At 73.6% G+C, this 56244-nt stretch carries 52 protein-coding genes (2 of these 52 only partly in view); 29 read left to right on the top strand and 23 right to left on the bottom strand.

What is annotated here, in order from left to right; translation table 11 throughout:
* The 4 genes from ABD954_RS10850 to ABD954_RS10835 form a co-directional block, all read left to right on the top strand.
* Positions 1–74: the 3' portion of a family 2 encapsulin nanocompartment cargo protein polyprenyl transferase gene (locus tag ABD954_RS10850; protein WP_345485709.1), read on the top strand. Its footprint begins 979 nt before the window's first position; 74 of the gene's 1053 nt are visible here — the last part of the coding sequence; the start codon falls outside the window, past its left edge; its stop codon occupies positions 72–74.
* A 120-nt stretch (positions 75–194) separates the two neighbouring features.
* Positions 195–782 carry a dihydrofolate reductase family protein gene (locus ABD954_RS10845; protein WP_345485708.1) on the top strand — a complete coding sequence of 196 codons (588 nt, stop codon included), beginning with the start codon at positions 195–197 and terminating at the stop codon, positions 780–782.
* A gap of 26 nt (positions 783–808) precedes the next feature.
* The gene (locus ABD954_RS10840) at positions 809–1123 is read left to right on the top strand and encodes a hypothetical protein (protein WP_345485707.1); all 315 of its coding nucleotides are present in this window, start codon (positions 809–811) and stop codon (positions 1121–1123) included.
* Positions 1124–1165: 42 nt separating this feature from the next.
* Positions 1166–1585: a DUF6304 family protein gene (locus ABD954_RS10835; RefSeq protein ID WP_345485706.1), complete on the top strand. Its 420-nt coding sequence runs from the start codon at positions 1166–1168 to the stop codon at positions 1583–1585.
* A gap of 103 nt (positions 1586–1688) precedes the next feature.
* Here ABD954_RS10835 and snpA read toward each other — a convergent pair whose 3' ends face one another.
* Positions 1689–2339, bottom strand: a complete 651-nt coding sequence (gene snpA / locus ABD954_RS10830; protein WP_345485705.1) for a snapalysin — start codon at positions 2337–2339, stop codon at positions 1689–1691.
* Positions 2340–2503: 164 nt separating this feature from the next.
* On the opposite strand from snpA, the gene ABD954_RS10825 reads away from it, so the two are divergent.
* From ABD954_RS10825 to ABD954_RS10810, 4 genes are read left to right on the top strand one after another with little or no spacing between them, the layout of a single operon-like run.
* Positions 2504–3457 carry a LysR family transcriptional regulator gene (locus ABD954_RS10825; protein ID WP_345485704.1) on the top strand — a complete coding sequence of 318 codons (954 nt, stop codon included), beginning with the start codon at positions 2504–2506 and terminating at the stop codon, positions 3455–3457.
* Positions 3454–3954, top strand: a complete 501-nt coding sequence (locus tag ABD954_RS10820) for a hypothetical protein (RefSeq protein WP_345485703.1) — start codon at positions 3454–3456, stop codon at positions 3952–3954. Before ABD954_RS10825 ends, ABD954_RS10820 begins: the two co-directional genes overlap by 4 nt.
* A 37-nt stretch (positions 3955–3991) precedes the next feature.
* Positions 3992–4453, top strand: a complete 462-nt coding sequence (locus ABD954_RS10815) for a GNAT family N-acetyltransferase (protein WP_345485702.1) — start codon at positions 3992–3994, stop codon at positions 4451–4453.
* A 55-nt stretch (positions 4454–4508) separates the two neighbouring features.
* Complete coding sequence (locus tag ABD954_RS10810) at positions 4509–5150, top strand: hypothetical protein (RefSeq protein WP_345485701.1); 642 nt, start codon at positions 4509–4511, stop codon at positions 5148–5150.
* Between the two features lie 137 nt (positions 5151–5287).
* On the opposite strand, the gene sodN is transcribed toward ABD954_RS10810, so the two are convergent.
* Positions 5288–5683, bottom strand: coding sequence for a superoxide dismutase, Ni (gene sodN, locus ABD954_RS10805; protein WP_019889364.1), 396 nt, complete (start codon positions 5681–5683; stop codon positions 5288–5290).
* 142 nt (positions 5684–5825) lie between these two features.
* On the opposite strand from sodN, the gene sodX reads away from it, so the two are divergent.
* A complete protein-coding gene (gene sodX, locus ABD954_RS10800; RefSeq protein ID WP_345485700.1) occupies positions 5826–6251 on the top strand; it encodes a nickel-type superoxide dismutase maturation protease in 426 nt (141 codons plus the stop codon).
* Here sodX and ABD954_RS10795 read toward each other — a convergent pair.
* Positions 6164–6784: a CGNR zinc finger domain-containing protein gene (locus ABD954_RS10795; protein ID WP_345485699.1), complete on the bottom strand. Its 621-nt coding sequence runs from the start codon at positions 6782–6784 to the stop codon at positions 6164–6166. The two genes, sodX and ABD954_RS10795, sit on opposite strands and share 88 nt — an antisense overlap.
* Before the next feature lie 95 nt (positions 6785–6879).
* Here ABD954_RS10795 and ABD954_RS10790 point away from each other — a divergent pair, with 95 nt between their 5' ends.
* On the top strand, positions 6880–7644 hold the full coding sequence (locus tag ABD954_RS10790; RefSeq protein ID WP_345485698.1) for a class I SAM-dependent methyltransferase: 765 nt from the start codon (positions 6880–6882) through the stop codon (positions 7642–7644).
* Between the two features lie 61 nt (positions 7645–7705).
* Here ABD954_RS10790 and ABD954_RS10785 read toward each other — a convergent pair whose 3' ends face one another.
* Genes ABD954_RS10785 through ABD954_RS10775 form a run of 3 tightly spaced genes read right to left on the bottom strand, consistent with a single transcriptional unit; the run spans position 7706 to position 10422 of the window.
* Positions 7706–8470 carry an amino acid ABC transporter ATP-binding protein gene (locus tag ABD954_RS10785; protein ID WP_345485697.1) on the bottom strand — a complete coding sequence of 255 codons (765 nt, stop codon included), beginning with the start codon at positions 8468–8470 and terminating at the stop codon, positions 7706–7708.
* The gene (locus tag ABD954_RS10780; protein ID WP_345485696.1) at positions 8467–9417 is read right to left on the bottom strand and encodes an amino acid ABC transporter permease; all 951 of its coding nucleotides are present in this window, start codon (positions 9415–9417) and stop codon (positions 8467–8469) included. The genes ABD954_RS10785 and ABD954_RS10780 overlap by 4 nt, the downstream gene beginning before the upstream one ends.
* A gap of 36 nt (positions 9418–9453) precedes the next feature.
* Positions 9454–10422, bottom strand: coding sequence for an ABC transporter substrate-binding protein (locus ABD954_RS10775; protein WP_345485695.1), 969 nt, complete (start codon positions 10420–10422; stop codon positions 9454–9456).
* A 536-nt stretch (positions 10423–10958) separates the two neighbouring features.
* On the opposite strand from ABD954_RS10775, the gene ABD954_RS10770 reads away from it, so the two are divergent.
* The 3 genes from ABD954_RS10770 (at position 10959) to ABD954_RS10760 (ending at position 14791) form a co-directional block, all read left to right on the top strand.
* Positions 10959–12170: an NAD(P)-dependent malic enzyme gene (locus ABD954_RS10770; protein ID WP_345485694.1), complete on the top strand. Its 1212-nt coding sequence runs from the start codon at positions 10959–10961 to the stop codon at positions 12168–12170.
* Positions 12171–12366: 196 nt separating this feature from the next.
* Positions 12367–13332 carry a zinc-binding dehydrogenase gene (locus ABD954_RS10765; RefSeq protein WP_345485693.1) on the top strand — a complete coding sequence of 322 codons (966 nt, stop codon included), beginning with the start codon at positions 12367–12369 and terminating at the stop codon, positions 13330–13332.
* Between the two features lie 79 nt (positions 13333–13411).
* Positions 13412–14791: a cellulase family glycosylhydrolase gene (locus tag ABD954_RS10760; RefSeq protein ID WP_345485692.1), complete on the top strand. Its 1380-nt coding sequence runs from the start codon at positions 13412–13414 to the stop codon at positions 14789–14791.
* A 106-nt stretch (positions 14792–14897) separates the two neighbouring features.
* Here ABD954_RS10760 and ABD954_RS10755 read toward each other — a convergent pair whose 3' ends face one another.
* Positions 14898–15797, bottom strand: coding sequence for a PadR family transcriptional regulator (locus tag ABD954_RS10755; protein WP_345485691.1), 900 nt, complete (start codon positions 15795–15797; stop codon positions 14898–14900).
* Between the two features lies 1 nt (position 15798).
* Positions 15799–16674 (bottom strand): DUF4097 family beta strand repeat-containing protein, encoded by an 876-nt coding sequence (locus tag ABD954_RS10750; protein ID WP_345485690.1) that lies wholly within the window; start codon positions 16672–16674, stop codon positions 15799–15801.
* 191 nt (positions 16675–16865) lie between these two features.
* Between ABD954_RS10750 and ABD954_RS10745 the strand changes: the two genes are divergently transcribed.
* The gene (locus ABD954_RS10745) at positions 16866–17702 is read left to right on the top strand and encodes a hypothetical protein (RefSeq protein WP_345485689.1); all 837 of its coding nucleotides are present in this window, start codon (positions 16866–16868) and stop codon (positions 17700–17702) included.
* 93 nt (positions 17703–17795) lie between these two features.
* On the opposite strand, the gene ABD954_RS10740 is transcribed toward ABD954_RS10745, so the two are convergent.
* Complete coding sequence (locus ABD954_RS10740; RefSeq protein ID WP_003961784.1) at positions 17796–17978, bottom strand: DUF6104 family protein; 183 nt, start codon at positions 17976–17978, stop codon at positions 17796–17798.
* A gap of 102 nt (positions 17979–18080) precedes the next feature.
* On the opposite strand from ABD954_RS10740, the gene ABD954_RS10735 reads away from it, so the two are divergent.
* The 7 genes from ABD954_RS10735 (at position 18081) to fxsT (ending at position 30152) form a co-directional block, all read left to right on the top strand.
* Positions 18081–18599, top strand: a complete 519-nt coding sequence (locus ABD954_RS10735) for a CU044_2847 family protein (RefSeq protein WP_345485687.1) — start codon at positions 18081–18083, stop codon at positions 18597–18599.
* Positions 18596–20707, top strand: a complete 2112-nt coding sequence (locus tag ABD954_RS10730; protein ID WP_345485686.1) for a VMAP-C domain-containing protein — start codon at positions 18596–18598, stop codon at positions 20705–20707. Before ABD954_RS10735 ends, ABD954_RS10730 begins: the two co-directional genes overlap by 4 nt.
* A 358-nt stretch (positions 20708–21065) precedes the next feature.
* Positions 21066–22073 carry an AAA family ATPase gene (locus ABD954_RS10725; RefSeq protein ID WP_345485684.1) on the top strand — a complete coding sequence of 336 codons (1008 nt, stop codon included), beginning with the start codon at positions 21066–21068 and terminating at the stop codon, positions 22071–22073.
* A 7-nt stretch (positions 22074–22080) separates the two neighbouring features.
* The gene (locus ABD954_RS10720; protein WP_345485683.1) at positions 22081–25326 is read left to right on the top strand and encodes an SAV_2336 N-terminal domain-related protein; all 3246 of its coding nucleotides are present in this window, start codon (positions 22081–22083) and stop codon (positions 25324–25326) included.
* 147 nt (positions 25327–25473) lie between these two features.
* Positions 25474–25671, top strand: coding sequence for a hypothetical protein (locus tag ABD954_RS10715; protein ID WP_345485681.1), 198 nt, complete (start codon positions 25474–25476; stop codon positions 25669–25671).
* 90 nt (positions 25672–25761) lie between these two features.
* Positions 25762–27057, top strand: a complete 1296-nt coding sequence (locus ABD954_RS10710; RefSeq protein WP_345485679.1) for an aKG-HExxH-type peptide beta-hydroxylase — start codon at positions 25762–25764, stop codon at positions 27055–27057.
* 68 nt (positions 27058–27125) lie between these two features.
* Positions 27126–30152, top strand: a complete 3027-nt coding sequence (gene fxsT, locus ABD954_RS10705; RefSeq protein ID WP_345492082.1) for an FxSxx-COOH system tetratricopeptide repeat protein — start codon at positions 27126–27128, stop codon at positions 30150–30152.
* Between the two features lie 91 nt (positions 30153–30243).
* Here the strand turns inward: fxsT and ABD954_RS10700 are convergent, their stop codons facing one another.
* The 6 genes from ABD954_RS10700 to ABD954_RS10675 form a co-directional block, all read right to left on the bottom strand.
* Positions 30244–34047 carry a multifunctional oxoglutarate decarboxylase/oxoglutarate dehydrogenase thiamine pyrophosphate-binding subunit/dihydrolipoyllysine-residue succinyltransferase subunit gene (locus tag ABD954_RS10700; RefSeq protein WP_345485678.1) on the bottom strand — a complete coding sequence of 1268 codons (3804 nt, stop codon included), beginning with the start codon at positions 34045–34047 and terminating at the stop codon, positions 30244–30246.
* Positions 34048–34337: 290 nt separating this feature from the next.
* Positions 34338–35441: a HAMP domain-containing sensor histidine kinase gene (locus ABD954_RS10695; RefSeq protein ID WP_345485677.1), complete on the bottom strand. Its 1104-nt coding sequence runs from the start codon at positions 35439–35441 to the stop codon at positions 34338–34340.
* A gap of 17 nt (positions 35442–35458) precedes the next feature.
* Positions 35459–36196, bottom strand: coding sequence for a response regulator transcription factor (locus tag ABD954_RS10690; RefSeq protein WP_345485676.1), 738 nt, complete (start codon positions 36194–36196; stop codon positions 35459–35461).
* Positions 36197–36268: 72 nt separating this feature from the next.
* Entirely contained in the window at positions 36269–36940 is a 672-nt protein-coding gene (locus tag ABD954_RS10685) for a spermidine synthase family protein (protein WP_345485675.1), read from the bottom strand.
* A 146-nt stretch (positions 36941–37086) separates the two neighbouring features.
* On the bottom strand, positions 37087–37626 hold the full coding sequence (locus ABD954_RS10680) for a hypothetical protein (RefSeq protein ID WP_345485674.1): 540 nt from the start codon (positions 37624–37626) through the stop codon (positions 37087–37089).
* A 45-nt stretch (positions 37627–37671) separates the two neighbouring features.
* The gene (locus ABD954_RS10675) at positions 37672–38307 is read right to left on the bottom strand and encodes a GNAT family N-acetyltransferase (RefSeq protein WP_345485673.1); all 636 of its coding nucleotides are present in this window, start codon (positions 38305–38307) and stop codon (positions 37672–37674) included.
* 130 nt (positions 38308–38437) lie between these two features.
* Here ABD954_RS10675 and lon point away from each other — a divergent pair, with 130 nt between their 5' ends.
* Complete coding sequence (lon, locus tag ABD954_RS10670; protein ID WP_345485671.1) at positions 38438–40849, top strand: endopeptidase La; 2412 nt, start codon at positions 38438–38440, stop codon at positions 40847–40849.
* 64 nt (positions 40850–40913) lie between these two features.
* Here lon and ABD954_RS10665 read toward each other — a convergent pair whose 3' ends face one another.
* Positions 40914–42065 carry a carboxylate-amine ligase gene (locus ABD954_RS10665; protein WP_345485670.1) on the bottom strand — a complete coding sequence of 384 codons (1152 nt, stop codon included), beginning with the start codon at positions 42063–42065 and terminating at the stop codon, positions 40914–40916.
* A gap of 185 nt (positions 42066–42250) precedes the next feature.
* Between ABD954_RS10665 and ABD954_RS10660 the strand changes: the two genes are divergently transcribed.
* A complete protein-coding gene (locus tag ABD954_RS10660; protein WP_345485669.1) occupies positions 42251–42823 on the top strand; it encodes a DUF4240 domain-containing protein in 573 nt (190 codons plus the stop codon).
* 87 nt (positions 42824–42910) lie between these two features.
* On the opposite strand, the gene ABD954_RS10655 is transcribed toward ABD954_RS10660, so the two are convergent.
* Together ABD954_RS10655 and ABD954_RS10650 are read right to left on the bottom strand one after the other, a co-directional pair.
* A complete protein-coding gene (locus tag ABD954_RS10655; protein WP_345485668.1) occupies positions 42911–43777 on the bottom strand; it encodes a lytic polysaccharide monooxygenase auxiliary activity family 9 protein in 867 nt (288 codons plus the stop codon).
* Positions 43778–44003: 226 nt separating this feature from the next.
* Positions 44004–44843 (bottom strand): lysozyme, encoded by an 840-nt coding sequence (locus tag ABD954_RS10650; RefSeq protein ID WP_345485666.1) that lies wholly within the window; start codon positions 44841–44843, stop codon positions 44004–44006.
* A 224-nt stretch (positions 44844–45067) separates the two neighbouring features.
* Here ABD954_RS10650 and ABD954_RS10645 point away from each other — a divergent pair, with 224 nt between their 5' ends.
* The gene (locus tag ABD954_RS10645; protein ID WP_345485663.1) at positions 45068–45553 is read left to right on the top strand and encodes a MarR family winged helix-turn-helix transcriptional regulator; all 486 of its coding nucleotides are present in this window, start codon (positions 45068–45070) and stop codon (positions 45551–45553) included.
* Positions 45554–45633: 80 nt separating this feature from the next.
* On the opposite strand, the gene ABD954_RS10640 is transcribed toward ABD954_RS10645, so the two are convergent.
* Positions 45634–46425, bottom strand: coding sequence for a protein phosphatase 2C domain-containing protein (locus tag ABD954_RS10640; RefSeq protein ID WP_345485662.1), 792 nt, complete (start codon positions 46423–46425; stop codon positions 45634–45636).
* Between the two features lie 385 nt (positions 46426–46810).
* Here ABD954_RS10640 and ABD954_RS10635 point away from each other — a divergent pair, with 385 nt between their 5' ends.
* From ABD954_RS10635 to ABD954_RS10615, 5 genes are read left to right on the top strand one after another with little or no spacing between them, the layout of a single operon-like run.
* A complete protein-coding gene (locus ABD954_RS10635) occupies positions 46811–50206 on the top strand; it encodes a sensor histidine kinase (protein WP_382745875.1) in 3396 nt (1131 codons plus the stop codon).
* Positions 50203–50694 carry a roadblock/LC7 domain-containing protein gene (locus ABD954_RS10630; protein ID WP_345485658.1) on the top strand — a complete coding sequence of 164 codons (492 nt, stop codon included), beginning with the start codon at positions 50203–50205 and terminating at the stop codon, positions 50692–50694. The genes ABD954_RS10635 and ABD954_RS10630 overlap by 4 nt, the downstream gene beginning before the upstream one ends.
* Positions 50691–51104, top strand: coding sequence for a DUF742 domain-containing protein (locus tag ABD954_RS10625; RefSeq protein ID WP_345485657.1), 414 nt, complete (start codon positions 50691–50693; stop codon positions 51102–51104). Before ABD954_RS10630 ends, ABD954_RS10625 begins: the two co-directional genes overlap by 4 nt.
* Positions 51085–51750, top strand: coding sequence for a GTP-binding protein (locus ABD954_RS10620; RefSeq protein ID WP_345485656.1), 666 nt, complete (start codon positions 51085–51087; stop codon positions 51748–51750). The genes ABD954_RS10625 and ABD954_RS10620 overlap by 20 nt, the downstream gene beginning before the upstream one ends.
* Before the next feature lie 32 nt (positions 51751–51782).
* Positions 51783–53027, top strand: a complete 1245-nt coding sequence (locus ABD954_RS10615) for a styrene monooxygenase/indole monooxygenase family protein (protein WP_345485655.1) — start codon at positions 51783–51785, stop codon at positions 53025–53027.
* Here ABD954_RS10615 and ABD954_RS10610 read toward each other — a convergent pair.
* From ABD954_RS10610 to ABD954_RS10595, 4 genes are all read right to left on the bottom strand, one after another.
* Positions 52991–54154: a C40 family peptidase gene (locus ABD954_RS10610; RefSeq protein WP_345492080.1), complete on the bottom strand. Its 1164-nt coding sequence runs from the start codon at positions 54152–54154 to the stop codon at positions 52991–52993. The genes ABD954_RS10615 and ABD954_RS10610 overlap by 37 nt on opposite strands.
* A gap of 213 nt (positions 54155–54367) precedes the next feature.
* Entirely contained in the window at positions 54368–54661 is a 294-nt protein-coding gene (locus ABD954_RS10605; protein WP_345485654.1) for a hypothetical protein, read from the bottom strand.
* 25 nt (positions 54662–54686) lie between these two features.
* Positions 54687–55409 (bottom strand): TetR/AcrR family transcriptional regulator, encoded by a 723-nt coding sequence (locus tag ABD954_RS10600; protein ID WP_345485653.1) that lies wholly within the window; start codon positions 55407–55409, stop codon positions 54687–54689.
* A gap of 262 nt (positions 55410–55671) precedes the next feature.
* A protein-coding gene (locus ABD954_RS10595; RefSeq protein ID WP_345485651.1) for an AurF N-oxygenase family protein crosses the window boundary here: on the bottom strand, positions 55672–56244 show its 3' portion. The gene runs 363 nt beyond the window's last position; the window shows 573 of its 936 coding nt (coding positions 364–936); its start codon lies beyond the right edge, outside the window; its stop codon occupies positions 55672–55674.

Raw genomic sequence — 56244 nt, 5'->3', positions numbered from 1 at the left:
GGGCGGTGCCCGATCTGTCGGCGGCCGAGGACTTGCTGGCGCTCGCGGAGTTCGTGACGCGTCGGAGCCGCTGAGGCACCGGTCCCGCATCCGCGCGAACCGGTGTGCGAGAAGGCTTGCGCAAACCACTATGGGTGGAGCACTATGCATGTCGTGGTCAAGGCGACCGCGCCACCTACCGAAAGAGATCCGGTTTGCGCAAGCTCACCTACTTCATCGCCTGCTCGATCGACGGCTTCATCGGCGACCCGAAGGGCGATGGCTCCTCCACGTACGCGTACGTGACCGGGGAGTTCCTGGAGTACCTGAAGGCGGAATACCCCGAGACGATCGCCGCCCACGCGTGGCCGGTCCTCGGCATCGAGGCCGGCACCCCCAACCGTCACTACGACACGGTGCTCCAGGGCCTGAACTCGTACCGCGTCGGCCTGGACGTCGGCATCACCAGCCCGTACGCCCACCTGCGGGAACTCGTCGCGACCCGGTCGCTGGCCGAGTCACCCGACCCCCACGTCGAGCTGATCGCCGACGACCTCGTCGGCCGCATCCGCGAGCTCAAGGCCGAGGACGGTCCGCTCGACATCTGGCTCTGCGGCGGCTCCACCATCGCGGGCGAGCTCATCGACGAGATCGATGAACTGGTCATCAAGACCTACCCGCAGGTCTTCGGCGCCGGCATGCCGATGTTCGGCACCGACTTCGCCCCGCGCGACTTCGCCCTGGGCGACGTCCGGAGCTTCGACAACGGCGTGCTGGTCCGCACGTACACCAGGAAGCGGTGACGGCGCCCGCGCCCTACCCTGGAGGCATGAGCGGCGACCTTCCGCACACGACGAGGGACCCGCAGGCGCGGCACGATTGCCCGGCCTGCGGACAGCCCCTCCAGGTGCTCGCCAAGCGGCACAAGGTCCTCGGTGCCTGGGTCCCGGAGTGGGAGGTGCAGCCCTGCACCAATCCGGAGTGCCCGCGGTACGAGGCCCCCGAAGGGGTCCTGGAAGCCGGTGCCGGACCGCGCACCGGCCCGGGCGGCGGAGCCGAGGATCCGGCCGGCGGTGCGGATGCCACTAGCACGTACGTGACCGGCAAGAACGGCGAGACCGGGAGAAGTCCGGCCCCCGGGTGACCGGCCGCGCGCCGGAGCCGGTCATACCGCTACAGTCCGCGCATGTCATCGGAGTCGACAGAAGTCTGGACCGGTTGGTACCGGGACCGCCGTGGTGCGGAAGCGATCGTCATCACGGCCGCCGGGAGCCACGTGGCCACCCGGATCAGGGGAATCGAGTACACGGGCGCGACCTTCGACGCCCTGCGTGCCGCGGACGAGGGCGGGCAGGCCCTCACCGGGTGCGTGCTGGAGTGGGACCTGCCGCTCCCCGTCGTCGCGGACGGCGTCACCCAGCAGGCCACGCTCAGCTGCCTGCTCACCCTCGGCGAGCGGGCCGACCTCAGCCTCACCCTCCACTACGGGGGAGCCGTCTTCGCCTCCGGAATCGCCGGCGGCGACTTCGAGGAGGCGCTCGGCCGGGTCCGCCGCCAGCTGCCGCCGGGCACCGAGTTCGGCCGGAGGCTGCCGCAGGCCGCCTGACCGCGCGGCCGGCCGCCGCACAGTCGCCGGCAGTCCCCCGGACGGCCCGGCCGGCGCCCGCGGGGGCGAGGAACGGCGGCGCCGTCCCTCGCCCCCGGGCCGCTCAGCCCGCCTTGAACGCGGAGGCGAGCCCGTAGCGCCAGAGCTGGTCGACCCGGGCCCGCTCCTGCGCGTTCGGGTAGGCGTTCGTGCAGGACGTGCCGGGCCCGCCACCGGACATCAGCTCGCTGCACGGGCCGCTGTAGTGGTCGGGGAGCCCGAGCACGTGCCCGGTCTCGTGGGCGGTGACGCGCGTGGAGTTGTACTGCTGGTTCTGCCGGTAGTCGAGGAAGATGTAGCCGTTGCCGTGCCCGTCGGTGCTCGCGTACGAGCCGCGGGAGTCGTTGCCCTCGTAGTACCGGAAGTCGGCGTTGGATCCCTCCACCAGGCGGACGTTGACGACGGAGCTGTTCCATATCTGCGCCGAACGCGCGATCTGGGTGCGGAAGGTGGGTGCGTTGGCGGCGCTGTAGACGACGGTGACGGCGGTGGCACCAGGCGTGGCGGCCCGCTTCTTCGCGACCGACGTGACGACGGCTTCGAAGAACGCCTGGTTGGCCTTGGCCTCCTCGGCGGAACCGGCGTAAGCCACCGCGGGCGCGGCGGCGGAAGCCGCGCCGGGGAGCGCGGCGGCGGGGGCGGCTCCGAGGGAGAGGGTGAGGCCGGCGCCGAGGGCGGCGGTCAACAGGGACGTGAGGAACTTCGGGTGTCTCATGGGGGGCTCCTCCTGTGGGGTTGAGGAGAGTGTCGAGGGAGCCGGGGCGGGTGGGGAATGATGCCATCCGCCGATAACCCCGCGCTATCACGCGGCAGTTGGCGGCGGCAGGAGGCGCGTGACGGTCTGGTGCGGTGGGCGGCCCTCGCCCTAACCTCGGGGCCATGGAGCTGGAGGTGAGGCACCTGCGGGCGCTCTGCGCCATCGCGGAGACCGGCAGTCTGCACAAGGCCGCCCGCCAACTCGGTGTCAGCCAGCCCTCCTTGACCACCCAGCTGCGCCGCATCGAGAACGCCCTCGGCGCCGAGCTCTTCTCCCGCGGCCGCAACGGCTGTCACCCCACCCCGATCGGCCGCGCCGTCCTCAGCCGCGCCCGCCCCCTCGTCGACGGCATGACCGCCCTGATCACCGAGACCCGGGCCGCCGCCGCCCGCACGGGCGGCCCCGCGCTGCGCGTCGGCTCCACCGCCAGCCGCGCCCTGCCGGGCTGGCTGCGCCGGCTCCGCCAGGGCCTGCCCGGCACCGACATCGCGCTGCGCGTGGACGTCTCCGCCAGCGCCCTGCTGCGCACGGTCGCCGCCGGACAACTCGACCTGGCCTTCGTCCACGAGGTCGAGGGCTGCCCGCTGCGGGTCCCGGACGGACTGCGGGGCCGCGTCCTGGTCGAGCGGGAACCGCAGTTCGTCTCCATGACGCGGGACCATCCGGCGGCCGCGCGCGAGGTCGTCGAGCTCGCCGACCTGGCCCACGACCGGTGGGCCGTCGACCCGGCCGTGGACGGCGAATGGGACGGGCTGCGCCGGGTCCTGGGCGCGGCCGGCCTCGACCCGCCGGTGCTGCACGCCGACTACCACACCGCCGCCTCGCTCATCGCCCTCGGCGAGGCCGTCGCCCCCTGCCAGCCGACCTCGGGCCCGCGCGAGGACATGGCCGTCCGACCCCTGTGCGGCGACCCGCTGGCCGTCCGGCTGCTGCTGTACGGCGCGCCGGGCGTGCCGCTCGACCGGCCGTACGCGGAACTGGCCGCCGCCTACCGGGAGGCGGCCCTGGGCGCCGCCCCGTACCGCCGGTGGCTGCGTGCGGGCGGAACGGCGGGACCGTGCATGATGACGGTATGAACAGTGGAGGGAAGTGGGACGCCGTCCTCGCGCTCGCCCAGGGCCATCACGCCCGTCGGGTGAGGCCGTTGGGGGAGCGCGAGATCGCGGGCCACCGCGTCAAGCCGTACGGCATCGAGGCCCCCGGCCGGACGGTCGGCGAGGCGGAGGCGGCCCCCGCGCTCGCGCTCGCCGCCGACCACCTGGCCGCCGGCCGCCACCGCGGCTCGCTCGGCCTCGCGGTGCTGCTCGTGCACGCGGGCGGCGACGGCGACTACGTCCTCGTCCACACCTGGACCGAGGGCCACATGTCCGACCTCGCCGTCTGGACCGGCCCGGCCGGCCGGCCCGACGCCCTGCGCCCCGGCCGGGCCGGACTCGCCCCCTGCGTCTGGGAGGCCGCGGTCCTCGCCCACGAGCGGGAGTCCTTCGTCCGCCACGTCCTCGACGGCAACGGCCCGGCCGCCGACCGCCTGGCGGCGTGGGCCGCCGACACCCTGGAGGGGGAGGTCCGATGACGACCACCGCGGTCCGCCTGACCGGCGGAGCCGTCCGATGACGGGCGCCGTCGTCCGGCCCGCCCGCCCCGGGGATCTGGACCGGGTGGCCGAACTCGCCGCGGAGCACGCCGCCTACGAGAAGGCCGCGCCTCCGCCGCCGGACCTCGCCGCCCGCCTGCACCGTCTCCTCTTCGAGCCCGCGGCCCCCCGCCTGCGCTGTCTGGTCGCCGAACTCCCCGACGGCACCCTCGCCGGCTACGCCACCTGCGCCCCGGAGCTCTCCACCTGGGACGCCGCCGAGTACCTCCACATGGACTGCCTCTACCTCACGGAGCCGGCCCGCGGCCACGGCCTCGGTCCCCTCCTGATGGCCGCCGTCCGCGAGGAGGCCCGCGCCCTGGGCCTCCCCTTCGTCCAGTGGCAGACCCCGACCTGGAACGAGGGCGCGATCCGCTTCTACGACCGCCTGGGGGCCACCGCGAAGGAGAAACGGCGCTACACGTGGCCGGTGGACTGACGGGCGGCCCGGTGATCCCATGCACCGGCACGCAGGGATGCCGGACACGACTCGAATGATCATTCTGCAGCCCGTCCTGGAGATCCTCGCCACCGACGGTTTCGACCTCTGGCCGGTGGCCGACCCCGGCGGATACGACCTGCTGCCACTGAGCGGTGCGCTGAGCCCCGACCAGGTCGGCACCGCCGTCATGCGCCTGGCCGACTGCAACGACGCCGAGCCGGGACGACGGGAGCGAGCGCAGGGCCCCGTGGATCCCCTGGGGCACTTCCTCCACGGGCTGCTCACGTCCGGCACCCTCTGGGCCCCTGGCGGCCTGCGGGCGACCGACACGGCGACGGGCGTCGTCCTGTCGCCCGGCTGCTGCAACGGTCTGGACGAACGGCACGACTGGCGGGAAGTCATCGACGGCGAGGGGTGGGCGGACTTCGGTCACAGCCCTTCCCCGCTCGCCGAACGCATCGGTGACGTGGTCCGGCTGACCGTGGACACCGAGCAGCCGAACAGCCCGACCATCGAGGTGCCCCTGGCCGACCTGCCGAGCCTCCTCGCCGACGCGGAGCGCGACCTGGCGGCCTTCCTCCGGCTGGCCACCACCTGGTCAGCCGTCCACATCCCCGACTTCGCCGCCCCCGTCTGCGCAGCCCTCGGCCGCGCGCTCGCCATGCCGGCACCGGTTGTAGCGCCGAACCAGTAGCCGATGGGAACACGGGCAGCCCGGTCGGCCGGGGGAGGGCACGCCCTGATGCGCGGTCGAGGGCGCGCCGGTGCCCCGTGCGGAAGGGGCCCCACCGCCACGCGGTCGGGCCCCTTCACGGCGGAGCAGAAGGAAGGTCAGGCCTTCTTCGTCTCCCAGAAGATGCGGTCGATCTCGGCGATGAGCTCCAGCGCCTTCTCGCCCGTCTTCGGGTCCGTCGAGGCCTTCGCCGTCGACAGGGCCTTCAGGGTGTCGTTGATGAGCGTGTGCAGCTCGGGGTACTTCTCGAAGTGCGGGGGCTTGAAGTAGTCGCTCCACAGCACCGAGACGTGGTGCTTGGCGAGCTCCGCGCGCTGCTCCTTGATGACCGTGGCGCGGGCCCGGAAGTGCGGGTCCTCGTTCGCCTGGTACTTCTCCTGGACGGCCTTGACCGACTCGGCCTCGATGCGGGCCTGGGCCGGGTCGTAAACGCCGCAGGGGAGGTCGCAGTGGGCGCTGACCTTCACCTTGGGGGCAAACAGGCGGGAGAGCATGCTGCTGTCCTTCCTCGTGATCGTCTTCTCAGGTGGGACATTACTCCGTGAGAAGCGCGATTTCGCGAGCGCCCCCTGGGGCTTAGGACAAAAGTCCAGGGTCGGCATGGGACTCGTGGACGATCGGACCGGGAGGTGCCGAATGGTGGAGTCGGGGCGAGAGCCGGGGCAGGAGACCGGGGCCCCGTTCGGGATCGCCGAGGTCACGGGGGTGTCGATGGTGCCCACGCTGCTGCACGGCGATCGGCTTTTCGTGCACTACGGGGCGCGGTTGCGGCCGGGGGACGTGGCCGTGCTGCGGCATCCGTTGCAGCAGGATCTGCTCATCGTGAAGCGGCTGGCCGAACGGAGGGACGGCGGCTGGTGGGTGCTGGGGGACAACCCGGACACGGAGGGCGACAGCCGGGTGTTCGGGGTCGTACCGCCGTCGCTCGTGCTCGGCCGGGTGCGGGCGCGCTACCGGCCCGTCACCCCCGGGCGTCAGCGGTCGGCCGGGGTGGTGCTCTCCTGGCTCTTCTCCTGCGTCCGGCCGGTCCGCTCGGCCTCCTGGCGCTTGCGGGCCCGGTAGGCGGCCACGTTGGCGCGGGTGGCGCAGCGGTCGGAGCAGTAGCGGCGCGAGCGGTTGGTCGAGGTGTCGAGGTAGGCGTTGCGGCAGGGCGCGGCCTGGCACAGGCCGAGACGGTCGGCGCCGAACTCCGTGAGGTGGAAGGCGAGGCCCATCGCGGCGATGGCGGCGTAGCCCGCGGTCGCGTTCGACGGATGATCGGCGAGGTGCATGTGCCAGCGGGGCCGGCCCTCCTCGTCGAGGTGGTCGTGGCCGGAGATCTGCGGGCTGACCGGGAACTCCAGGAGGAGGGAGTTCAGCAGGTCGACGGCTTGGGTGTGGTCGCCCTCGTCGGCCGCGGTGAAGACCGCGCGCAGCCGGCCGCGGACCGAGCGGAAGCGGGTCACGTCGGCGTCCGTCACTCGCCGGGCCATCTGGGAGGCCGCGCCGAAGAGCTCGCGGACCGCCTCGACGGAGGTGAGGGAGTCCTTCGCGCGGACCGGTTCCTCGGTGTTGACCAGACGCACGGCGTAATCCGAGTAATAGGCCAGTTCCACTTGTAGTCCTTACTCTGGCGGGCTAGGGTCGGGGCGGCGAAGGGTAAGCGACGCTTTCCCTTCGAGGGTATTACGACGAGGGTGAGGTGAGGGCCATGACGGACGCGGCGACGACCGGAACCGACTGGACGGCCTGGCAGCAGAGCTGGGACCGTCAGCAGGAGTGGTACATGCCGGACCGCGAGGAGCGGTTCCGCGTGATGCTCGACATGGTCGAGGCGCTCGTGGGGCCCGAGCCCCGCGTCCTCGACCTCGCCTGCGGTACGGGAAGTATCACGGACCGGCTCCTCAAGCGGTTCCCGAACGCCACCAGCACCGGCGTCGACCTCGACCCGGCCCTCCTGGCCATCGCCGAGGGGTACTTCGACGGCGACCCGCGCGTCACCCTGGTGACCGCGGACCTCAAGGACCCCGCCTGGACCGCCGCCCTGCCCCACGACGCGTACGACGCCGTCCTGACCGCCACCGCCCTGCACTGGCTGCACAGCGAGCCCCTGGCGGCCCTCTACGGGCAGCTGGCCGGGCTGGTGCGCGAGGGCGGCGTCTTCATGAACGCCGACCGCATGATCGACGAGACCACCCCCCGCATCAACGCCGCCGAGCGCGCGCAGCGCCACGCCCGGATGGACCGCGAGAAGGCCGCCGGCGTCCTGGACTGGGCCGACTGGTGGGCGGTCGCCGCCGCCGATCCGGTCCTCGCCGAGCCCACCGCCCGCCGCTTCGAGATCTACGGCGAGCACGCCGACGGCGACATGCCCGCCCCGCGCTGGCACGCCGACGCGCTGCGCGCGGCCGGCTTCGGCGAGGCCCGGCCGGTCTGGGCCTCGCCCTCCGACACCCTGCTGCTCGCCGTGAGGTAGCGGCCGTACGACGAAGGGGCGGTACGGGCGTGGTGCCCGTACCGCCCCTTTCGTGTCGGGCTCAGAGGACCTTGGAGAGGAATGCCTTGGTCCGGTCGTGCTGGGGGTTGGTGAGGACGTCGCGGGGGTTGCCGGATTCGACGACGACGCCGCCGTCCATGAACACCAGGGAGTCGCCGACCTCGCGGGCGAAGCCCATCTCGTGGGTGACGACGATCATCGTCATGCCCGACTCGGCGAGGTCGCGCATGACGTCGAGGACGTCACCGACCAGCTCGGGGTCGAGGGCCGAGGTCGGCTCGTCGAAGAGCATCAGCTTGGGCTCCATCGCCAGCGCGCGGGCGATGGCCACGCGCTGCTGCTGGCCGCCGGAGAGCTGCGAGGGGTAGTTGCCCATGCGGTCGCGCAGGCCGACCCGGTCGAGCAGGCGCTCGGCGCGCTCGCGTGCCACCGCCTTGGACTCGCCCTTCACCTGGACGGGCGCCTCCATCACGTTGCCGAGGGCCGTCATGTGGGGGAAGAGGTTGAAGCGCTGGAAGACCATGCCGATGTCCCGGCGCTGGGCGGCGACCTCGCTGTCCTTCAGCTCGTAGAGCTTGTCGCCCTTCTGGCGGTAGCCGACGAGCTGCCCGTCGACCGAGAGCCGGCCGCCGTCGATGCGCTCCAGGTGGTTGATGCAGCGCAGGAAGGTGGACTTGCCGGACCCGGACGGGCCGACCAGGCAGAACACCTCCCCGTTCTGCACCTCGAGGTCGATGCCGCGGAGGATGTGCGCGGCGCCGTAGGACTTGTGGACGCCTTCGGCCTTGACCATGGGCTCGGTCATGCTGACATCTCCGGGGAACGCTTGAACGTGGTCAGGTTCTTCTTGACCCGCTGCCAGGGGGTGGGCGGCAGGGTGCGGAGGGAACCGCGGGAGAAGCGACGCTCCAGGTAGTACTGGCCGACGCTGAACACGCTGGTCAGCGCCAGGTACCAGATCGAGGCCACGAAGAGCATCTCCATCACGGCGCCGGCCGTGGAGCCGATGTTCGAGGACGCGCGCAGCAGTTCGGTGTACTGCACGGCCGAGACCAGCGACGAGGTCTTCAGCATGTTGATGAACTCGTTGCCCGTCGGCGGCACGATCACCCGCATGGCCTGCGGGAGGACGATCCGTCCCATGGTCTTCGTCTGGGACATGCCGAGCGCGTGCGCCGCCTCGGTCTGGCCCTCGTCGACCGACTGGATGCCCGCGCGGACGATCTCCGCCATGTAGGCGCCCTCGTTGAGGCCGAGACCGAGCAGCGCGACCATGAACGGCGTCATGACGTCGACGGTCTCGTTCTTGTAGATCGGCCCGAGGTTGATGTACTCGAAGATCAGCGACAGGTTGAACCAGACCAGCAGCTGCACGTACACCGGGGTGCCGCGGAAGAACCAGATGTAGAGCCAGGCGACCGCGCCGGTGACCGGGTTCTTCGACAGGCGCATCACCGCGAAGACGATGCCGAGGACCAGGCCGAGCGCCATGGAGGCGACGCTGATGATCACGGTGTTGACGAGGCCGTCGAGGATCGACGTGTCGAAGAGCTTGTCCCACACCGTGTCCCAGATGATGTTGCCCTGGGAGAAGGCGTAGAGCAGCCATCCGAGGAGGACGACGACCACGACACCGCTGATCCAGCGGCCGTAGTGGCGTACGGGGATGGCCTTGATCGCCTCGTAGGGCGAGGCCGAGGGGCCGGACCCGGCCGGTGCGGCGGCCGGGTCCTTGGAGATCTTGTCAGTCACGACGACTGCCCTTCAGTGGAGCGAGGAGCGAGGGGATCACTTGCCGGCGTTGATCGTCGCCGACTTCACGGCGCTGCCCTCGACGTTCCACTTCTTCAGGACCTCGGCGTAGGAGCCGTCCTTGATGATCGCGTCGAGCGCCTCCTTGACGGCGTCGCGCAGCTGCGGCTCGTCCTTGGACACGCCGATGCCGAAGAGGCCGACGTCGCTCTGGCTGCCGACGACCTCGAAGTCGTTGCCGCCGCCGGAGGTCTTCGCGATGTACGCGGCCACCGGGTAGTCGTTCAGGTCGGCGACGGCGCCGCCGGCCTTGACGCGGGTCTGGGCCTCGGCGTCGGTGTCGAAGGCCTGGATGGTGAGCTTCTTGGCGCCGCACTTCGCGGCCTGCGCCTTGAAGGTGTCCTCGTAGATCGTGCCGCGCTGGACGGCGACGGTCTTGCCGCACAGGTCGTCGAGGGAGTTGACGCCCTGCGGGTTGCCCTTCTTGACCAGCAGGGACACGCCGGAGCTGAAGTAGTCGACGAAGTCGATGCCCTTGCCGATCTTCTTCCCGCTGTCGTCCAGGCCCTCCTGGCGCTTCTTGTTGTCCGTCATCGAGGACATGATCAGGTCCTGGCGGCCGGTGTAGATCGAGGTGATCAGACCGTCGAAGGTGCCCGAGGTGAACTTGAACTCGACGCCGAGCTGCTTGCTCAGCGCCTGGGCGATGTCGGGATCGACGCCGACGATCTTGCCGCCCTCGGTGAACTCCATGGGGGCGTACGAGGCGTCCGTGCCGACCTTGATGACGCCGGCCTTCTGGATGTCGGCCGGGAGCTTCGAGAACAGGGGGGCCTTGCTCGCTGCGGCGGTGGAGTCGCCGCCCTCCTTGGTGGAGCCGCCCTCGGTCTGGTCTCCGCAGGCGGTCAGCAGCATCGAGCCGGCGACCGCGATGGCGGCGACCGCGGCAAGACGGGACGTGCGGGTCTTGGCGGCGGTCGTACAGCGCGTGGAGCGTGCGGTCATGGTCGGGTTCCTCCGGCGTGTGAGGGAGTTGCCTTAGGCCGCGTACGCACCTTCGAGTGCCGCGACCTCGTGTGATTACGGCATCTTGCCATTCGGACTGCCGCAAACCGACGGCCAAGGATGTCAAAATCGGGTAACGGGATGTGGCCGAAACCCGGTGGCCAGTCCCCCCAAGGCAAAACCTTCTCCGGAGAGGTGCCATCCACGCCGAAAATTCTCCTGTGGATCTCGCCATTCGGACGACATGAAGGCCGCTATTCGGGTCGGGAAACCATCTATCCGGACATCGAGTGACGTGTCGTCCTCCGTGCGTGTCCGGTAGCGCTCGGTATGAGTCGTGTCACCGAAGCTTCATCGACTCGTCTCCGGAGCCGTCCGTCCGGTAAGAAGGATCCTTACACCCCTCATCCGGGGCTCAGGGCGCGTTGTGCGGCGCGCCCGCGCGGCTGCCAGACACGGCGGCCGCGGGACCCACCCACCCCTCCTCAACCGGGAGCGGCCACCCTCAAATGAAGAAGACTTAAGGGGTCAACCCAATGGCAGCGGAGATCGTCAATCCTCGCAGCGAGAGCGGTACGGAAGGGGCTCCCGGTGAGCCCTTCGATCCGGCCTTCGCGCTGCACCGCGGCGGCAAGATGGCCATCTCGGCCACGGTGCCGCTGCGCGACAAGGACGACCTGTCCCTCGCGTACACGCCCGGCGTCGCCAAGGTGTGCACGGCAATCGCGGAGCAGCCCGAGCTGGTCAACGACTACACCTGGAAGTCTCAGGTCGTCGCGGTCGTGACCGACGGCACGGCGGTGCTCGGCCTCGGCGACATCGGCCCGGAGGCATCGCTTCCGGTCATGGAGGGGAAGGCCATCCTCTTCAAGCAGTTCGGAGGCGTGGACGCGGTGCCGATCGCGCTCGCCACCACCGACACCGACGAGATCGTCGAGACCGTCGTCCGGCTCGCCCCGTCCTTCGGTGGCGTGAACCTGGAGGACATCTCGGCGCCCCGGTGCTTCGAGATCGAGCGCAAGCTCCAGGAGCGCCTGGACATCCCGGTCTTCCACGACGACCAGCACGGCACCGCCATTGTCACCCTCGCCGCCCTCCGCAACGCGGCGAAGCTGACCGGCCGGACCCTGGGCGAGCTGCGCGGCGTCATCTCCGGCGCCGGTGCGGCCGGTGTGGCCATCGCGAAGTTCCTGCTGGAGGCCGGACTCGGCGACGTCGCCGTGGCCGACCGCAAGGGCATCGTCAGCCGCGACCGCGAGGACCTCACGGACGTCAAGCGCGAGATCGCCGAGCTCACCAACAAGGCGGGCCTCACCGGCTCCCTGGAGAGCGCCCTGGCCGGCGCCGACGTCTTCATCGGTGTCTCCGGTGGCACGGTCCCGGAGCAGGCCGTCGCGGCCATGGCGCCGAACGCCTTCGTGTTCGCCATGGCCAACCCGAACCCCGAGGTGCACCCGGACGTCGCGCACAAGTACGCGGCGGTCGTGGCCACCGGCCGTTCGGACTACCCGAACCAGATCAACAACGTCCTCGCGTTCCCCGGCATCTTCGCCGGCGCGCTCCAGGTCCGGGCCTCCCGGATCACCGAGGGCATGAAGATCGCCGCGGCCAACGCCATCGCGGACGTGGTGGGCGACCGGCTCGCCGCCGACTGCGTCATCCCGTCGCCGTTCGACGAGCGGGTCGCCCCGGCCGTCGCGGCCGCGGTCGCCGCCGCCGCCCGCGCGGAGGGCGTCGCCCGCCGCTGACGCGGCCGCCTACGCGAGGGGCCCCGCACCGGCTCCGGCCGGTGCGGGGCCCCTCGCGTGTCGCGCGGGCGAGCCGAAGGGTGACGCCCGCACGGGGCGCCCGGAGGTGAGCCGAGCGCCGACAAGGGGCGGCGGGACATGCGTCACACCGGCGCCCGGTTCCGCCGCACACCCCCGTCGCCCTACGCTCACGGTCATGTTCGCTGCCTACGCTGCCCGAATCGACCGCGACCAGCCCCTGAACGGCCTCGAACTGGGCGAACGCCCCGAGCCCGAGACCCGCCCCGGCTGGACCACCGTCACCGTCAAGGCCGCCTCGCTCAACCACCACGACCTGTGGTCGCTGCGCGGAGTCGGACTGCCCGAGGAGAAGCTGCCGATGATCCTCGGCTGTGACGCCGCGGGTCTGGACGAGCACGGCAACGAGGTCGTGCTGCACTCCGTCATCGGCCAGTCCGGCCACGGCGTCGGCCCGGACGAGCCCCGCTCCATCCTGACCGAGCGTTACCAGGGCACCTTCGCCGAGCGGGTCACCGTGCCCACCTGGAACGTGCTGCCCAAGCCGAAGGAGCTCTCCTTCGAGGAGGCCGCCTGTCTGCCGACCGCCTGGCTCACCGCGTACCGGATGCTCTTCACCAACGCCGGTGTACGGCCCGGCGACTCGGTCCTCGTGCAGGGCGCGGGCGGCGGTGTCGCCACCGCCGCCATCGCGCTGGGCAAGGCGGCCGGCCTGCGGGTCTTCGCCACCAGCCGTGACGAGGCCAAGCGGAAGCGGGCCGTCGAGCTCGGTGCCGTCGAGGCGTACGAGCCCGGGGCGCGGCTGCCCCAGCGGGTCGACGCCGTCATCGAGACCGTCGGCGCCGCCACCTGGTCCCACTCGGTGAAGTCGCTGCGCCCCGGCGGCACCCTCGTCATCTCCGGCGCCACCAGCGGCGACCGGCCCTCGCACGCCGAGCTGACCCGGATCTTCTTCCTGGAGCTGAAGGTGGTCGGCTCGACCATGGGCTCCAAGGACGAGCTGGAGGACCTGCTCTCGTTCTGCGCCGCCACCGGACTGCGGCCGGTCGTCGACGAGGTGCTGCCGCTGGACCGGGCCCGCGAGGGCTTCGAGAAGATGGCCTCCGGCGAACTCTTCGGAAAGATCGTCCTCACGACCTCTTGATGACTCGTCAGGAAAGCTGATGGGATCTCCGGCACCGCGAAAGGTGAACAACGCTCACATCGTCGTGCCGGAGGTCCCCTTGTTGCGAACCACCCTCGTGGCGGGCGCCGTCGCCGCCTCGCTGCTCGCCCCGACCGCCACCGCCCGGGCCCAGTCCGGCTGGGACGCGATACCCGTCCTCACCGACTCCCGCGGCCGCGCCCTCACGTTGCGCGGCTGGAACGTCGAGGACAAGACGAACCGGGGCGAGGCCGCGCTCTCCGCCATCACCGAGAAGCACTTCCGCGACATGCGGGCCAAGGGCTTCAACTTCGCCCGCCTCCTGGTCTTCTGGGACGACCTGGAGCCGCGCCCCGGCCACTACAGCCAGGACTACCTGCGCAAGATCGAGCGCATCCTCGACTGGGCACGGAAGCACGACGTCCACGTCCTCATCGACGCCCACCAGGACGTCTTCGGGCCCGCCTTCGGTCACCGGGGCGTCCCGGAATGGGCGACCAGGACCGACGGGCTGCCCTTCACCCCGCGCCCCGACGACTGGTTCTCCGAGTACTTCGAGCCGGCCGTGCAGCGGGCCTTCACCCACCTCTACGAGGACCCGGACCTGCGGGCCGCCCAGGCCCGGATGTGGCGGGTGCTCGCCGAGCGCTTCCGCGACCACCCGGCCGTCCTCGGCTACGACCTGATCAACGAGCCCATGGGCGAGCTGCGCGAGGGCGAGGACCTGCCGACCGCCGCGCGCCGGATCGAACGCGAGCAGCTGACCCCGATGTACAACCGGCTGGCGGACGCCGTCCGTTCGGCCGACCGCGACGGCTGGGTCTTCGTCGAGCCCACCCCCATCGTGGGCGAGGGCGTGCCGACCGGCCTCGGCCGGATCGACGACCCGAAGGTGGTCTACGCCCCGCACTTCTACAACACCGCCATGGAGGCGGGCGCCGACTACGACCCCGCGGCCGGCTGGATCGAGAGCTACGAGCAGGCCGTGACCCTGTACCCCAAGCAGTACAAGGTCCCCGTGCTGGTGGGGGAGTGGGGGCCGCTCAACAACTCCCTGCCGAACATGAACCGCTTCTACCGGGACGCGATGGCCTCGCTGGGCCGCTACGGCTCCGGCTGGGCCGGCTACGTGTGGTGCTACGGGGGCGGCTACTGCGCCGTGGACGGCACCGGAACCTTCCGTACGAACAAGGAGCTGACCGCCGAGCCGTACGCGGAGGCCGTCGCCGGCACCGTCCGCTCCGCCTCCTACGACTCCGCGGCCGGCGTCTACCGCCTGGAGTACGACTCCGCCGGCCGGCGCGGCGCCCGGGTCACCGAGCTCTCCCTGCCCCCGGGCGCCTGGCAGGTGGCGGCCCGGGGGAGGGCGGTCGTGGTGCGCCCGTCCCCGGGCAGGGCCCTGGTCCTCGCCGCCCCGGACGCCCGCGTCACCGTGACGGTCACCGCCGCCCGGACCTGAGGCGGGGCCGCCGCCGCGCGGGGCGGGACGCCGGGGCCGGGTCAGGGTCCGGAAAGCCCGTCAGGGTCCGGAACCGGGTCCCGTCCCCGGACAGGGCCCGGTGGCGCTAGGCGTTTCTCCGGTCCGGGTTCAGCAGGGACAGGATGCTGTCCGCCGCCGCACCCAGGTGGCGGCGGGCCTCGGCCAGTTGCTCACGGCTGACGCCGTGGTCCCTCGCCGCGTCGCGGACGTCGTCACGGAACCGGTCCAGGAGCCGGTCCAGCTCGCGGGCCGGATCTGCGGAGCCTTCGATGTCCCCGGCCCAGTCGGAGACCGCCTGCTCGGCGGAGGCGGGCCGGCCCGCGGCCGTGCCGTGCGCCGGGCCGTGGACCGTGCCCGTCACCAGGTCGCCGAGCTGGGAGGTGATGTCCGAGATGCCCTCCCAGACGCCCTTCGGCCACTCGCCGCGCGCCATCCGGTCCTGGACCTGCTCCTGGACCTGACGGGCGATCCGCTGGAACTCCTTCGCCTGGCGCCGGGCCGACTGGGCCTCGGCGCGCGCCTGGCGGGCCTGCTCCCGCCACTCCTGCTTCGCCTTGCGCAGCTCCTCCCTGGCGTCGGCGAAGGACGACCCCGTGCTGCGGGACGCGCTCGCCGCCGCCCGCATCTCGCTGCGCAGCTTGCCCGCGGCGCCGCGCACGTCGTCGCGGATCTCGGCGGCCAGCTCCGAGACGGACTCACGGATCTCCACTTCGAGATCGGCGAGCTCGCCACCGCGTCCGGCCAGCTCGGCGCGGCCGGCGTCGGTGATCGAATAGACCTTGCGGCCGCCCTCGGTGGCGTGGGTGACCAGGCCCTCGGCCTCCAGCTTGGCGAGCCGCGGGTAGACCGTGCCCGCCGAGGGGGCGTAGAGCCCCTGGAAGCGCTCCTCCAGAAGGCGGATGACCTCGTACCCGTGGCGGGGGGCCTCGTCGAGCAGCTTGAGCAGATAGAGGCGCAGACGGCCGTGGGCGAAGACGGGCGGCATGTCAGAGGACCTTTCCGGACGCGGGGGAGGCGGCGGACCAGCCGTCACCGTCGGGCTCCGGCTCGGGGCGGCGCAGCAGGGCGATCGAACCGGAGATCGTGGTCGCCCTGAGCGTGCCGCGCCCGGCGCCGAGGGTGCCCGTGATGGACTTGGCGCCCCACTGCCCGCCGACCCGCAGGTCCTCGAAGGCGTTGGAGACGGAGCCGCTGGTCGTGGACGCCTGGACGGTGGCGTCGGCGGGATGCGGCAGCCGGATGGCGACCTCGCCGGAGACGCTGGTGAGCCGGATGTCGGCGGGCGGGCCGTCGAGGCCGGCCGACGGGTCGAGGTCGATGACCATGTCGCCGCTGACCGTCTCCGCCTGCACGGCGGAGCCGGCGCCCTCGATGACGGTGACGTCGCCGGTCACCGAGTTGACGTGGAGGGCTCCCGTGACGGACTGCGCCTCCAGGTTCCCCGACACGGTCTCGGCGCGGACCGGCCCGGACAGGCCGACGAGGGTGGTGTCGCCGGTGACTCCGCGCACCGCCGTGCGCCCCCGGACGCCGGAGACCACGGTCTCGGCGCCGACCGCCCCGACCTCGACGTCGGTGCCGGCGGGGACGGCGACCGAGACGACGACCCGGCGCCGGTGACCGGCGGGGTCCAGCCACTTGAGGAGGCCCTTCCAGTGCAGGTCCTCGTACGTCACGGTCAGGGTGGAGCCCTCGTGGGAGACGACGAGCGGCGGACCCTCGATCTCGGATATCTCCAGGCGGGCGGAACTCTCGTCGGTGCCGACGACGTTCACCGTGCCGTTGACCACGCGGATCCGCAGCCGGGTCACGGGGTCGGTCAGCGGGATCTTGCGGGGCTCGGTGACGGACCACTCGGTCATGGTGCTGGCCTCCCGTGTCAGGCGGACGCCGGGGCCGTGAGCGGACCGCCGACGACGCAACATATCGCGTCTCTCGATACACACGATATATCGCGGTCCGGACGAGTCAACCCCGACTCACCCCTGACAGGGACGACTCCGGGTGGGGCATTCACCCACGTAACGGGACGAATTGCCCTAGCGTGGGGCGCATGAACGTGAGACCGGGACCCCGTACCGTCGGAGCTCTGCTGCTCAGCCGCGCCGAGCCCCCGACGGTCCGTCCGGCGGCCCGGCTGCTCGGCGAACGGCTGCTGCTCGCCGCCGCGGGACCCGACTGGACCGTCCTCGTGCCCGAGGGGAAGCCCTGGCTCGACGACGGCGAACCGGTCGAGCGGGTCGTCACCGGCTGGGCCACCGCCCTCGCCGTCGCGACCGCCGGCCGGCCCGCCCTCGCGCTGTGGTGGGACGCGGACCGGGCCGGGTTCACCCTCGCCTCCGGCTTCCGCCGCACCGTCGGCTACACCTGGCTCGCCGACGGCACCCCGGCCGGCGAGGACGAGGCCGTCCACACCTTCGCCGACCGGCTCGACCTCGACCCCGTCCTCGACGTCCAGGCCCTCGAACCCCTCACCGAACCCGATCCGGACGCCGACGCCCACGCCCGGCTCGTCGGCCTCACCGCCGTGCTCACCCGCACCGGACTCGCCCTGCCCGAGGGGCTCGCGCCCGGCGAGAGCGCCGACCGGCTGCGCGCCGCGGCCCACGGCCGGGGCGCCGAACTCCTCGAAGAGGGCGGCCTGCGCGACGCCGTACGCGCCGGACTCGACGCGGGGGAGGGCGGCCTGCTCGCCCCGTACCCGCATTCCCGTCCGTACGGGCTCGGCCCCTGGGGCCGGCTGCTCGGCGCGGCCCAGCTCGCGGCCGGTGTCCCCCTGCTCGTCCGTGGGATCCGCCGCCGCAGCGGCGGCTGGACGACGGCCGGCGCGCTCCTCGTCGTCCACGGGGCGATCGGGCTGGTCCCCGACCGCCGGCGCCGGGCACCGTAAGGTCCCCCGGGCCCCTACCGCAGCCCCCGGCAGGCCCCCGGGCCCTCGGGGCGCGCGCTCCGTCCGTGTCCCTTCCGCCCCCGGGCGGCCTCGCTACTCGTCCTCGTCCTCGTCGTCGAGACGGGCCAGCCAGGTCGCGAGGCGCTCGACCGGCACCTCGAAGTCGGGATTGAGATCGACGAAGGTCCGCAGCTGCTCGGCGAGCCACTCGAAGGTGACCTCCTCCTCGCCTCGCCGCTTCTCCAGTTCCTCGATGCCACGGTCGGTGAAGTACATGCGTTCAGAATAGGCCGTACGGGAGAACCGACCGCGTCCCCTGTTCCTCACCCGTCCCTCGGACTAGCCTTCTTCATCATCGTTCGGGGAGCGGGGGCCGCTGTGACGCATGGGATCGCTCGGATACGACTGGACGACGGCACGCCCGTCTGGGCCCGGATCAGCGGGGCGGAGGAGCTCGACCGGGGCAGCGGGTTCCAGGACACCGGCATCGGCGACCGGGTCGTCTCGATGGCCGGGGGCCTGACCGACGTGGTGCGCGGGGTGGTCGGCTCCCTGCGCGCGGGCCTCGACCCGCAGGGCTCCGTCGAGGTCGCCGTCAGCTTCGGCATCGAACTGTCCGCGCAGGCCGGAAAGGTGATCGGCGTCCTCGCCGACGGCGGTGGCAAGGCCTCGGTCAACGTCTCCCTGACCTGGACCGAGCCGGGCCGCGAGCCCGCCCCGGCGCCGGAGGCGCGGCCGGGAGGCCAGGCGGAACCGGAGACGGACCCGGCCGCAGCCGCCCCGGCCCCCGTCGTCCCCGCCGCCCCCGTCGTCCCCGCCGTCCCGGCCTTTCCGCCCGGTGTTCCCCCGGTCCCCGCGCCCGCCGTCTCCCCGGAGAACGGCCCTGGCGCCGTATGAGCGCCTTCGACGCGCTCGTGCGCCCCGCGCTCGTGCGCATCGCCGCTCCCGGCGGCGGGTATGACCCGCACGGCGACCCGTTCTGGGGCACGGGCTTCTTCATCGCCCCCGGCTGGGTGCTGACCTGCGCCCACGTGGTGGCCAAGGGGGGGAGCGCGGTGTGGAGGAAGGAACCGGCCGTCGGCATCACCTGGGAAGGCGGCCGGACCACCGGCCGGGTCGTGCTGGCCAAGCCGCGCCCCGCCACGCCCGAGGAGACGCGCACCTTCTGGGACTTTCCCGACCTCGCCCTCGTCCGCGTCGAGGACGCCCGCGACGCCGCCTGCGTACGGCTCAGCGAGCGGCCGCCCACCACGCCCGCGCGGATCAGCCTGCACGGCTGGTCGCGGCAGACCGGCGAGGTCGCCGTCCGTGACGTGGAGGGGCAGGCCAGCGGCTTCTCCGGCGGAGCCCTGCTGCTGCGGTGGGCCGTCCCGGTCGAGGGCTGCTCCGGCGGGCCCGTCGTCGACCTGGGCCGGGGCGCCGTCATCGGCGTCAACAAGGGCCGCGGCCAGGACGAGGGCGCCGCCGTCCCCCTGACCTCGCTGCGCGAGCTCCACGACGTGCCCGGCGGAGAGGTCCTGCACGAGGTGCTCCGCGCCCACGACCGCCACCACCTCGCCCGGCACCGTTCCTTCCACTCCGGCCGTACCTGGACCGACGCGCAGACCGAGCTGTGGCCGGCCACCGCCCGGGGCGTCAGCCCGGTCCGGCGGGTCCAGCTCTACGGGAGGTTCGCCGAACTCCCCCCGCCCAGCGGGCCCGGAGAGGTCATGTCCCTCGTCGACGCGGTCAAGCGCCGGGTGCTGCATCCCGAGTACCAGGCCGTCCTGGAGACCGACGCCCGCACCTGGCGGGACGGCGTGGGCCTGCTGCACGAACTGCACGCCCCCCGGCGCGAGCACGGGCCGGAGGCCACCGACCTGGGGCTCGACGCCGTCCTGCTCTACGCGGCGAGGGTCGCCCGGCACCTCACCGAGCGGTACGGGCCCGGCCCCGGCATCGACGGCCTCACCGACTGGATCGCCGACGAGTCGGGCGGCGCCCACGTCGCCGTGCGCGAGGAGATCGCCGCCCTGCTCGACCCCGCGCCGGCCCCGGGCGGCGGTGACGCCGCGGTCCTCGCCGCCGGAGCGCCGGCCGGCATCCGGGACGGGGAACGGGGCGCGCGTGCCGACGTACGCGTCGAGATCGACGCCGTCCCCTACAGCAGTCCCCGGCGCTACGCCTGGCGCGTGATGCTGCTCTTCGACGGCCGTACGGTCAGCCCGCTGCGCGGCGACGACGGCGGGGTGCCCCGCGACAGGCTCCGCGAGACGCTGCGCGGCCCGCTGACCGACGCCCTCCGCCTCGGTGACAGCGGCGACCACCTCGCCGCGATCGAAGTCGTCCTGCCGCGCGAGCTGTTCGACGAGCCGCTGGACACCTGGCGGCTCTCGCCCGACGACGAGCCCTTCGGGGAGCGCTCGCTGCCGCTCGGACAGCGGCGGACCGTCGTCATCCGCGACCGGCACCGCAGCCGGCATCCGCCGTCCCCGGAGTGGCGCAAGCGGTGGCGCGGCAGCGAGAGCGGTCCGCTGCGGGCCGTGCCGCTGCGCGCCGAGGTCCTCACGGCGGCCGGGGACGGCGACGGCGACGCCCATGCGCCGCACCGGCGCAAGGAGAGCCGGATGAGCGCGTACGAGCGGCTCGACGCGGTCGGGGACGGCAGCGTGCCGGTCTACTGCGGCCCGGTCGCCGGCGGCGACGGCCAGCGGGCCATGGAGGCCGCGCTGGCCGCCGGGCACCCCATCGCCCTGTGGCGGCGCTCGGCCCGCGACCACGAGGACTGCGCCGAGTTCCACGAGCGGGCGGGCGAGCTCCTCGCGGCCGCCGCCGGCGCCGAGGGCCTGCACCGCCCGGTGCGCACCCTGCGCCGCATGCGCGCCGCCGAGACCGAGGGCGACCCGTGCGAGCGCTCCGACCACGCCTGGGCCGAGGACCTGGCCGTCCTCTACGACCCGCCCGACCGTCCCCCGTACGACGCGCCCCTCCAGGGCCCCGTCCTCCTCGCCGAGCCCGACCGGTGACGGCCCCTCAGCATGGCCGTGCCCACGCGCCCTCGCGGCCCGGCCCCTCGCCCCGTACGCCCGCGACGCCGGCACGCCGCGGCCGCAGCCACAGGGCCTCGGGGCGCGCCCCCGGCCCGGAACAGCGGACCACGCGCCGCCGCCTCGCGACCGCCCCGCCCGGTCCGCGCGGCGCCGCGCCTTCCCCCGTGGGGCACCCCCGGGCGGTCCGCACCCCCGGCCGCGACCTCCCGGAACCGCCTCCCCTTTCGAACTCAACTCCCCACCGAACGGACCGGTTTGGGCGTCGGCAGCGGGGTCTCCCGCGCGGTACGTTCGACGGGCCCGGCGAAGACCCCGCAGCCAGGAGGAGTCAGGCGTGAACGATTGGCGGATCTATCGTGGTGCCGGCCATCCGCACGACGAGATACGGCGACTTCCCGCGCCGCCGCCGTGGCGCGACTTCTCCGCCGGCGGGGCCGACGACACGCTCGCCGGGTCGGACCGGCGGCTCGGGGTGCGGCGCAGGCTGGTGCAGAACCACCATCCCCGGCCCGCCGAGACCGACGCCGTGAACGCCGCCCTGTATCTGCGCAGGCCGCTCCTGGTCACCGGCAATCCCGGTACGGGCAAGTCGACGCTCGCCCATGCCGTCGCCCACGAGCTGGGGCTCGGCCGGGTCCTGCGGTGGCCCATCGTGAGCCGGTCGACGCTGCAGGACGGGCTCTACCGCTACGACGCCATCGGCCGCCTCCAGGACGTGCAGCTGGAGCGCGCCCGCGCCGACTCCGAGCGGTCGGCCGCGAGTCCGGCCGGGATCGGTTCGTACCTCCGGCTCGGCCCGCTCGGCACCGCGCTGCTGCCCTCCGAGCTGCCCCGGGTGCTGCTCATCGACGAGCTCGACAAGAGCGACCTCGACCTGCCCAACGACCTCCTCAACGCCCTGGAGGAGGGCGAGTTCGCCATCCCGGAGCTGGAACGGCTCGCCGACCGCGAACCGGTCGTGGAGGTGCTCACCGACGACGGACGCAAGGTGCCGGTGTACGGGGGCCGGATCCGCTGCACCACCTTCCCCTTCATCGTCCTCACCTCCAACGGCGAACGGGACTTCCCCGCCGCCCTGTTGCGCCGCTGCATCCGCCTGGAGCTCGAACCGCCCGGCGAGGAGCAGCTCGGCGCCATGATCGAGGCCCATCTCGGCCCGGACGCCGCGGCCGCCGAACCCGGCCTCGTCGCCCGCTTCCTCGACCGGGAGCCCGGCGAGGTCATCGCCACCGACCAGCTGCTCAACGCCCTCTATCTGACCCAGCACGCCCCCCACGCCGAGCGGGTGACCCGGGACCGCATCGCGGACATGCTCATGCAGCCGCTCGATCAGCCGAGGTGATGGCCGGATGCACCGGATGCATCTGGAGGAGCTCACCCGCAGACTCCGGGCCGGCGGGCAGGACCCGACCGCCGAGGAGGTCGCGGACGCCGTCTGGCTCGCCCAGTGGCTCCCGCGCGCCGACCCGGCGCGGTCCGGCGCGGAGGCGCCCGGGCCGAGTCCGGGCGACGGCCGCGACGGGGATCCGCCGCCGGGCCGCCCCCGGTCCGACAGCTCCCGCGACCGTCGAGATCCGGCCACCTCCACCCCCGTCCCGTCGGCCGCACCCGATCCCCGTGCCCCGGACGACCCGCCCGCCCCACCGCCCCGGCCCCCCGAGACGGTCGACCTCGCCCTGCCCCCGGTCGGCGGCCGCGCCCGCACCGGTGGTACCGGCGGCGCCGCCCTGCCCGTACGCGCCCCCGGCGCCAACGCCCTGCCCGGTCTCCTCGGCTTGCAGAAGGCCCTGCGCCCGCTGCGCCACTACGCCACCCACCTCCCCGCCCGGCCCGGCGAAGGACGCCTCGACGAGGAGGCCACCGCCGAACACAGCGCCGCCTCGGGCATCCTCACGCCCGTGCTCCGCCCCGCCGCCGGCCGGCGCCCCGACATCCAGCTCCTCATGGACACCGGACCGGCCATGGTCGTGTGGAGCAGGATGGTCGAGGAGCTGCGCCAGGCCTGCCAGCAGTCCGGCGCCTTCCGCGACGTCCAGGTGCACCGCCTCCACGACACCGGCGAGGGCCTGCCGCTGGTCACCACCACCTCCGGTTCCGACGGCCGCCCCCGGCTGCGCCCCGGCGACCAGCTGCACGACCCCACCGGGCGCCGCCTCACCCTCGTCGTCAGCGACTGCGTCGGCCCGCTCTGGCAGCGCGGCGCCGCCCAGCGGCTGATCCACCAGTGGCCCCGCCACTCCCCGCTCGCCCTCGTCCAGCCGCTGCCCCCGCGGCTGTGGCCCCGCACCGCGCTGCCCGTCGAACCGGGCGTCCTGCTGCGGCCGACCGCCCCCGGCGGCCACGTCGGCTTCGAGCCCGACGAGGCGGCCTGGGAACCCGTCGCCCGGGATCTGCGGGCCGTGCCCGTGCTCACCCCCACCCCCGAGGCGCTCGCCTCCTGGGCCCGGCTGCTCACCGGACACGGCGGGGGAGCCGTCCGCGGCTGGGCGGCCAGGATCGGCCCCGCCCCCAGCCCCACCGGCAGCCCCTTCGCCGGCCCCGGCCCCGCCACAGGGCCGGGCCCCACCACAGGACCGGGCCCTGCCACCGCCCCCGCCGCCCGGACCGGGACCGAGGCCGGGACCGGGACCGAGGCCGGGATCGAGACCGCTGCCGCCCGGCGCGGACACGAGGACCTGCTGCGCGCCTTCCGCGCCGGAGCCTCCCCCGGCGCCGTACGGCTCGCCGTGCACCTCGCCGCCGCCCCGCTCGCCCTGCCCGTGATGCAGCTCGTGCAGCGGGCCATGCTCCCCGACACCGGCCCCATGGAGCTCGCCGAGGTCCTGCTCAGCGGGCTCCTGCGCCGGCTGCCCGGCCCCACCCCGTACCCCTGCTTCAGCTATCCCCCGGCCCTGCAGGAACACCTCCTCGGCTCGCTGGACCGGGGAGCCGCCGTCCTCGTCCTCAAGCACTGCTCCGAGTTCGTCGAGCGACACTTCGGACAGGGCATGCGCAACTTCCCCGCCCTCGCTGCCGCCCGGCTCGCCGGGCACGGCACCGACGAGGAACCGGTCGCCGCCACCGGGCCCGGCGAGGAGAACGAGCAACCGGCCGGCGCCGCCGCCGAGCTCTTCGCCCGCATCCCCGCGCGCGTGCTGCGCTTCTACCACCCGGACCTGGTCACCCCCGAACCGCTCGCCGCCGCCCGCCGGCTGCTCGACCAGTGGCGCGCCCAGTCGGACCCCTCGCTGCTCGACGCCGCCCTCGAACGGGCCGAGGCCGCCCTCGGCGACGACGGGCCCACGGGCCGCCCCGAGGACGCCGCGACCGCCCGGCTCGTCCTCGGCCAGGTGCTGTACGCGCAGGCCGGCACCGCCGCCGTACGGGACGGCGGCAGGCGCAGGGAACTGCTCGACCGGGCCGTGACCGAGCTCGTACGCGCCGCGGAACTCGCCGCACCCGGCAGCGCCGTGTGGGCGCAGGCCCGCCTCGAACAGGCCGCCGCACACTACGCCCTGTGGCGCCGCACCGGCGAGGCGCACCGGCTCGACGCGGCCCTCGCCGCCCTCGACGGGGACGCGGCCGACTGGCCCGAGGAGCAGCGCCACGCCCTCCTCGTACGGCGCGGGCGGCTGCTCCTCGCCCGGGGCGAAGGCGCACAGGCGGCGGCCGCGTTCACCGACGCCCTCGCCCTGCGCGCCACCGGCCCCGTGCTGCTCGACCTGGCCGACGCCCGCCACCTCGCCGGCTCCCCGCCGGAGACCGTCGCCGACGCCCTGGACCGGGCCGAACCCCTGCTCGGCGACTCCGTCGCCCTCCGGCTGCGCTGGACCACCGCGCGGGCCCGGCTGCACGAGACCACCGGCGACGGGCCCGCCGCCGACGAGGCGTACGAGCGGGCCACCCTGCTCACCCCGGCCGAGGGCGAGCAGCGCGGCCGGCTCCTGCTGACCTGGGGCGAGTCCCTGCTGCGCCGGGCCGCCGCCGACCGGGGCACCGCCCCCGTCGACCGTGCCGAGTCCGTCCTGCGCGAGGCCTTCACCTGCCTGCCGACCGCCTCCGCCGCCCGCACCCGGGCCACCGTCCTCATCGGCAGCGTGCTCGCCCTGCGGTTCGACCGCGCGGGCTTCCTGCCCGACCTGTTCGAAAGCCGGCACCTCCTCGACCAGGCCCTGCGCACCACCCATGAACCGGGCGCCCGCGCCGAGGTCTGGCTGCAGCTCGCCTGGGTCAGGACGCGGCTGAGCGAGACGGCGAGGGTCGGGCGGCTCTCCGACGCGCTGACCGCCTACGAGCGCGCGGCGGAGGACGCCCGTACGGCACACGGCGAACACCCCGGCACGATCACGCTGGCGCGGGCGCTGCACGGGCGGGGGGCGGTGCTGCTGCTGATGGACCGCACCGCCGCCGCCGCGTCCGCGCTGCGGGCCGCCGCCGAGCAGTGGCGGCGCCTGGACGGCGCGCTCGTCGCCGTCGACTGGCAGGACGTGGAACGCACCCGCGCGCTCCTGGCCGGACGGGCGGGGGACCGGCGGCGCTTCCCGGCCCTCGGGACCCAGGAGGACCGGAAGCGGATCGCACCGCCCTGGTGGCCCTGGCGGGGAGCGGAGACGTAGCGCACCACGGCGGAACGGGAACGGCTTGATAACGGGGGCGCACATGGGCGCAGTTGAGTCGAACGGGTTTCTGGGTTTGCGAGGTCGGGAAGAACCGCTGCGCCGCTACGACCGTGGGGGACAAGGGTCGGTGAGGAGGAGCCGAGGGTGTTGCAGCACATGGAGTGGGTCTCCGGCGTCGACAGGACCGACGGGCGGCCCCGGCCCCTGCCGGATCTCACCGGCGTCGACCTGCGGACCTTGCGCTTCATGGACGATCCCCAGCTCGCGGCGGCCGTCGAGCGGGTGCTCTGGCGCCCGCAGGACCTGGCCGACTCCTGGATGGAGGACCGGGCCCGCGCCTGATCCCCGGCGGAGTGGCCGAGCCGACCGGTCCTTTCCGGCCAGATGCCCGTCGGCTGCCGATGGTCCACGAAGGCGGGGAGGGATCCGCGCGTGAACGCCCCGTCCCCGTCCCCCTTCCCGTCCCTGTCCGCGGCCGTCTTCGCGCGACTGGCCCGGACCCGTCCCGACCCCGCCGGACTCACCCTCCTCGGATCCGCCCTGCACACCCGGCGACTGCTCCTCCTCAAGGCGCTCCTGGTCCGGGTCCAACGGCAGCGCGGATCCGTCGACCCCGCGGCCCTGGGGCGTTTCGAGCGCTCCTGGGCCCTGCTCGAACGGGCCGAGACGCTGCGCCCCGCCGTGGTCCGCGACGTCCTCGACTACCCGTCGACCGGTGTCTGGCTGGCCGCCGCGCTCGCCGAGCCCGCGGGACCCGGCTTCGACCGGCTGCTCGCCCGCCTCGACGCCCTCGCGCTCACCGCGGCACTGCGCTGCGGCGGCGCCCTCGACCTGACCGTCGAGACCCCGGACGGCCTGCTCTCCTTACCGGGCGTGGGCCGGCTGCGGGTGGCCGCCGAACGGGTCCGGTTCGGCGCGGACGACGGAACCGTACGGGTCCACCCCGACGGCTCCCGCCGCCCGGTCCCCGCCGGCCTGACCCTGGTCGACCGGGTGCGCGGCGTCCTCGCCGGCCACGGGCCCGGCTGGAGCGCGGTGCGCCGGCTGCCCCGCGGCGGCGCCCGCCTGGACGACCTCGACCCGTACCGGGTGCCGGCCGGCGCCGGCGGCGCCTCCGTCGGCACCGCGGCCGACCACGCCGACACCGACCACCCCGCCTGGTCCGCCCGCTGGCGCTCCGCCCGGGAACTGCTGCTGCGCACCGACCCGGGCCGGGCGGCCGAGGTCGCCCGGGCCGTCTCGGTGGTCGTCCCGCTCGTCCGGCGCGGCCCGAGGCACCTGGGCGCCACCCTGAGCGCCGCGCCCGGAGCCGTACTGACCTCGCTGCCCGCCGAGGCACAGGGCATGGCCGAAACGCTCGTGCACGAACTGCACCACAGCAAACTGGCCACGCTCCACGAACTCGTACCGCTCTACGGGCCCGGGCGGGAGGCCCTGCACCGCGTCGGCTGGCGGCCCGACCCGCGCCCCGTCGCGGGCGTGCTGCACGGCGCCTACGCCCATCTGGCGCTCGCCGACCTGTGGCGGCGCGCGGTCACCGCCGACGGCGTACCGAGGTCCTGGCGGTCCGGTGCCGGGCAGCAGTTCGACGACATCCACGATCAGGTGGGCGAAGCGCTGGCGATCCTGCTTGAATCCGATGAACTGACTGCCGAGGGGCGGGAGTTCGCGGACCAAATGAGGCAGCATCATGCGAGCCTCGGCGCGACTCCCCTCGCGGCTGGGTAACACTGTGCCCACGGCACATGACAGTGCGTCGCGTGCGGGAGCGGGAGCGGGACGGGAGGCACGACAAGATGGCGGAACAGCGGTCGGGCGGTGCGGTGGGCCACGGAGCCGGGAGTGCGTCGCCGGGGCACGTCCTCGTGGTCTTCCCCGGCTACCACCGCCCCTGGGCGACCTGGATCAACCAGCGGCTCGACGCCCACGGCGTGCGCGCCAGCCTCCAGCGCTGGGACCCGCCGCGCGAGGTGCCCCTGGAGGACTCCCTCGGCGACCTGCTGCTCGCCCGGGGGCAGGTGCTGCTCGTCCTGGACGACTGGTTCTTCCAGCTCGGCCCGCGGCAGTCCGGCGAGTGGAACGACGTGCTGCGCGGCTTCGTCGCCGCCCACGCCGAGCGGTTCGCCGCCGTCAACCTCACCAACCGGACCCTGCTCCCGGCCACCGCCGTCCTCGAACCCGTCAGCCTGTGGGGCGTCGGCGAGGAGGAGGCCGAGGCCCGGCTGCTCAGCCGGCTCGGCATCGACCCGGGGCGCACCACGGGGCGCCGGCTGCCCGCCGGGGCCCTCGTCCGCTTCCCGGACACGCCCCCCGAGGTCTGGGGCGAGGTCCCCCGCCGCAATCCCCGCTTCACCGGCCGCGACGACCTGCTGACCGAGCTCCAGGAACGGCTCATGGACGCCGAGCGCGGCAACGCCGCCTGCACCCTCCTCGGCATGTCCGGCATCGGCAAGACGCAGATCGCCGCCGAGTACGCCCACCGCTTCAGCTCCGACTACGACGTCGTGTGGTGGGTCAGCTCCGACGACCGCAACGTCCAGCGCGACCGCTTCGGCGAGCTCGCCACCCAGCTGGGCCTCACCACCGGAAACGAGCCCGGCGAACGCATCCGCGCCGTCCGCGAGGCCCTGCGCCGCGGCACCCCGCACTCCCGCTGGCTCGTCGTCTTCGACGGCTGGGACGACACCGACGGCGCGGGCGTGATGCTGCCGCAGGGCCCCGGACACGTCCTCATCACCTCCCGCAACCGCGGCTGGGTCGACCACACCGACATCCTGGAGATCCCCGGCTTCGACCGGGCCGAGTCCACCGGCTACCTCATGCGGCGCGCCCCGCACATCACCGCGCCCGAGGCCGACGAGGTCGCCGCCGAGTTCGGCGACGTACCGCTGCCGCTCGTCCAGGCCGCCGCCTGGCTCGGCGAGTCCCGCATGGAGGTCTCCGAGTACCTGCGGATGGTCCGGGACGGACGCATCTCCGCCGTGGACGAGCCCTCCGGCGGCGACGGCATCCCCCACGCCTCCCTGACCTCCTGGTCGATACTGATCAACCGGCTCCGGCGCTCCCAGCCGCAGGCCATCGACGTGCTCAGCCTGTGCGCCTCCTTCGCCCCCGGCCGCATCCCGCTCGGCGTCGTCCGCGCCTACCCGCAGGCCGAGCTCCCCGAGGACCTGCGCTGGATGGTCACCGACCTGGCCGCCTGGTCCCGCGCCCTGGACACGCTGGTCAACTACTCGGTGCTCAGCCGCGAGTCCCGCGGCCCCGTCGCCGGTGGCGAGATGGGTCCCCACCAGGAGTCCGTGCACATGCACCGGCTCGTCCACGACATCGTGTCCCGGCTCACCGACGGCGAACACCGCGCGGCCCACCGCAAGGCGGTCCGGACCCTGCTCGCCGAGGCCGACCCCGGCAACCCCCTGGACAGCCGCACCTGGCCCCGCTACGCCGAACTCCTGCCGCACCTGGAACCCTCAGGCGCCCTCGCCAGCCGGAACCCCCGCGTCCAGACCGCCGTGCTCAACTGCCTGCGCTACTGCTTCCGCAGCGGCGAGTTCAAGGCCGGCGTCCGGCTCGCCGAGAGGATCCGCGAGAACTGGTCCACCTTCATGGACCCGGTGAGCCCCGAGATGCAGGAGCTCACCAACCAGGAGAGCAACATCCTGCGCCGCCACGGGCGCTTCCGCGACGCCTACCAGCTCGACCTCGCCCTGCGCGCCCGCCTCGACGAGGCGCCGAACCCCGACCCGCTCGGCTCCCTGCGCTCGGCCGTCTCCATCGCCAGCGACCTGCGCTACCTCGGCCAGTACCAGGAATCGGAGCGGATGCAGCGCGAGGTCCTCGCCGACGCCCAGCGCCTCCTCGGCGAGAACGAGTTCCTCACCCTCGTCGCCGGCAACAACCTCGGCATCTCACTGCGCCTGCTCGGACGCTACAAGGAGGCGTACGAGCAGGACATCGCCTCCCTCGCCCGCGCGGAGAGCGTCCTCGGCGCCCTGCACTCGCAGACCCTCACCATCGGCAACAACGTCGCCCACGACCTGCGCCTGCTCGGCCACTACCGCGAGGCCCTCGCCCGCCAGGAGGCCGGCGTCCGCGTCCACGTGCGGATCCTGGGGCCCCAGCACCTCCAGACCCTGTACGCCCGGACCCAGCTGGCCCTGTGCCGGCGCCGCGAGGGCGGCTTCCAGCAGGACCTCGGCGCCACCATGGCCAGTCTGCTCGAACAACTGGAGCAGGTGCACGGCCGCGGCCACTACGTGACGCTGTCCTCCATCAACAACTACGCCAACTTCCTGCGCGAACACGGCGACCTCGACCACGCCCGCGAGCTCAGCCACGAGGCCGAGGCCGGCTACCGGGCCCTGCTCGGCCCCGCCCACCCCGTCGCCACCGGCGTCCTCGCCAACACCGCGCTCGTCCTCCAGGCGTCCGGCCAGCGCGCCGACGCCCTCGCCATCCTGGAGGCAGCGCTCGCCGGCCTGACCGCCTCCCTCGGACCCGACCACCCCTGGGTCCTCGGCTGCGCCCTCAACGCCAGTGCCGCCCGCAACTTCAACGGCCGGGTGGCCGACGCCGCCGAGCTCAGCCGCGACACCCTGCGCCGGGCCCGCCACACCCTCGGCAACGAGCACCCCCTCACCCTCTCCTGCCAGGTGGCGCTCGCGACCGACCTGCGCGGCCTCCGGGAGAACGAGGAGGCGAGCAAGCTGGAGGAGGACGCCCTGCTCACCCTCACCCGCACGCTGGGCGCCCAGCACCCGCACACCCTGTCGGCGCGCCAGCGCAACCGCCCGTACTGGGACTTCGAGGCCAACCTGGGCTGAGCCCCCGTACCGGCGCCGGACAGGCCGGAGGCCCGGCACCCGAAGAGGGGTGCCGGGCCTCCGGCCGTACGCCGTGTCCTTCGCCGCCCGGTCAGGCGTCGAAGACCTCCGCGACCAGCTGAGCCTGCTCGGCCTGGTGACGCTTGGCCGAACCGACCGCCGGGGACGAGGAGTGCGGGCGGGAGATCCGGCGCAGGCGCTCGCCCGCCGGGATGTCCGCGCCGACCGCCAGGTCCAGGTGGTCGATCAGGTTGAGCGCGATGAACGGCCAGGCACCCTGGTTCGCCGGCTCCTCCTGCGCCCACAGGTACTTCTCGGCGTTCGGGTACTTGGAGATCTCGGCCTGGAGCTCCGCACCCGGCAGCGGGTACAGGCGCTCCACGCGGATGATCGCCGTGTCCGTGACGCCGCGCTTGACCCGCTCGGCCTCCAGGTCGTAGTAGACCTTGCCCGCGCAGAAGACGACCTTGCGGACGTCGGCCGGGTTGACCGACGAGTCGCCGATCACCGGGCGGAAGCCGCCGGTGGTGAACTCCTCGATCTTCGACGCCGCGGCCTTCAGACGCAGCATCGACTTCGGGGTGAAGACGATGAGCGGCTTGTGGTGCGGGTTGTGCACCTGCCAGCGCAGAAGGTGGAAGTAGTTCGACGGCAGCGTCGGCATGGCGACCGTCATGTTGTCCTGCGCGCACATCTGGAGGAAGCGCTCCGGGCGGGCGGACGAGTGGTCCGGGCCCTGGCCCTCGTAGCCGTGCGGCAGCAGCAGCGTGACGCCCGAGGTCTGGCCCCACTTCTGCTCGGCCGAGGAGATGAACTCGTCGACGACGGTCTGCGCGCCGTTGACGAAGTCACCGAACTGGGCCTCCCAGATCACCAGGGAGTCCGGGCGGGCCAGCGAGTAGCCGTACTCGAAGCCCATCGCCGCGTACTCGCTGAGCAGCGAGTCGTAGACGTTGAAGTGGGCCTGCTCGTCGGTCAGGTAGAGCAGCGGGGTGTAGTCCTCGCCGGTCTCCTGGTCCACCAGCACCGCGTGGCGCTGGCCGAAGGTGCCGCGGCGGGAGTCCTGGCCCGACAGGCGGACCGGGGTGCCCTCCATCAGCAGCGAGCCGATGGCGAGGGTCTCGCCGAAGCCCCAGTCGATGGTGCCGTCGTCGATCGAGGCCGCGCGGCGCTGCAGCTGCGGCAGCAGACGCGGGTGGACCGTGATCCGCTCCGGGATGTTGACCTGCGACTCGGCGATCCGCTTGACGACCTCCGCGGAGACCGCGGTGGTGACGGCGACCGGGAACTCGGGCTGGGCGTCCGGGACGTGCGCCGGCGCCGGGGCCGAGGTGGCCTCGCGGACCTCCGCGAACACCTTCTCCAGCTGGCCCTGGAAGTCCTGGAGCGCCTGCTCCGCCTCCTCCAGGGTGATGTCGCCGCGACCGATCAGCGACTCGGTGTACAGCTTGCGCACCGAACGCTTCTTGTCGATCAGGGTGTACATCTGCGGGTTGGTGAACTGCGGGTTGTCGCCCTCGTTGTGACCGCGGCGGCGGTAGCAGATGAGGTCGATGACGACGTCCTTGTTGAACGTCTGGCGGAACTCGAAGGCGAGCCGCGCCACCCGGACGCACGCCTCCGGGTCGTCGCCGTTCACGTGGAAGATCGGCGCCTCGATCATGCGGGCCACGTCCGTCGCGTACATGGAGGAACGCGAGGACTCGGGGGCCGCGGTGAAGCCGACCTGGTTGTTGATGACGATGTGGACCGTGCCGCCGGTGCGGTAGCCGCGCAGCTGCGACATGTTGAGCGTCTCGGCCACGACGCCCTGGCCGGCGAAGGCCGCGTCACCGTGCAGGGCGACCGGCAGGACGGTGAAGTCCGTGCCGCCCTTGTTGATGACGTCCTGCTTGGCGCGGGCGACGCCCTCCAGGACCGGGTCGACCGCCTCCAGGTGGGAGGGGTTGGCGACCAGCGACACCTTGATCTGCTCGCCGTCGAGGCCCGTGAAGGTGCCCTCGGCGCCCAGGTGGTACTTCACGTCGCCGGAGCCGTGCATGGACTTCGGGTCGAGGTTGCCCTCGAACTCGCGGAAGATCTGCGCGTACGACTTGCCGACGATGTTCGCGAGGACGTTCAGGCGGCCGCGGTGGGCCATGCCGATGACGACCTCGTCCAGGCGGGACTCCGCCGCGGAGTCGATGACCGCGTCGAGCAGCGGGATGACGGACTCGCCGCCCTCCAGCGAGAAGCGCTTCTGGCCGACGTACTTGGTCTGCAGGAAGGTCTCGAAGGCCTCCGCCGCGTTCAGCCGGCGCAGGATGCGCAGCTGCTCCTCGCGCTCCACGCGGGCGTGCGGGCGCTCCACGCGGTCCTGGATCCACTTGCGCTGCTTCGGGTCCTGGATGTGCATGAACTCGATGCCGGTGGTGCGGCAGTACGAGTCGCGGAGCACGCCGAGGATGTCGCGGAGCTTCATCATCGACTTGCCGGCGAAGCCGCCGACCGCGAACTCGCGCTCCAGGTCCCACAGGGTGAGGCCGTGCTCGGTGATGTCCAGGTCGGGGTGCTTGCGCTGCTTGTACTCCAGCGGGTCGGTGTCGGCCATGACGTGGCCGCGGACCCGGTAGGAGTGGATCAGCTCGAAGACCCGGGCGGCCTTGGTGACGTCGTCGTCGTGCGAGGCGTCGATGTCCTTGAGCCAGCGGACCGGCTCGTAGGGGATCCGCAGCGACTTGAAGACGTCGTCGTAGAAGCCGTCCTCGCCGAGGAGGAGGTTCGAGACGATCCGCAGGAACTCGCCGGAGGCCGCGCCCTGGATGACCCGGTGGTCGTAGGTCGAGGTCAGGGTCATGACCTTGGAGATGCCCAGCTTGTTCAGGGTGTCCTGGGAGGTGCCCTGGAACTCGGCCGGGTAGTCCATGGAGCCGACGCCCATGATGACGGACTGACCGGGCATCAGACGCGGGACCGAGTGGACGGTGCCGAGGCCGCCGGGGTTGGTCAGGGAGACCGTGACGCCGGTGAAGTCCTCCATCGTCAGCTTGCCGACGCGGGCGCGCTTGACGATGTCCTCGTAGGCCTGCCAGAACTCGAAGAAGTTCAGGGTCTCGGCCTTCTTGATGCCGGCGACGACGAGCTGGCGGTCGCCGTTGGGCTTCACCAGGTCGATGGCCAGACCGAAGTTCACGTGCTCCGGCTTGACCAGGGTCGGCTTGCCGTCCTTCTCCGCGTAGGACCAGTTCATCGACGGCATGGCCTTGATGGCCTGCACCATCGCGTAGCCGATGAGGTGGGTGAAGGAGATCTTCCCGCCCCGGGCGCGCTTCAGGTGGTTGTTGATGACGATCCGGTTGTCGAAGAGCAGCTTCACCGGGACGGCGCGGACGGACGTGGCCGTCGGCATCTCCAGCGAGGCGTTCATGTTCTTCGCGACCGCGGCGGCCGGGCCGCGCAGGGTGATCAGCTCGGGGCCCGCGGGGGCCTCGGCCTTGGGGGCCTCGGCGGCCTTGGGCTTGGCCGGGGCGGCGGGAGCCGGGGCCGCGGCGGCGGCCGGCTTCGCGGGAGCGGGCGCCGGAGCGGCGGGGGCCGGGGCGGCGGCCGGAGCGGCCGGGGCGGGTACGGCCGCCGGAGCGGCAGGCGCGGCCTGTGCGGGGCCCGCCTGCGGCGCGGCGGGCGCGCTCGGGGTGGTCGGGGTGGCTACAGCCGGGGCGGCCGGGGTCTCCGACGCTCCGGGCTTGTAGTCGGCGAAGAAGTCCCACCAGGCACGATCGACCGAATTCGGGTCCTGGAGGTACTGCTGGTAGATCTCGTCGACGAGCCACTCATTGGCACCGAAGGCGGTCGCAGGGGACTGACCCTGCCCGTCTTGGTCGGTCGGGGAGCTCGGGGTACTGGGGGACTGAGACGACACGGCGGCAACCGCCCTCTTCCGCTTCACAAGGTGATGGACAGCGGAAATAAAGGCTACGCCTCCCTGGCCTGGAGGTGCAGGCCGGGCACTCCAACGTCGCGCAAGTCACACTTGACGAGGTGTTTCGGTGCCGTGAATGGCGGGAAACAAGCGTGGTTCCGGTTCTGTCAGGGTACGGAGAACCGCGGCTACGGCCGTCCTCGGCCGCACCCCTGACCTGCTCCCGCGCGTATGTCGTACGGGCTCGTACACGTACACGCAGAACGCGAGCTTCCGGTTCGAACCCTACGTCAATCCCGCGAAGGGAGACTGCCCGGAAGAGTGAGTCTGATGCGGCAGCCGCGTGATGATTCGGCCACTCCGATGTGGCCACCGTGCAGATCCACCGCCCAGCGGGCGATCGCGAGGCCCAGACCGGTGCCGCCGTCGCTGCCCGGACCCTGCTGGGCCGGGACCGTGCCCCGGTTGAACCGCTCGAAGACCTTGTGCCGCTCCGCCTCCGGAATGCCGGGACCCTCGTCCTCGACCTCCAGCTCCAGCGAGTCCGGACACGGCCCGCGCCGTGCCCGCACCGTCACCCGCCCGTGCGGCGGCGAGTGCTTCACCGCGTTGTCGATCAGGTTCGCCATCACCTGGTGCAGCCGCTCCGCGTCCGCGTGCGCGGTCAGCTCCGGCGGCGACACGTCCAGGTGCAGATGGACGTCGGTGCGGTTGTGCAGCCCCGAGGTGGAGGACAGGCCCCGCTGGGAGGCCGCGAGGTTCGCCTCGCGCAGCACGCCCGACAGGTACGGCCAGACCTCGAAGCGGCGCCGCTTGAGCGTGACGACACCGTTGTCGAGCCGTGACAGGTCGAGCAGCGTCTCCACGAGCCGTCCCAGCCGCTCGGTCTGCTTCAGGGCCGTCCGCATGGTCTCCGGATCGGCCTCGGAGACCCCGTCCACGACGTTCTCCAGGACCGCGCGCAGCGCGGCGATCGGCGTGCGCAGCTCGTGCGAGACGTTCGCGACCAGCTCCTTGCGGTGCCGGTCCACCGCCTCCAGGTCGTCCGCCATGCGGTTGATCGTGGAGGCCAGGTCGCCCAGCTCGTCACGGCGGTCCGCGCCGCGCACCCGGCGGCTGAAGTCACCGCGCGAGATGGAGCCGGCCACCGTGTTCATCTCGTCCAGCGGGGCCGTCAGGGACTGCGCCACGAACTGGGTGATCAGCAGGGTCGCGATCATCGCGAAGATCGTGATGTACCGGAACTCGGTCGAGGTCCGGATCGCCACCAGGGCCAGACCCGAGGTCAGCAGGACCGCCCCGACGACGAGCGCGCCGAGCTTGGTCTTGATCGAGATCACTATCCGCCGGCGCGGCCGGTCCCGGCGGCCGGTGCGCGGGCCCCGACGGCTCACGGCACGCCCCCGCCGGCTCACGGCGCGGGGGTCTCCAGCGCGTACCCCACGCCGTGGACCGTGCGGATGCGCTCGGCCCCGATCTTCCGGCGCAGCGCCTTGATGTGGCTGTCCACGGTGCGGGTGCCGGAGGCGTCCGCCCAGTCCCACACCTCGGCGAGCAGCTGCTCGCGGGAGAGCACCGCGCGCGGGGTGTTCGCCAGGCAGACCAGCAGGTCGAACTCGGTCGGGGTCAGGTGGACGTCCTCCGCCCTCACCCGCACCCGGCGCTGCGCGTGGTCGATCTCCAGCTCGCCGAGCCGCAGGATGCCGCTGCGCGGGGTCACCGCCGCCAGCGCGGCCCGCTCCACCCGGCGCAGCAGCACGTGCACCCGGGCGGCCAGCTCGCGCATCGAGAACGGCTTCGTCATGTAGTCGTCGGCGCCGACCCCGAGTCCGACCAGCATGTCCGTCTCGTCATCCCGTGCGGTGAGCATCAGGACCGGGACCGGACGCTGGGCCTGCACCCGGCGGCACACCTCCAGGCCGTCGAAGCCGGGCAGCATCACGTCGAGCACCATCAGGTCCGGCTGCCACGCCTCGGCGGCGTCCACGGCGGCCGGGCCGTCGGTCGCGGTCTGCACCAGGAAGCCCTCGGCGCGCAGCCGCGCGGAGATGGCCTCGACGATCGTCGCGTCGTCCTCGACGACAAGGACGCGCCGCTGGGCCCCCGGAGTGGCCGCCGCACCGTGGTGAGTGGTGTGTGTCTGCTCCATTGCCCCGCCTCGCGTCGCCGATGTCGGTGCAGCAGCCTAGAGGCACCCGTGGCGTCAAGGCTACGCAGGTGATCAGGCGGGCCGGACGGCGAGGTGGACCACGTCGGGGACGCCCCGGGCAACGGGGACCTCTTCCGTCCGTACCCCGCTGAATCCGGCATTCCGCAACGACTCTTCGAAATCGGCGGAGGGCCGGGCCGACCACACCGCGAGGATTCCGCCCGGGTTGAGCCGGGCCGCGCAGGCCGCCAAACCCTCGGCGGAGTAAAGGGATTGGTTGTCCTCGGTGACCGTCCAGTCGGGCCCGTTGTCGATGTCGAGGCACAGCGCGTCGTAGGTGTCGGGGGAGGTGCGGACGTGCGTGACGAGGTCCGTGTGCAGGATCACGGTCCTCGGATCGGCCAGCGCCGCGCCCGAGATGGCGGCGAGCGGGCCCTCCCGGTGCCAGTCGATGATCGCCTCCTCACGCTCGGCGACGACGATCCGGCCCCAGCGGGGGTCGGCGGCCGCGTGCGCGAGCGAGAAGCCGACCCCCAGGCCGCCGACGAGGACGGCGGCGCGGCCGTGCCGGCTCTCGGGCAGGGCCGCGAGCGCCGCGTCGACGAGCAGCCGCTCGGAGCGGCCGTCGGAGGTGTCCATCAGGAACGTGCCGTTGGCGATGATCTCGTAGTGCGCGTCGCGCTGCCGCAGGACGACTTCTCCGTACGGGCCCTCGCGCCGGTCGAGGGTGACGGGGCTGGTCATGCTCACTCCGTGGCTCGATGTGTACGTGTCTGGTCCCGGCCATCCTGGGCGTGCGCGGGCGGCCGGGACAAACGCTCAACGAGCGGTGCGGGCCGGACGAGCCCGGGGGTCCGCACGGATCGGCCGGCGCGCCGCGGGCGGGGCCGTCAGGGCGCGGTGGGCGGGCCGCCCCCGGGGAGGGCGTCGAGGACGCGCTGGAGGGCCGGCGGGCGGTTCTCGCCGTCCTGCGTGACCACGAGCCGGTGGTCGTGGGTCAGGTGGTACGTGAAGCCGTCGGCCACCGGCGCCCCCGTCGGGCGGGCCGGGACCCGGGCGTAGGCCGGGTCCTCCAGGGCGGCGCGGAGGGCTGCGGTCTCGGCGGCGGTCATCCGGCCGTCGCGGGCGGGCCCGGTGCCGGAGCGGACGGTGTAGCCGCCGTCGTGGTGCACGACCAGCTTGTTGACGACCCCCGCGAGGCCGCCGTTGACGACGACCTCGACGAGGACCTCCTGAGGGGCCGGATCGTTTCTGCCCCCGGTGGCGGTGGCGGTGGCGGGCCCGCTCGGAACGGGCGGGATGCTCAGGGTGGTGCTCGGCTTGTCGCCCGGTGCCGTCGGCGCCGGCCCGCCGCACCCGGCCACGGCCACGGCGGCGGCGACCACGGCCGCCAGTGCGGCCCCCCTCCCGTACCGCTGCGCGTACTCCATGAGCCGAGCATGCCGCTCGCCCGGTCACGGCGCAGCAGGAACGACTCAACCGGTGCGGACGACTCCGGTCAGCGGGCCCCTGTAGCGCCAGTCGAGCGAGCCGTACAGCGCCATCCCGTCCGTGGTGGCCGAGAGGACGCCGGTCCTCGCGCCGGCCTGTGCGGCGGCCGCCTCCAGGGTGCGCATCACGTTGGCGCCGAGGCCGCGGCGCCGGTGGGCTGGGTCCGTCTCGATCTGGTCGGCGACGGCGGTCGCGCCGGTCGGCGCGATCTGGCCCCGGGCGGCCAGGGTGCCGTCGGGGGCGAGGATCCGGACCCGGATGACGCCGTCGTGGGTCTCCGTCGTCCGCGCGTACCCCTCGGGGGGCGCGGGCCGGGCGGACGGGTCGAGGGTCTTGGTCATCATGAAGCCGGGGTCGTCCGGGATCGTCCAGCCCTCGGTGATCCACGGCGCCACCTCCTCGGGGGTCGCCATCACCTTGAGCCAGGCGTACGGCTCGGTGACGTCGGCGCACAGCTTCCCGACGGACACCGCGTCCGGGTGCGGCAGGACGTGCCGGAACGGATGCCGGGGCAGCCCCACGTCGATCCGGTAGCCCCAGGGCGCGACGACGGCGGCGGGGGTGCCCCGGGAGACGGTCCAGCCGGCCACCCAGGCTGCTGTAATGGCTGCAATATCCATGAGGGCATTACATCGGCCGTTCACGGTGCGGGGGAGCCTGATCGCTCAGAGCGAACAGATGGTGGGGAACATTCGGCGGCGCAGGTGCATTGAGTCCATACAGCTCAACTTGACTGCCGAAGGGGAGATCATGGCTTCTGAGTCCATGGCGTCCGTGCCGCTCACTCTGCCTGTGCTGCCGCTCGACGACGAGGTCGTGCTGCCCGGAATGGTGGTGCCGCTGGACCTGTCCGACAACGACGTGCGGGCCGCGGTCGAGGCCGCCCAGGCCGCCGCGCGCGGAGGGAACGGAAAGCCCCGGGTGCTCCTGGTGCCCCGGGTCGACGGCACCTACGCCGGGACCGGCGTCCTCGGCACCGTCGAGCAGGTCGGCCGGCTGTCCGACGGCGACCCGGGCGCGCTCATCCGCGGCCTCGGCCGCGTGCGCATCGGCGCCGGCACCACCGGACCCGGCGCCGCCCTGTGGGTCGAGGGCACCGTGGTCGAGGAGACCGTGCCCGACCCGCTGCCCGGCGCCGTGACCGAACTCGTCAAGGAGTACAAGGCGCTGGCCACCACCTGGCTGAAGAAGCGCGGCGCCTGGCAGGTCGTCGACCGCGTCCAGCAGATCGAGGGCGTCGGCGCCCTCGCCGACAACTCCGGGTACTCGCCCTTCCTCACCGTCGAGCAGAAGGTCGCGCTCCTGGAGACCGCCGACCCCGTCGCCCGCCTCAAGCTCGCCACCACCCAGCTGCGCGACCACCTCGCCGAGCAGGACGTCGCCGAGACCATCGCCAAGGACGTCCAGGAGGGCGTCGACAAGCAGCAGCGCGAGTTCCTGCTGCGCCGCCAGCTCGAAGCCGTCCGCAAGGAGCTGCGCGAGCTCAACGGCGAGAGCGAGGGCGACGAGTCCGACGACTACCGCGCCCGCGTCGAGGCCGCCGACCTGCCCGAGAAGGTCCGCGAGGCGGCCCTCAAGGAGGTCGAGAAGCTGGAGCGGGCGAGCGACCAGTCGCCCGAGGGCTCCTGGATCCGCACCTGGCTCGACACCGTCCTCGAACTGCCGTGGAACGAGCGGACCGAGGACCAGTACGACATCCAGGGCGCCAAGGCCGTCCTCGACGCCGAACACGCGGGCCTGGAGGACGTGAAGGAGCGCATCACCGAATACCTGGCGGTGCGCAAGCGGCGCGCCGAACGCGGCCTCGGCGTGGTCGGCGGCCGGCGCGGCGGCGCCGTGCTCGCCCTGGTCGGCCCGCCCGGCGTCGGCAAGACCTCGCTCGGCGAGAGCGTGGCCCACGCGATGGGGCGGAAGTTCGTCCGGGTCGCGCTCGGCGGCGTACGGGACGAGGCGGAGATCCGCGGCCACCGGCGCACCTACGTCGGCGCCCTGCCCGGCCGGATCGTCCGCGCGATCAAGGAGGCCGGGTCCATGAACCCCGTCGTCCTCCTCGACGAGATCGACAAGGTCGGCTCAGACTTCCGGGGCGACCCGGCGGCGGCGCTCCTGGAGGTCCTCGACCCCGCGCAGAACCACACCTTCCGCGACCACTACCTGGAGGTCGAACTCGACCTCAGCGACGTCGTCTTCCTCGCGACCGCCAACGTCCTGGAGGCCATCCCCGAGGCGCTGCTCGACCGCATGGAGCTGGTCCGGCTCGACGGCTACACCGAGGACGAGAAGATCGTCATCGCCCGTGACCACCTGCTGCCCCGGCAGCTGGAGCGCGCCGGTCTGGAGACCGGCGAGGTCGTCCTGGAGGAGGCCGCGCTGCGCCGGCTCGCCGGCGAGTACACCCGCGAGGCGGGCGTCCGCACCCTGGAACGCTCGATCGCGCGGCTCCTGCGCAAGGTGGCCGCGCAGAGCGAGACGGGCGAGCGGGAGCTCCCGTTCACCATCGGTCCCGACGACCTGCGCGGGCTGATCGGCCGCCCGCACCACGTGCCCGAGTCGGCCCAGGACCCGGCCGAGCGGCGCACCTCGGTGCCGGGCGTGGCGACCGGGCTCGCGGTGACCGGGGCCGGTGGTGACGTGCTCTTCGTCGAGGCGTCGCTCGCCGACCCGGAGACGGGCGCGGCCGGGCTCACGCTCACCGGCCAGCTGGGCGACGTGATGAAGGAGTCCGCGCAGATCGCCCTGTCCTTCCTCCGCTCGCACGGCGCGGAGCTGGAACTGCCCGTCACCGGTCTGAAGGACCGCGGCGTGCACATCCACTTCCCCGCCGGCGCGGTCCCCAAGGACGGCCCCAGCGCCGGCATCACGATGACGACCGCCCTGGCCTCGCTGCTGTCGGGCCGGCTCGTCCGTACGGACGTCGCCATGACCGGCGAGGTCTCCCTGACCGGGCGGGTGCTGCCGATCGGCGGTGTGAAGCAGAAGCTGCTCGCCGCGCACCGCGCGGGCATCACCACCGTCGTGATCCCCAAGCGGAACGAGGCCGACCTGGACGACGTCCCGGCCGAGATCCTGGACAAGCTGGAGGTCCACCCGGTGACGGACGTCCGGCAGGTCCTGGAGATCGCCCTCACCCCGGCCGAGGTCGCGGTGGGCGCGGCGGCCTGACGCCCCTCGCTCCGTCCCCGTGGTGGGGCGCCCTCCTCGCGGAGGGCGCCCCACCGCCGCCGTCTCAGGCCGGGGCGGTGTGGCGCACCGCCTCGGCGACCACCGAGGCCAGGTCCTTGTCCCGGTCGTAGGCGGCCCGCTGCAGGTCCGCCCCGGTGCCCCGGGACAGCAGCAGCTCGACGCCGCGCACCGCCCGGTCCCGATCGCCGGTGGCCTCCAGGGCCGGGGTGACGTGGTCGAGCAGGGCCCCCAGGACGTCCGCCGCCGGGGCCGGGCGCCAGGTCCGAGGGTGCAGCAGCGCGTCCCCGAGGCCGTGCCTGCTGGCCCGCCAGGACGCCAGCCGCAGCACGGCGGTCGGCACGGGGTCGGCGGCCACGCCGGCACGCCAGGCCCTGGCCTCCGTCTCCACCAGGGCGCGCACGAGGACGGCGAGGAGCACGGCGTCCTCGACGTGCCGGCACACGTCCCCGACCCGCACCTCCACCGTCGGGTAACTGCGGGACAGCCGGGCGTCGAAGTAGACCATGTGGTCGTCGACGAGGACCCCGCTCGCCAGCATCGCCCGCGTGGTCTCCTCGTACGCGGCCACGTCGCCGTACAGCTCGCTGGGCCCGCTCATCGGCCAGCGCGACCACAGCTGGTGGCGCCAGCTCGCGTACCCGGTGTCCCGGCCCTGCCAGTACGGCGAGTTGGCGCTGAGCGCGAGCAGCGGCGCGAGCCAGGGGCGGATCCGGTCGAGCACGCCCACGCCCTCCTCGGCGGAGGTCAGGTGGACGTGGACGTGGCAGGCGCAGGTGAGCTTGTCGTCGACGAGCCGCCCGAACCGGTCCTCGATGCGGCGGTAGCGCTCGTCGGGGCTGAGCAGCGGCTCGAAGCGCACCGGCGCGGTCGCGAGGGCCGCCACGGCCACCCCCGCCTCCTTGGCGGCGGCCGCCGCCGCCAGCCTCGCCTGCCGCAGCTGCGCGTCGAGTTCGTCGGCGTCCGCGCAGGGCCGGGTGGCGATCTCCAGCATCTCCCGGTACAGCTCCGTCTTCGCCGGCTCCACCCGGTCGGACCGGGGCAGGAGATCGGCGTGCCAGGCGGTGATCCCGGCGACGGTGCCCGCGAGCGGCTGCGGGAGACCGGTTCCGGGATCGACGACGAGCAGTTCCTCCTCCACTCCGAGCGTGCGCGGCCCTTCTCCCCGGTGGTAGGTCCACGGCGGCTCCTGACGCATGGAGAGCACTCCTTCACGGTCGGACGACGGTGCGCTGACGGCCGTTCGAACAGAGCTTTCCTGAACCTTGTCCACGGAAGCACCCACTCCCACCCGTCCTGGTGCGGATGGCGCGAATTCGACACCCGAAGGGACGCCGCGACCGCGCCGCGGCCGGTGTCAGTGGGGCCTGCGATGCTGCCGGCATGGACGAGAGGGCCTTCTGGGCGCTGATGGGAGGGCTCCGCGACCGGCCGGGCCGCCGGGAGGAGCGGCTGGACTGGCTGAGGGAGGAGCTGACGCGCGCTTCGTTCGCGGGCTGCGCGGGTTTCCAGGTGCAGCTGGAGCAGGCGTGTCACCGGGCCTACCGCTCTCCGGTGTGGTCCGCCGCCGAGCGGATCCTCGGTGGCTGGTGCTCCGACGACTCGTTCCACTACTTCCGGCTGTGGCTGGTGGCCCTGGGGCGCGAGGTCTTCGAAGAGGCCCTGATGCGTCCCGACTCCCTGGCCGGGGTACCGGAGGTCCGGCGGCTGGCCGGCCGGAGCCGGTCCTCCTGGTGCGAGACGGAGGAGTGGCCGGACTGGGAGGACCTGGACTACGTGGCCGTGGAGGCGTACGGAGCACTCGCCGGCGGGAGCCAGGCGTTCCACGAGCTGGTGACGAACGGGCACGGCGACCGTCTGCCGGACCCGGAGGCACCGCCGTACGAAGAGCCTCTGGAGGCGGACGACCTGCCCCGGCTCGCCGCGCTGTTCCCGGTGAGACCGCCGAGCGTTTGACCGCGGCGCAGGGGGAGGGGGCCGGTCCGCGTGTCACGCCAGGGGCACCCGGTGCGGGCGCCCCCTGGCGTGCGCGGTCGGCGGGGGTCAGTTCTCGCCGCGGCGGCGGGTCAGGAGCAGGCTGCCCGCGCCGAAGGCGGCCAGGGCTCCGGCGCCCGCGAGGGCGAGCGGGAGGGGGGAGGCGGGGCCGGCGGCCGTGTCGGCGGAGAGGGCGGGTGCGGCCTCGTCGCCGCCGTGGCCGGCGTGGCTGACCGTCGAGAGCGCGGCGCCGTCCGCGAGCTGGGCCTCGGTCGGGGCCTCGGCCCCGGTCGCCGTACCGCCGCCGAAGGTGACGTCGGAGCAGCTGTAGAAGGCTTCGGGGCTGTCGCTGCGCTGCCACACCATGTAGACGACGTGGCGGCCGGTGCGGGCCGGGAGGGTGCCGGAGAAGGCGTAGTGCCCGTCGGTCGCGGTGCGGGTGGTGGTGTGGACGGCGACCGGGGTGGTGTCCAGGTCGGACCACTTCAGCGGCCGGGTCGGGTCGAAGCCCTGCTTGGTGAGGTACATCGTCATGGTGCCGGCGTGCGGGGCGGTGACCCGGACCTTGAAGCCGAAGGCGCCGGGGGCGACGGCCGTGGCGGGCCAGTCGGTGCGGGCCCAGTCGAGGGCGCGGTACTTCTCGCGGTTGGCCGAGCACAGCTTGCCGTCCGGGATGAGGGCCCGGTGGTTGCCGTCGGCGTTGGCGATGTTGACCTCGTTCCAGTCGTAGAGCGGCTGGGTGCCCGAGTCGGCGACGAGGTCCTTGCAGACCGGGGAATCGGGGGACTCCGGCCCCTCCGCGTAACAGGCCGCGACCCGGCTGACCGGGTTGAACACGGCACCGTGGGCCTGGGCGGCGGTGGGGGTGAGGGCGGTGAGCGCCGCGGCCGACAGGAGGGCGGCGAGGGCGGCTGGGGTGCGGCGGCGGGACGGCATGCGGCGGCTCTCTCTCGTGCGTGGGGAGGACGGGACGAGCAACGTGCTGACCGCGCAGGGGTGTTGGCCCTGCGCGGTGCCGCCCCGAGGGTCGCATTGGTCCATACCAATACGCAAGCCTCCCGGGTGTGCCGCACACCCGGGAGGCTTGCCGCGCCCCCGCCGGTCGCGCCCGGCGCGGTCGCGTGGGCCGCCGTTCGCGACCGGCGGCGTCCGCCCGAGCCCGTCAGCCGTTCGCCAGCGCCTGGACGCGCGACAGGTCGCCGTTGAAGTGGTTGTGGTCGCCGACGATCGGGCCGGTCGACGTGTACTGCCACATCGTGTAGTAGCTCCAGCCGGCCGGGAGCTCGCCGACCGTAGACGCGTACCGCGCGATCCACAGCGGGTTGGTGGTGGCGAAGCCGCCGTAGTTGCCCGTGCACTGCTTCCACCAGCTGGTCGCGGTGTAGATCACCGGGTCGCGGCCGGTCCGGTACTTGTAGCGGTTCACGAAGTCCCGGATCCAGGCGACCATCCCCGACTGCGTCTTGCCGTAGCAGGTCGCGCCGTACGGGTTCCACTCGATGTCGAGGGCGCCCGGAAGCGTCTTGCCGTCCTTGGACCAGCCGCCGCCGTTGTTCACGAAGTAGTCGGCCTGCGCGGCCCCGGTCGTCGTGTCGGGCGTCGCGAAGTGGTACGTGCCGCGGATCATGCCCACGTTGTACGAGCCGTTGTACTGCTGCGTGAAGTAGGTGTTCTTGTAGTACGTGCCTTCCGTCGCCTTCACGTAGGCCCACCGCACGCCGCTGTTCCACAGCGCCGGCCAGTCCACGTTCCCCTGGTGGCTGGAGACGTCGACGCCCTCGGTCTGGGTGGCCTGGATCGAGATGCCGCCGGGCTTGCCGCCCTGGCCGTCGTGCGCGATCACGCCCATGCCCATGTAGGCGGAGCCGCGGGCCGGGACCTGCCGGGTGCCCGGGTCGTCCTGGGCGGCGCTGGCGGTGCCGGAGAGCGTGAGGGGGAGGAGGAGCGCCAGGGCCGCGAGGGCGGCGCCGGCGAGGGACGTTCCGGATCTGTGCACACGCATTGCGTGCCTCCGAAAGGCTCGGTGGGGGGAGAGCGGGTCGCATGTCCTGGTGTGGACATGTCAGGCGAGGTCGCCGGGCACGACGCTACGCACGTAGACCCCCGGGCGGAAGAGGGTCCGGATGCCGCCGTTGGTCTACGCCTGCGAAATACTGAAGGAGCTGCGGCGATGGCCGCGCGAGGACGAAACTTTCAGCGAGCGGAAAGCGCGCGAAGGGTGCTGACGTGCACGGAAGCGGTACGGGCGGTGAAGCCCAGCCCACGAACGGGAGTGGTGTGGACCAGGAATTCCTCGCCCTGGAACGCGAACTGGCGGTCTTCCTGCGCCGCGCCCGCGCCCAGTCCGGCGAAATGGCCCGCGAGGTCCACCCCGAACTCGAGCCCGCCGCCTACGGACTCTTCGTGCGCCTCGACGAGGCGGGCCCCCAGCGCGCCACCGACCTGGCCGGCTACTTCGGCGTCGGCAAGGCCACGATGAGCCGCCAGCTGCGCGCCCTGGAGGAGCTCGGCCTGGTCGCCCGCGACCCGGACCCCGCCGACGGCCGCGCCTCCCTCGTCCGCCTCACCGAGGAGGGCCAGGGCCGCTTCCGCCACGTCCGCGACGCCCGCCGCGAGCGGTACGTGCGCAAGCTCGCCGGCTGGGACCGCGCCGAGGTGGCGGAACTGGCCCGGCTGCTCCACCACTTCAACGTACGGGCGGCGGAGGGCTGAGGGGCGGCCGTGGGCCCGGCTCCCCCGGCACCCACGAGCACCCCGGCGAGCGCCCCGGCCCCGGAGGAGAACCGAGCCACTCAGAGAACGGCGTACACGGCCGTCGCGTCGTCGTGGCGCTTCCGGCGGCGGACCGCGCCGCCCGGGGCGGGGGCGGCGTCCGCCGACTCCAGGGCCCGCACCCGCCGGAGCAGGCCGCGCGGACCCTCCGCGTCGAGGACGTCGAACAGGTCCGCCCACGTGCCCTGCCCGAACACGTCCACCCAGCGGGTCGCCCCGTCGGTGAGGGCCGCCACGGCGCGGACCGCCGTCCTCGGGGTCGTACCGGTGACGGCCAGGGCGGCCACGGAGGGGTCGGCGGCGGCCGTGAAGAAGCCGCCCTCCCGGTTGCGCAGCCGGTCGGTCGCCTCCAGGGAGCGCAGGATCTCGACCGGGACGCGGCCGAGCCGGTCGTCGAGGACCGCCCGTACCGATCCGTCCGGGGCCCGCAGGAGCAGGGCCGCGTCGGACAGCACGAGGTGCTCCACCACCGTCCCGTCCCAGCGCGCCAGGGCCACCGTCGCCTGCGGAGTGCGGACGTGAGAAAGGTCACAGCTGTCGCGGTGCGCGTCCGCGGTGCGCCGGATTGCCAGCGACAGGATCTCCGGCAGCGTCAGATCCGGTCGGGAAACGGACAGTTCAGTCAAAGCGCCACCCAGTCGGGCCGTGAACCACGGCACGCCGTGCACACAACCGTCCGGGCCCGCCGGCGGCGTCACCCCGTCCAGGACCACCACCACGCCCCCCGCTCCCGAGGCGGGCAGGGCCGCGGCCAGCCAGTCCTCGTTGGGCCGTTCGGCACTGCCGGGCAGGGTCGCCGCTTCCGTACGCATGATCCACAGTCTGCCCCGCGCCCGCCCCGCCCGCATCGCTCCTTCACAACGCCTCCAAACACCCGAATCCGGTCTGTACCAACCGGGCGCGCACGCGGTGAAGCGCCGGAACCACGGGCTCCGGCGAGCTGCGGGCGGGCATCCTGCCAAAGGCCGCGCGGAAGATCCAACCGGGGGTAAGCCCGGCGCCCCGGCGGCCACCATGGAGAGTTGTTCGCCAACTCATGAGTGTTGTTCACTCGTTCGGGTGGCGGAGCGGCCGATGTGAGTCCCCTGACCAGAACCGCTGAAATGGTCGGAAGACACACCAGGGGTGGGGGCTCTTACATGTGACCGGTCGTCACCTCTGCTTCATGGGCGGGACGAGTCAAGGATGCGAGCACCGGTGCAGAAGAAGCGGCCTCGGAGCAACAACGGCGCGCGGAGCCAGACCCCCGGTGACCCGCAGACCCCCGGCGTGCCCGCGGAGCCCGCTGTCACGGGCCGGGCCAAGCGGGTCCGCAGCCGGCTCGTGGCCGGAGTCGCCCTGGTCGGCGTGACCGTGCTCGCCGCCGGCGCCCCCGCGATCCTCACCGCCTCCGGCGACCTCGACGAGACCGTACGCCTGGTCTCCCTCGCCGAACTCGACCGGCAGGCCGTCACGCTCGCCCACTCCCTCTCCGACGAGCGCGACGAGGTCGTCGCCTACATCGCCGCGGGCCGCGAGGACCAGCCCGGCGAGCCGACCGGAAACGACGCCGAGGGCCAGGACCAGGGCAGGGCCGACGGCCCGGACAGGCGCCAGGTCACCAGCGCCCGGTCCGCCCGCGTCGACCGCCAGATCGACGAGATCCGCGCCGACGCCCCCGCCGAGCTGCGCCGCGAGCTCGCCGCCGTACCCTCCATCCGCCGCACCGCCCTCACCGGCAAGGGCAGCGCCCTGGAGGCCCACCGGGCCTACACCGAGGTCATCGCCAAGCTCCAGGCCCTCGCCGACCGGCTCGCCGAGCAGACCCCGGCCCGCGCCGCCGAGGCCGTCCGGGCCCCCGCCGCCCTCGGCCGCGCCACCGAGCAGGCGTCCGCCGCACGCGGCCTGCTCCTCGCCGCCCTCGCCGTGCCCCGGCCCGAGTCCACCGGCGCTACCCGCTACGACCCCGCCACCGGCACCTACGTCACCGTCCAGCCCGACGGCGCCGAGGAGGCCGAGCGGGTCAGGAACGCGCTGACCGCCGCCGCCCAGCAGGCCCGCGTCCGCGAACTCGCCGCACTCGCCGACTTCGACCAGTCCGCCGCCGAGCCCGCGCGCGACTCCCTGGCCGCCACCGTCACCGGCCCCGACGTCAAGAGCGCCGAGCGCTACCTCGGCCGCCTCACCGACCGGCCCGAACTCTCCCAGTCCGAGCTCGACACCGACCCCGCCAAGCTGGACGCCGCGCTCTCCGCCCGCATCGAGCAGATGCGGGGCGTCGAGTCCGCCCTCGCCGCCCAGCGCGCCGAGCGGTTCGCCGAACTCCGCCAGGACGACGTCACCGCGCTCGAACTGCGCCTCGCCCTCCTCGGCGGCTGCCTCGTCGTCGCCGTCGGCATCTCCACGTACGTGGCCCGCAGCCTCACCCGGCCGCTCGCCGTGCTCCGCATCGGCGCCGCCCGGCTCGCCGCCGCGCCCGAGCCGCACGCCGAGGAACCGGTCCGCTTCACCGGCCGCAACGACGAGTTCGCCCAGGTCGTACGGTCCCTCAACACCCTTCAGGGCCGGCTCTCCGCCCTCGCCGCGCGGGCCGAACAGCTCGACGGCGAGCGCGCCGAGGTGGCCGAGGCCCGTGACGCACTCGCCGCCGAGCTCGCCGCCCAGCGCGCCGAACTCCAGGGCCAGACCGCCCGGCTCACCGCCGAGCTCGAACGGCTCCGCGGCAGCGTCCGGCACACCTTCGTCAACCTCTCCCTGCGCAGCCTCGGCCTCGTCGAGCGGCAGCTCGGCGTCATCGAGAAGCTGGAGGAGCGCGAGCAGGACCCCGACCGGCTCGCCACCCTCTTCAAGCTCGACCACATGGCGACCGTCATGCGCCGCCACAGCGAGAACCTCCTCGTCCTGGCCGGCCACGAGCACCACCACGGCCACCCCGGCCCGGTCCCGCTCGTCGACGTGCTGCGCGCCGCCGTCAGCGAGATCGAGCGGTACGAGCGGGTCAGCATCCAGTCGCTGCCGCCGCACGCCCAGGTCGCCGGGTTCGCCGCGGACGACCTCAGCCACCTGGTCGCCGAACTCCTGGAGAACGCCACCTCCTTCTCGCCGCCCGACTCCCACGTCCAGCTGTCCGGCTGGCTCCTGGAGTCCGGCGAGATCATGCTCTCGGTCCAGGACGGCGGCATCGGCATCGCCCCCGCCCGGCTCGCCGAGCTCAACGCCCGCCTGGCCGACCCCGAGATCACCGACACCGAGGGCGAGGGCCTCGGCATCCGCGTCACCGCGCTGCTCGCCGCCCGGCACGGCGTACGGGTGGAGCTGCGCGAGCAGAAGCAGGGCGGCGTGGCGGCCGTCGTGGTCCTGCCGCCGGCCCTGCTGCCCACGGCCCCGCCGGCCACCGCCGTCCCGCCGACTGTCACGGCCCCGGGCGCCACCCCGCCCCCCGTCCTTCACCTCCCCGGCTCCGCCGCCGAGGCCAACTCCAACACCCTCCCCTCCCGCCACCGCGACCCCCTGGTCGAGGCGGCGGAACGGGCCGTCGCACAGGCGGAGGCGGGGGCGCCCGCGGCGGCCGAAGGCCGGAGCGACGCCGACGCCGGGCCTGCCGATCCGGCTCCCGCGACGGAGCCGGACCACCCGTCGGCGGACCCGCGGCCCGAGCCCGAGCCCGAGGACGGGCACGACGCCCAGGGGCAGCACGCCGCCACGGCGCCCGGCCCGGCGGCGGTACGGCCCGGGACCGAGGGCGCGACCGAGCCGGCCTCCGCGGCGGACGCAGAGCGCCCCGCCGATCCGGACCGTACCGGCGAGCCGACCTCCGCTCCCGGCCCGGCCGCGCCGGAAGCCACCACACCCGCTGCCGGACCGGAGCACGCGCACGCCGCCCCGTCCGCCGCGGACGAGCCGACGCCCGCGGCCGGCGTCGACCGGACCCACGCCGACCCGTCGCACGGCCCCGCGCCCGCACCGGGGCAGGCGGCCAGCACGCCCGTATCCGCGCCCGGGGCCGACCGGACCCACGCCGACCCGTCGCACGGCCCCGCGCCCGCACCGGGGCAGGCGGCCGGCATGCCCGTATCCGCGCCCGCGGTCGACCGGACCCTCGCCGACCCGTCGCACGGCCACGCGCCCGCATCCGCGCCCGGCCCGGTCTCCGGCGTCGAGCCCGCGACCGATCCGGCGCACGCCGACGCGCCCGCGTCCCCGCCCCGCGGCGCCGGCGGCGTCCCCGGGCCCCGGGAGTCCCTCGCCGAGACCACGATGCAGGTGCGGCTGCCCGAGCCGCCGGTCGAACCGGAGGCGCACGGGCGGGCCGAGGAGGAGCCGCCGCGCGAGGAGGAGGCGGCCGGGCCGCGGCCCGGGCAGTGGGAACGGGTCACGGACAAGGGGCTGCCCAAGCGGACGCCGCGGATAGTGCGTCAGGCCACCGCCCCCACCACGCCCATACGGCGCGGCGGCGTGGACGCCGAGGCGCTGCGCAGGCGGCTCGGCGGCTTCCAGCGAGGAGCGGAGGACGGCCGCCGCGACGTGGCCGCCGAGATCCGCGCCGCACGGACCGCAAGGACCGCACGTACCGAGGAGAACACGGGGGACACAGTCGAGGAGGCACGCAGTTGACTGCGACCGGAACATTCGGACTGAGCAGTGAGGCCCGCAACCTGCAATGGCTGCTGGGCAACCTGGTCGAGGAGGTGCCGGGGGTCCGCTCCGTCGCCGTCGTCTCCTCCGACGGGCTGCTCCTGCTGTCGTCGGACCCGGACGCCCAGACCGGGACGTCCGAGGCCGACCGGACCGCCGGCCCCCGTGGCTCCAGCGCCGACCTCGCCACCATCGTCTCGGGCATCGGCAGCCTCACCGTGGGCGCCGCCCGGCTGATGGACGGCGGCGGGGTCAAGCAGACCATGGTCGCGATGGAGGAGGGCAGCGTCTTCGTCATGTCGATCAGCGACGGCTCGCTGCTCGGCGTGCACGCCGCGCCCGACTGCGACATGAGCGTCATCGCGTACCACATGGCGCTCTTCGTCGGCCGTGCCGGCCACGTCCTGACGCCCGAACTCCGCAGCGAACTGGCCAAGTCCGCCTCGTCCGCGGAGAGCGCCCAGTGACCGCCGCCGCTCACGCCCACGGCCTGCCGGTCCGGGGTGAGGGCCGCCGCCCTTCCCGGGTCCGCCCCTACTCCCTCACCGGCGGCCGCACCCGCTTCGGCCACGTCCTGCTCGTCGAGACCTTCGTGGCCGCGCTCGAGGCCGCCCCCACCCGCAAGGTCCTGACCGACGGCGGGCCCGCCGCGCGCGGCCTCATGCCGGAGATGCGGGCCATCGTCGAGGTCTGCCGCCGGATGCGGACGGTCGCGGAGATCTCGGCGCTCCTGAAGATGCCGTTGGGTGTCGTCCGGGTGCTGCTCAGCGACCTGGCCGACCAGGGAAAGATCCGCGTGTACGGGACCGGTCACAGCACCGGCCAGCCCGACCGCGCACTGCTCGAAAGGGTGCTGAGTGGACTCCGCCGTCTCTGAATCGCCGGTGATCGCCAAAATTCCCGCCCAGCCCGAGGCGGCGGATCCGGTCCCCGACCCCGAAGAGGGCGCCCAGGACTGGCAGCTGGACCACACCCGCGCCCCGATCGCCACCAAGGTCGTCGTCGCGGGCGGATTCGGCGTCGGCAAGACCACCTTCGTCCGCGCGGTCTCGGAGATCACCCCGCTCCAGACCGAGGCGCTGATGACGCAGGCGAGCGAGGAGACCGACGACCTCACCGCCACGCCGGACAAGCTGACCACCACCGTGGCGATGGACTTCGGCCGGATCACCCTCGACGACGACCTGGTGCTGTACGTCTTCGGCACGCCGGGCCAGCAGCGCTTCTGGTTCATGTGGGACGACCTGGTGCGCGGCGCGATCGGCGCGGTCGTGATGGCCGACACCCGCCGGCTGACCGACTGCTTCCCCGCGCTCGACTACTTCGAGAGCTGCCGCCTGCCGTACATCGTGGCCGTCAACCACTTCGAGGGCACCGAGCGCTTCGAGGTGGCGGACGTCCGGGAGGCCCTGACCGTCCCGCCGCACGTCCCCGTCCTGATCATGGACGCGCGCAAGCGGTACAGCGTGGTGGAGACGCTGCTGGCGATGGTCGAGCACGCCCTCGAAGCCACCCCCGAATAGTCCCTCCCCGAGCACACCCCCAAGGTCGCCCCATGCGGAAGATACTCATAGTCGGCGCCGGTCAGTCCGGCCTCCAGCTCGCCCTCGGACTGCAGTCCAAGGGCTACGAAGTCACGCTGATGTCCAACCGCACGGCGGACGAGATCCGTTCCGGGCGGGTCATGTCCACGCAGTGCATGTTCGACACCGCGCTCCAGCACGAGCGGGACCTCGGCATCAACTTCTGGGAGTCCCAGGCCCCCCGGATCGAGGGCCTCGGCGTCTCCGTCGCCGGCCCGGAGTCGGCCCGCGTCATCGACTGGGTCGGCAAGCTCGACGGGTACGCGCAGTCCGTCGACCAGCGGGTGAAGATGGCCGGCTGGATGGAGACCTTCGCCCAGCGCGGCGGCCAGCTCGTCATCCACGGCGCGGCCGTCGGCGACCTGGACTACTTCTCCCGCGGCTACGACCTGGTGCTCGTCGCCGCCGGCAAGGGCGAGCTGGTCTCCATGTTCGGCCGGGACGCCGCGCGTTCCCCGTACAGCGAGCCGCAGCGCGCGCTGGCCGTCGCCTATGTGCACGGCCTCGGCCCGCGGCCCGAACACCCCGACTTCGACGCGGTGCGGTGCAACCTGGTGCCGGGCGTCGGCGAGCTGTTCGTGATGCCGACCCTCACCACCTCCGGCCGCGCCGACATCCTCTTCTGGGAGGGCGTCCCCGGCGGCCCGCTCGACGTCTTCCAGGGCGTCAAGGACCCGGCGGACCACCTGGCGCTCACCCTGGGGCTGATGGAGACGTACACGCCCTGGGAGTACGCCCGCGCCACCAAGGTCGAACTGACCGACGCCGGCGGCACCCTGGCCGGCCGCTACGCCCCCACCGTCCGCAACCCGATCGGCCGGCTGCCCTCCGGCGGCCTGGTCCTCGGCGTGGCCGACGTGGTCGTGGCCAACGACCCGATCACCGGCCAGGGCTCCAACTCGGCGTCCAAGTGCGCCGCGGCCTACCTCGCCGCGATCGTGGAGCACGGCGACCGCCCCTTCGACGAGGCGTGGATGCAGGCCACCTTCGACCGCTACTGGGACACCGCCCAGCACGTCACCAAGTGGACCAACGCGATGCTCGGCGTCCCGCCGGAGCACGTCCTGAACCTCATCGGCGCGGCGGGACAGCTCCAGCCGGTCGCCGACCGCTTCGCGAACGGCTTCAACGACCCGGCCGACTTCGAGAACTTCTTCTACGAGCCGGAGAAGACGGCCGCCTACCTGGCCTCCGTCGCCCCCTCCGCCGACGCCTGAGCCCCGGACCCGTCGAAACCCTCGTCCGCGCCGTCCGTGGCTCCCTCGGGGAGCTCGGGCGGCTCGAACGTCTCCAGGGGCTCTCCGGCCGGATCGGGGCGGACCGCGCCGAGGAGGGGGTTGGCGGCGATCGGGGAGACCTTGACGCGGGCGCCGGGACGCGGGGCGTGGACCACCATGCCGTCGCCGAGGTAGAGCGCGACATGGGTGGCGTCGGGGAAGTAGACGACCAGGTCGCCGGGCCGCAGCCGGGTGAGGGGGACGCGGGGGAGGGCCGCCCACTGTTCCTGGCTGGTACGGGGCAGGGTGCGGCCGGCCGCCGCCCACGCTCGCTGGGTGAGACCCGAGCAGTCGTACGTGTCGGGGCCCTCGGCGCCCCACTCGTACGGTTTGCCGATCTGGCGCACCGCGTAGCGCAGGGCCTCGGCGCCGGCGGCGGACGGGGTGCGGGGGCCGTCGAGGGCGCCGGAGCCGAGCAGTTGGTTCTGCGCGCCGGCGGTCTGGACCTCGTCGAGGGAGGTCAGCCGGGCGAGCTGGGCGGGGGAGAGGGAGGCGAGCAGGCGCTCGACCTCGCGGAGCTTCGCCCGGGCCGTCTCCTGGTGCTTCTTCCGGCCGGCGAGGAGGGCCTGCCGCTGCTCCAGGGCCTTGCGCGAGGCCGTCGCCAGCGCGTCCGCCCGGCGTTCGGCCGCCTGGAGACGGGCGACCGCACCGGCCCGTGCGCGGGCCGCGCGGGCCACCAGGCGGCCCTGGTCGAGGGCGCGCTGAGGGTCCCGGGCGAGCAGCAGGCCGAGGTACGGGGAGAGTTCGGAGCGGCCCTGGTACTGCTGCCGCGCGAGGCGCCCGGCCTCGTCGCGGCCGCGGTCGAGGGCCCGGCGGGCCGCGGTCAGCGCGGCGGTCGTCCGCCGGGTCTCGGCGGTCTGCTCGGCCAGCGCCTCGTCGGCGGCGTTGTAGGCCTCACCGGCCCGCTCGGACTCCTGGTAGAGCGTGCGGAGCCGGGTGAGCAGCGCGGCGACGGAGGTCTCGGCGCCCTCGTCACCGGGGGCGGCCGTCGCGGCGGTTGTTCCGGCCAGGGTCGTGGTCACGGCCAGCACCGTCGTACAGACCGTGCGCAGCAGCCGTCCGGGCACGTGCACGTCACCACCTCCGAGGCGATGATGACGTGATCGATCGTGTGATGAAGCGATGATCGGGCGAGTGTTCCGCGGCCCCACTCCATCGGACCAGTGGGGCCGCCGGTTTGGACCGGCGGCGAGACCGCGGATCCGGCGCCCGCTGCGGCCCGGCCGCCAGACCCCGGCTCCGGCGCCCGCTCCGGCCCGGCCGCGGGCCCCCGGCCCCGGTCAGGCCCCGCCGTCGGCGTCCGGCCGCCGTCCTGGCTTGGACCAGGGCCACTTCAGTTCGCGACGCTCCCGGCCCTCCGGCGCGTACACGTACACCCAGCCGCGCTGCAGGCCGAGCCGCTTGGTGTAGCCGGCCGGCTCGCGGCGGTAGGCGTGGACCGTCGCGGGGTGGCCGTCGTGGGCCGGGACCGGCACCTCGTACCACTTCGGCGGGTGACCGGTCGGGCCGACCAGGACCGGCAGCACGCGGCCGTCGAGGGGGCCGCCGCGGAAGGGGGTGTTCTCGCTCTTCACCCCACCAGTGTCGCCTCCGCGCTGCTCACAGCAGGTGCGCGGCCCGGCTCACCACCGGGATCACGTTCCTGGCGAGGGTGCCGACCGGCCCCGTCGCCGTCTCCTGGGCGAGCAGCCGGGCCACCACCTGCCCGGTCTCGGCGTCGCTCGCGGCCGTCGCCGCCAGCAGCGCGACGAGGTGGTCGACGAGCCAGTCCCGCAGTTCGGCGGCCGGCGGCTGCTTCCCCTCGTCGACCCAGATCAGCGAGGCCGCCTCCACGGCGGCGATCCACGTCCGCACCATCATCGACAGCCGCGGCCCCGGCCGTCCGACCCCCAGGTGGAAGAGGATCTGCTCGGCCGCGGCCCGCCGGACCTCGTCGACGATCGCCGTCGTCCGCGAGGTCTCGGCGACGTTGCCGCCCCGCAGCAGCGCGGCGAACCCGGCGTCGTGCTGGTCCACGAAGGCCAGATAGCGGTCCAGCACCCGGGCCAGGCGCTCCGTCGGCGGCCCCTCGGGCGGCTCGGCGAAGCAGTGCTCCAGGGCGTCGGCGGAGGAGCGCAGCGCCGCCTCGTACAGCTGCTGCTTCCCGCCGGGGAAGTAGCGGTACACGAGCGGGCGCGAGACGCCGGCCGCCTCGGCGACGTCGTCCAGGGAGACGTCCTCGGGCGGCCGGTGCGCGAACAGCGACTGGGCCGCGTCGAGCAGCTGGAGCCGCCGTTCCTCGACGCTGAGCCGGCGGTACGCGGGCGAGGCGGCACTGGTCATGCCCCGCAGCGTATCCCCGCACGGACCCGGACGGGCCTGGACGGACCGTCCCCGCAGGTATCCCCGCACGGACCCGGACGGGCCTGGACGGACCGTCCCCGCAGGTATCCCCGCACGGACCGGGCCGGACCCGCACGGACCGGGCTGGACCCGCACGCACGCGGCCGGACCCGCACGCGCTCGGCCGGTCCCGCACGCGCTCGGCCGGACCCGGCCGGACCGCCGAGGACGGAGGGGCATCGGCGATCCCTGCCCCGCCCCCTCAGGCCAGCAGTCCCGACGCCTTCCACAGCCGCCGCCCCGCGCCCCGCAGCACGCCGATGTCGTCCAGGAAGTCGGTGAGCCGCTTCGCACCGGACTGCATCACCTCGCGGCGGTGGCCGCTCGCCCGGACCTGGGCGAGGGCCTCACGGCGGTCCAGACCCACGTTGTCGTAGACGGCAGGGTTGATGAAGCACGTGGAGAAGACGCGCGCGGCCTCGCCGCAGCTGAGGCGGGTGAACTCCTGCTCCCAGCGCGGGGCGGTGATCATCTGGCGGCGCAGCTCCTCGCGGGCGTAGCGCACGTGGCGGGCCTCCTCGACCACGTGGATGCGGGTGACGCCGCGGACGAGGGACTGGACGCGCTCGTCCGGGAAGGTCAGGCGCTGCATCCAGTCCAGGATCTCCTCGCCGAGGAGGGTCGCCGCGAAGGAACCGGGGGTGGTGGAGACCGTCTTCAGGAGGCGGGCGAGGTTGTGGTAGATCCGCGGCACCGGGTACTCGGGCGCGCCGCCGCGCCTGATCAGCCGGGCGAACATCATCGAGTGCCGGCACTCGTCGGCTATCTCGGTCAG

It is taken from the genome of Streptomyces roseoviridis (assembly GCF_039535235.1).
GTDB classification, from domain to species: domain Bacteria; phylum Actinomycetota; class Actinomycetes; order Streptomycetales; family Streptomycetaceae; genus Streptomyces; species Streptomyces roseoviridis.
Note: the sequence above shows the minus strand (reverse complement) of the source record. Positions and strands in the feature narration are given on the sequence as shown.

What these genes read in the sequence shown, in the direction of transcription:
- ABD954_RS10655 (WP_345485668.1), bottom strand. Translation starts at nt 43,777, where the DNA reads ATGCCGTCCCGCCGCCGCACCCCAGCCGCCCTCGCCGCCCTCCTGTCG.
- ABD954_RS10650 (WP_345485666.1), bottom strand. Translation starts at nt 44,843, where the DNA reads ATGCGTGTGCACAGATCCGGAACGTCCCTCGCCGGCGCCGCCCTCGCG.
- ABD954_RS10660 (WP_345485669.1), top strand. Translation starts at nt 42,251, where the DNA reads ATGGACGAGAGGGCCTTCTGGGCGCTGATGGGAGGGCTCCGCGACCGG.
- sodX (WP_345485700.1), top strand. Translation starts at nt 5,826, where the DNA reads ATGGTGGAGTCGGGGCGAGAGCCGGGGCAGGAGACCGGGGCCCCGTTC.
- ABD954_RS10745 (WP_345485689.1), top strand. Translation starts at nt 16,866, where the DNA reads ATGAACGTGAGACCGGGACCCCGTACCGTCGGAGCTCTGCTGCTCAGC.
- lon (WP_345485671.1), top strand. Translation starts at nt 38,438, where the DNA reads ATGGCTTCTGAGTCCATGGCGTCCGTGCCGCTCACTCTGCCTGTGCTG.
- ABD954_RS10790 (WP_345485698.1), top strand. Translation starts at nt 6,880, where the DNA reads ATGACGGACGCGGCGACGACCGGAACCGACTGGACGGCCTGGCAGCAG.
- ABD954_RS10810 (WP_345485701.1), top strand. Translation starts at nt 4,509, where the DNA reads ATGATCATTCTGCAGCCCGTCCTGGAGATCCTCGCCACCGACGGTTTC.
- ABD954_RS10665 (WP_345485670.1), bottom strand. Translation starts at nt 42,065, where the DNA reads ATGCGTCAGGAGCCGCCGTGGACCTACCACCGGGGAGAAGGGCCGCGC.
- ABD954_RS10640 (WP_345485662.1), bottom strand. Translation starts at nt 46,425, where the DNA reads ATGCGTACGGAAGCGGCGACCCTGCCCGGCAGTGCCGAACGGCCCAAC.
- ABD954_RS10825 (WP_345485704.1), top strand. Translation starts at nt 2,504, where the DNA reads ATGGAGCTGGAGGTGAGGCACCTGCGGGCGCTCTGCGCCATCGCGGAG.
- ABD954_RS10740 (WP_003961784.1), bottom strand. Translation starts at nt 17,978, where the DNA reads ATGTACTTCACCGACCGTGGCATCGAGGAACTGGAGAAGCGGCGAGGC.
- ABD954_RS10785 (WP_345485697.1), bottom strand. Translation starts at nt 8,470, where the DNA reads ATGACCGAGCCCATGGTCAAGGCCGAAGGCGTCCACAAGTCCTACGGC.
- ABD954_RS10690 (WP_345485676.1), bottom strand. Translation starts at nt 36,196, where the DNA reads ATGGAGCAGACACACACCACTCACCACGGTGCGGCGGCCACTCCGGGG.
- ABD954_RS10755 (WP_345485691.1), bottom strand. Translation starts at nt 15,797, where the DNA reads ATGCCGCCCGTCTTCGCCCACGGCCGTCTGCGCCTCTATCTGCTCAAG.
- ABD954_RS10600 (WP_345485653.1), bottom strand. Translation starts at nt 55,409, where the DNA reads ATGACCAGTGCCGCCTCGCCCGCGTACCGCCGGCTCAGCGTCGAGGAA.
- ABD954_RS10685 (WP_345485675.1), bottom strand. Translation starts at nt 36,940, where the DNA reads ATGACCAGCCCCGTCACCCTCGACCGGCGCGAGGGCCCGTACGGAGAA.
- fxsT (WP_345492082.1), top strand. Translation starts at nt 27,126, where the DNA reads ATGGCGGAACAGCGGTCGGGCGGTGCGGTGGGCCACGGAGCCGGGAGT.
- snpA (WP_345485705.1), bottom strand. Translation starts at nt 2,339, where the DNA reads ATGAGACACCCGAAGTTCCTCACGTCCCTGTTGACCGCCGCCCTCGGC.
- ABD954_RS10775 (WP_345485695.1), bottom strand. Translation starts at nt 10,422, where the DNA reads ATGACCGCACGCTCCACGCGCTGTACGACCGCCGCCAAGACCCGCACG.
- sodN (WP_019889364.1), bottom strand. Translation starts at nt 5,683, where the DNA reads ATGCTCTCCCGCCTGTTTGCCCCCAAGGTGAAGGTCAGCGCCCACTGC.
- ABD954_RS10815 (WP_345485702.1), top strand. Translation starts at nt 3,992, where the DNA reads ATGACGGGCGCCGTCGTCCGGCCCGCCCGCCCCGGGGATCTGGACCGG.
- ABD954_RS10840 (WP_345485707.1), top strand. Translation starts at nt 809, where the DNA reads ATGAGCGGCGACCTTCCGCACACGACGAGGGACCCGCAGGCGCGGCAC.
- ABD954_RS10820 (WP_345485703.1), top strand. Translation starts at nt 3,454, where the DNA reads ATGAACAGTGGAGGGAAGTGGGACGCCGTCCTCGCGCTCGCCCAGGGC.
- ABD954_RS10765 (WP_345485693.1), top strand. Translation starts at nt 12,367, where the DNA reads ATGTTCGCTGCCTACGCTGCCCGAATCGACCGCGACCAGCCCCTGAAC.
- ABD954_RS10675 (WP_345485673.1), bottom strand. Translation starts at nt 38,307, where the DNA reads ATGGATATTGCAGCCATTACAGCAGCCTGGGTGGCCGGCTGGACCGTC.
- ABD954_RS10835 (WP_345485706.1), top strand. Translation starts at nt 1,166, where the DNA reads ATGTCATCGGAGTCGACAGAAGTCTGGACCGGTTGGTACCGGGACCGC.
- ABD954_RS10615 (WP_345485655.1), top strand. Translation starts at nt 51,783, where the DNA reads ATGCGGAAGATACTCATAGTCGGCGCCGGTCAGTCCGGCCTCCAGCTC.
- ABD954_RS10680 (WP_345485674.1), bottom strand. Translation starts at nt 37,626, where the DNA reads ATGGAGTACGCGCAGCGGTACGGGAGGGGGGCCGCACTGGCGGCCGTG.
- ABD954_RS10770 (WP_345485694.1), top strand. Translation starts at nt 10,959, where the DNA reads ATGGCAGCGGAGATCGTCAATCCTCGCAGCGAGAGCGGTACGGAAGGG.
- ABD954_RS10720 (WP_345485683.1), top strand. Translation starts at nt 22,081, where the DNA reads ATGCACCGGATGCATCTGGAGGAGCTCACCCGCAGACTCCGGGCCGGC.
- ABD954_RS10750 (WP_345485690.1), bottom strand. Translation starts at nt 16,674, where the DNA reads ATGACCGAGTGGTCCGTCACCGAGCCCCGCAAGATCCCGCTGACCGAC.
- ABD954_RS10730 (WP_345485686.1), top strand. Translation starts at nt 18,596, where the DNA reads ATGAGCGCCTTCGACGCGCTCGTGCGCCCCGCGCTCGTGCGCATCGCC.